This is a genomic window from Nocardia sp. NPDC004860 (genome assembly GCF_040609015.1).
GTDB lineage: Bacteria > Actinomycetota > Actinomycetes > Mycobacteriales > Mycobacteriaceae > Nocardia.
This window is the reverse complement of record NZ_JBEXJI010000031.1, coordinates 57,672-110,291: the sequence shown is the minus strand read 5'-3', so window position 1 is coordinate 110,291 and position 52,620 is coordinate 57,672. Positions and strand designations below refer to the sequence as shown.

Sequence of the window (52,620 nt, the reverse complement as noted above, 5' to 3'; positions counted from 1 at the left end):
GCGCAACCAACACCTTCGGCAGAACCCACCTCGACCACACCCGAACCACCAAGACCAGCAACAAGATACACGATCATTGAGGAACGCAGCACTAGTAGGACTTTGTTAGGTCGGCGTGTTGTGCTCGAGTGCCAGGGTGATTCTCGATCTCTGCCATCGCCGGGTTGCTCTCGACGACAAGGACCTTGCTGGGCCGAACCGCAGGGGTCGGCGGCAGCGTGAATTCTGTTGCAGAGCACGGGAATTGGCTAATGGTGAATCCCTCGCAGACGGGTCCCCGACCGTCGAATCCGCAGCGTCATGGAGCTGAATGGAGGCGATCCTGCGCTCGCAATGTCAGTACCGCGATCGACTGACTACGAGACCATGTCAAACCGCAATCTCTCAGCAATGCATCTGTGAACTGCTTTCATGACGTTCACATGATCAGGGCTACTCCCTGGCATGCCATTGCCGGTGGCGTGCTCTGCCAATGTCCGATATTCGGCAATTCTGCGTACAGCTGGCAGGCGCAGTCGGGGTGAGATGATCTCAGCCCGTTGATCTTCGGATGTGGCAATGCATGTTGTGCAATACAACGATCCTCGCGCCGATGGACGGACCGGCTACGGGACTTGGAGAATGATCTTTTGGTGGACCTGTCCGCCGGCGAGAGCCCGATGGGCTCCCGACGCGGCTTCCAAGGGGCAGCCTTCGACGTCCCGTCGAACGTGACCGGTCTGAAAGACAAGGGGTAGTTCATGAAGCAGCTTCCCGAGCCCTCGCCATTGCCCGAGTCGGTCCCGATCCCGAAGGCCGACCCACCGGCCGAGATGGACCTCGTCGCGGTGCCGACCGGCGTGAACCACCGAACCGCCGCATACGCCTACGCCGGCGGGTCGGTCTTCGACAGGCGCGACTTCTACATCGGCGCCGCGCTCATCAAACACCCGCAGGGTGATCTCCTGGTCGACTCCGGTTTCGGACGCGACATCGCCAAGCAGTTGACCACGATGCCCCGCCTGTTCCGGAAGCTGACCAAATACGACGTCTGGAAGCCCGCGGTCGAGCAGCTGGAAACGGCCGGATACGACTTCAGCCGACTGTCCGGGATTCTGCTGACCCACGCGCACTGGGATCATATGAGCGGCATCCCCGATTTCCCCGACCTGCCGGTTCTGATCTCCCGGCGCGACCGCGCCGCCTTCTACAGTCGAGAAATGTTCGGCAACTTCCGCGGATTCTTCCAGGAATTCCCATTCAACTGGCAGGAGTTGAGCTTCCCGAGCGGACCCTACCTCGGCTTCCCCCGGCACCATGATGTGTACGGTGACGGCTCGATCGTCTGCGTCCAGGCTCCCGGGCACACGCCCGGCAGCATCATCGTCTTCGTGACACTGCCGAATCAGGTTCGCTATGCCCTGGTCGGAGATCTGGTGTGGCAACGTGAGGGACTCACCCGCCGCGTAGAGCGCCCATTCCCGGTCAGGCGACTAGCCGACTTCGACGCCGAGGGGAACAGGCAAAACCTCCTCCGCATGATTTCGATCATGCGGCGCATCCCCGACCTGATCGTCGTGCCGGCCCATGATCAGCGCGCCTTCGCCGAGATGAGCCAACTGCCGAACGTCACCACCAAGGGCCTGATCCTTTCCGCTTGATGAACCAACCCGGCCAGCCCCAGCGGACCAGAAGCCGGGTGAGGGCTCGGACAGGACCGGGGTGAACCCCTCTCGTCCTGTTGTCTGCCTGGCGCACACCCCAGCACCACAACCACGGACCAGGCCCGCTGGCTGCGTAGGCCAAGCACCACGATCGCGCGCCGCACCCGCTCCGGGTGCCAGCTGGTCCAGATGATCTGCTGCAGGCGCTCGGTCATCGGTATCACAGTGCGTTTGCCCGATGTCGGCTTACTGGGTCGGTGGATCTCAATGTCGCTCACCCGGTGAACAAGGCTACGGACAGCGGCTTGGGTGCCGCTCCGATCGGTGGAACGGCGTCACCGATCGGGCAGATCGTAGCGCATTCGAAACCGCGTGGACCGCAAACGAACTCGGTGGGAACCCCATCCCATCCGCCACCCATATCGCTGGCGTGTTCGGAAAATGATCAGCAACGACTGGGGCGACATGGGTAGGCCCGGGTGGCCTGACCTGCTGCGGGGCCCAGGCGTCGAGCTCACTCGTCCCTACTCTGGAACAGCAGATTGTAATGCCCGTAACATGGCCCCGTGAGAGATGTAACCCAGTCCGGCGGGTGGTTGCTGATCAGCGTGTCGACCGCTGGTTCTGCCGGCACCCTGCGTGTGCAGGTGTGGCGCAAGCTGAAGTCGCTGGGCGCGCTGTATCTGCAGCAGTCGGTGTGCCTGTTGCCGGACCGGTCCGAGGTGCACCGTGAGGTACGGCGACTGGCCGCTCGGGTGCGTGATCACGGCGGCACCGCGCGCGTGCTGGCGATGACGTTCACCGATCCGGTCGAGGAACACGGCGTGATCGCCGAGTTCAACGACGCCCGCGACAGCGAATACGCCGAGATCCTGGAACGGATCCCGGAACTGCACACCGAGCTCGAAGGCGAACTGGCACGCGGGAACGCGACCTACGCCGAGGTCGAGGAATCCGAAGCCGACCTCGAACGCTTCCGATCCTGGCTGGCCAAGATCGCCGCCCGCGACTATTTCGCCGCACCCGGCGGTCAGGCCGCCCGTGACGCCGTCGACCAGGCCGGTGCCGCGCTGGCCGCCTTCGAGGAAGCCGCTCTCACCACCGAGGGCGCGAATCCCGAAGCCGCCGAACGTTTCCGACTTCAGATTGTGGAACGACAGTGACCGACCCGATGATCGACATTGCCCTCGGCCTGGCCGCAGCGCTGCTGCTGACCTGGCTGGCGTTCGTCGTCGCGTTGGTGATCGTGCGCCCCCGCGGCAGTCTGCTGCGTGAATCGCTGCGCATCCTGCCCGACACCATGCGCCTGATCCGGCGACTGGCCGCGGACCGCAGCCTGCCACGCGGCATCCGAGTTCGGTTGTGGTTACTGCTGGCCTACCTCGCCTCCCCGATCGACCTGATCCCCGACTTCCTGCCCGTGATCGGGTACGCCGACGACGCCATCATCATCACCGCCGTACTCCGCAGCATCGTCCGCCGCGCCGGCATCGAACCCGTCCGGCAACACTGGCCCGGCACCGAGGACGGATTCAGCGCCCTGACCCGGCTCACCGGACTCGACCGCACCGAACCCCGGAAACCCTGACTCTGCGTCACAACTCGCAGATCATCCGCTTCTGCGCGGTGTACATGTTCGGAAAACGATGGGGCTCTTGATGCAGTAGGCAGGCCGAAGCCATATCAGGACTGAGGCGGGGTTGTCGCTGTGTGCCGGTCGAGCCGGTTCTGGTCATGTGGGTGTGGGTGGCTCGGCGGCGGGGTGCATGACGGCGTGCCACCACGATTCGAGCCGACTCGGCTCCGGCCAGTGCACTACCGGCACGTCGTCGTCGGAATCGGGGGTGATGGCGGGTGTGACCGTAGGCCGTTTTCCCGGTCGGCGGACGGGGCTGTCACTGCGTGGTTCGTGTGGGGTTGCTGTCATGGCGCGCCTCCGAAATCCCTTGCCCGGCGCCCGGTCTCACCGGGGCGGGCTGGATTCTCAACTCGCGGCGGCGGTGTACGCCGAGGTCGACCGCGCGCGAGGAATGCCACGAACACCCAAGGGGCCATGCCGAAGGGGTCTGCGCCGCCGCAGAGGAGGCCGACGTAGGCGAGGGTAGGCGTTCAAGGTCAACGGCAGGCTACGTTCGACCCGATTGATGATCACCCGATGGCGGGGCGGCCCCGCCGCCGGCAACACCATCCCTCGCCCCGCGCACGGGCGTGGCGGGTGGCTTGCGGGGGGCGCTTCATGCAGGGTTTATGAAAAAGCCTGGTCACTCGCGGCTGTGCAGGGCGCTGACCGCGAACGGCGTTTCAGCCCTCGCGCCCCGAAACCAGGTGATGGTGATGTATCACCAGACCGATCCTGTTCTCATGTCCACCTCGGCCACGACCGCGCTCGACCACACCCGCGTCTGCACCGTCTGCGGCGAGATCGATGTTCTGACCCCCCACATTCGAGCAGGCGTTGCGCGACAGCCTCGGCAGCGGCGAATCGACCCGCGTCGACATGACGGGGGTGACGTTCTTCGGTGTGTCCGGCATCCGAGCCCCGCTCGCGGCCCGTGATGTCGCCGCCCGGCGGCACTGCACGCTGTGTATCGAGGGCTCCTACTGCGTCAGACGGGTCCTCGAAGTGGTAGGTCTGGCAACGGAATTCGGCATCCACGAATAGCGCCAACCCGTCGATGCCCGACAGCGATGATCTCCGGTCGCGGTCAGCGCGCGTCCGCATGCTGCTCGACTTCGCACGAACGGCCCACCCGGGCGGCTGGGCATCGCGCCCAAGGGCCGGTGATTGACAGGCCCCTCAGCGGGTAGACCGATGGTCGGTGCTCATCGGACGCGAGCCGAGAACACCGCGTGTTGCCCGTCCACCCTGCCCGGACCTGCGCGCTCGACGTGCACGCCGGGGGCGGGCAACACCCGCCGACAACTCCCGAACAACTCGCAGGTTTCCGCGCCCCTCGGTCGCTTCGGAAAACGACCGCAAGATCCCCAATCGATAATCGAGGCATACGGATTGACCTTCGGCTGCCTCTCAGGTGCAGATGACCGGCGCAGTACTCAGCGCTGTGCTCGCGGGCTCCGCGAGCCGGTGCCGGCCACCGTCCGCGGGTGCCACCACGGCAGGAAGCACGACCGTGGGCGCGTCTAGCAGAACGCGCGGAAGGTCGCTACCGCGTCAGATCAGCGCGGCGATCGAGGCCGCAGACCGGGTCGGCGGGACTCTCCGACGCTGACTTCGCCGCGACCGCGCGGAGGTCGTTCCTGGACAGGACGCAGAGGGCGCGGGCGTCGCGCTGGCCGGGGCCCTGTTGGCGCTGCAGTTCCTCCCCGGGCGGGACTCCGCGCGATCCTGAGACGTTCTGGCCGATCACCACGGCGGCTCTCCGCTGAGCGGGTCGTCGCCGGGGGGACCGGCCGGCAGGGCGCGAGGGACGACTTCGCGGAGCGGGGCCGGTAGCTGTGGGAGCAGCCTGTCATCGATCCAAAGCTCGGTGAGGGCGCTGAGATTCCTCATCGAATCGGGCAGCGCCACCAGGTGGTTGCCGTTGATCTGGAGAAAGGTGAGCCCGGCGAGGTCCCCGATCGAGTCCGGAAGCTTTGTGAGCAGATTGTCGGACGCCTCGAGCACGGTGAGCGCGGTGAGACGGCCAAGCGAGTCCGGGAGCTCGGTGAGCTGGTTGCTGCTCACGATGAGTTCGGTGAGCGCGGTGAGATCGCCGAGCGAATCCGGGAGCGTGGTGAGCGGATTGGCGAACAGGTTGAGCGAAGTGAGCGCGCTGAGGTCGCCTATCCAGTCTGGGAGCTCCGCGAGGAGGTTGACACCCAGGTCGAGTTCGGTGAGCATGCTGAGTCGCCGCAGGGAATCCGGGAGGCTGCGCAGCTCCAGATCTGACAGATCCAATGATTGCGCGCCGGTGTGCAGCGCGTCAGCGATACGCGTCTCGGCCTCTGATGCCATCGAATCCCGCCCGTCTCGTCCGTTGCTTTCGCAGCCTGAGTCTGCCCCTCCGACCGACATTGGAGCATCGCGAGCACGGGCTACGGGCGAAGTCGGAACGAGCCGTCTCCGCCGGAACAGCCGAAGGGCGTCGTGTCTCCGCGATCGGTGCCGCGGTACTGCGGCGGACGGTCAGGTCCGGAGCAACGCCTCGTATTCATCGCCATCGCCTCGGCACGTCGAAGCGGCCGGCCAAACTTTCCTGGCTGTACAGCGAGAGTTCCCTGGTGCAGCTCGAATCGCGCTCGACGAGATCACCAGTCTGCCCTGACCCCCGCGCAATGTGTGACCACCATGAGCCAATTCCCGCGCTCTGCAACAGCATCCACGATGGCGCCGACCCCTGCGGTTTGGCCCAGCAAGGTCCTCGTCGTCGAGAGCAACCCGGCGATGGCAGAGATCGAGGTACTCGTGCTGGCCAACGCCGGCCACGAGGTGATGTCCGCCCCCAACGCGCAGCGCGCTTTGACCCTCGCTCGGCGATGGAATCCGGACCTGGTGCTGCTCGACCACATCCGTGTCCATCTCACAGCACCGCAGGCGGCCTGAAGCATCTCCAATTCGGCCGTGGCGCCAATTTGGTCTGCACCCCGTACGTGGTAGAAGGCCGTGAGGGCGGGCACCGACTTGTCGGTCGCGATCGAGGTCCTCCCGCGATCTTCACCGCTGCCCGCCCCGCGGTCATCCGCAGGACACCGCATGTGGGTCCATGTTCGGAAAACGATGGTGGGCCGAACGCGAACCCTCCGTCGACGGGCCGGACGTTCTCGCAGGACAGGGTGGTTCGGCAACCTGTTCGTTCGAGGTACGGCCGGCCTCCGCCGAGAATGATTGTGCTCCAATCGCATTCGCGCAGGCGGGAGAGGTTATGCGGTGGCGGGGTCGGGTCGTCGCCGGTGCGCGGGGCGAGGGCGCGTGAGGTGCCGGGCAGGCGGGTGTGTTCGGCTTTGTTGAGTGGCACGACGCGGCCGAAGCGGGCGTGGCCGCGTTTGAAGAACACGAAGTCACCGGTGTCGAACTGGCGGACCCGGTCAGGGTCGACCAGCCACTTCTCCCCCAGCGACACCTGGCCCTCGTCGCCGTGGCGCTGGCCCTTGATTAGGTGCCGCGAGGGCAACATGACCGGGATGGATCCGGCGTGTTTGCACAGCTCGCCCGCGTTTTCCAGGTAGCCCAACAGGACTCCGCCAGCGCAGGTTTTGAGGAGTCGTCCCAGCGACCAGGCGTCGGGGGCCACCGATTCCGGGGACTGGCCGCAGAAGACCATGGCGATCTTCTGGGAGCGGCCACGCTCGGCGATGTCCTCGACCCCGATCGATCCCTTCTTCGTGGTCAACGCCGAGAGTTCGTTGATGAACAGGATCACGCTGCGCCGCAGGTCTTTCGCGGTACGCCCGGCCCGTTCCAGCAGCAGCTGCAAGGTGGTGGCGACCTGGGCGCGGGCGGCGTCTTTGTCCAACGCGGGGACGGTCATGAACAGCACGTCGAGGTCGTTGATGTCGCGGCCGCCGTCGAACACCATCCGCCCGCTGGTGTCCTCGAGGTTCCCGAACAGGTTGGTGCACTTGATCAGTGCGTCGTCGAGCTGCGGGACTTCGCCCACTGCGACGACAAAGACGTCCTCGACCGCGTCGGGCTCCGCGTCCGGGATATGTGGGACCGGCTACCCGAACGCAGCCCGCACCAGGGCGAGCAGCGTGAACAGCGGCGCCCGCCGTCGGGTGCCGCGCGGGCGCATCAGCAGCGGGTGTCGTTGGTGGACAAGGCGATCGACTACACGCGGTTGCCGATCCCGTCCAAACCCGATCTCGGAGAAGCGATCGGGCCCACGGAGACCGTGTGCACCTACGTCTACTGCCGCGGATGATGGGTATGTCGAAGGCGGGCCGCAATATCGACGCGGGCCTGCGCGGCGAGCACGCCCATCGCTTCGACCTCGCCGCGCGATCGCCGTCGCTGAGCGTGGCGACACGGTCGCGGTGCCCTGTCGGCTCCGGAGACAGCGCTGAGCGCGACATCGATGGCCGGGTGCGACAGGCTGGTCATAGGGTCCGACCGATCCTTTCCGCCGGATGGCTATCAGCATTCCAGTTCGGGTCTCGGCGAATCACCCTCTACCAGGGCACATCCCGAACTTCGTTGGATTTTCGGCGATTACTACCGGGACCCCGAACCGGTCGATGCGCAGACCATGGCTTCGGCGGCGCCCGGTCGATCCAGGTGTCGGGTCAGTGGAGTTCCTCCGTGTGGCGGCCGTCGGTCCCAGGGGCCCAAGCCGTCCGGCGGCGGGATTCGTCCTCCTGGGCCAGGCGCCGCAGGACCGCCAGGACCGGTTCGAGCAGCAGTACGACGATCGCGGCGTGCTCGGCGAGTCGCAGGCGGTCCTCGATGTGTTCGAGTCGGTCGAGGTCGAGTCGTGCTGCGGCGGCGGCGAGTTCGGCGTAGGGCAGGAGTTCCTCGGTGCTGTACTCCATGCCGAGGCGGTTGAGGTCCATCAGGCTTGCGGCGAGTGCGTTGCGGTGCGGGGATGCGTCGGAGATGTCCCAGCCCATGGCCCGCAACAACGCGTCGACCCGCGGAGCCTGTTCGTCGACCGCGCCGGTCTCGGCGGCGTCGACCGGGGTGGGCAGGGCGTAGTGGACGACGCGGAGCGTGTCCAGTGGTTCCAGTGGCTGGTCGATCGCGGTGAGGACGTCGCGGGTGGCGGCGATGGACAGGCCGCCACGGGCGGTCAGGGCGCGGATCAGGCGCAGGCGCTGGACGTGTTCGTCGCCGTACAGGGTGAGGGTGGCGCCGAGGGATTGGCCGGGCGGCAGCAGGCCTTCCCGCAGGTAGTACTTGATGGTTCCGACCGGCGTCCCGGTCAGGCGGCTCAGGTCAGAGATCCTCATACACTCACTCGCTCGGACGGTTCGGTGTGGCCAGTCTCTCAGACACCTAAATGGACGCACACGTTCAATAGTGTCACTATCTAGCTAGAAAGTTAAGATTTCCAAGCGGCTCGGTTGACCAGCCGCGATGACAGGAACCCTCATTCCCGCACTCCGACGCCTTCTCGGCGCACATCGAAACTGGAGCACCATGCCAGCGCCACGCCTCACCAGAACCAGGTGCCACAAGCAGGCCCCTGTCGCCGCACTCAGCTGCGGGAGCCGCCATGTCTGAGCACGCACTTCGGGCCAGCGCCCGCGGGCTGCTGCGCAGTAAGAGCCTGTGGCTGCCGTCGGCGCTTATCCTCGGACTGCTGTCGTTGGTCCTGTCCCTGCTGTACCTGGGCGCCAACAACGACCCGGTCGGCTCGATGAAGAACCTGCCGATCGCCCTGGTCAACGCCGACCAAGGCACCCAAGTCGCCGGCAAACAGATCAACCTGGGCGCGCAGATCACTCCGCAGATCAGCGGCGCCGCCGATCTGAAAGGCAAGGTCGCCTGGAAGCTGGTCGACCGCCACACCGCCGACGACCTCCTCGCCAAGGATGAGGCGTTCGGCGCGCTCGTCATCCCAGAGGATTTCTCCGCCTCCGTGGCCGCCCTCGCCGGCCCGGCCCACCACGAGGCACACCCGCCGACCATGACAGTGCTGACCAACCCCGCCGCGGGAAGCTTCGGCTCCTCCATGGCCGCCGAGATCAACCGCAAGGTCGTGCAGAGTACCTCTGCCCAGGTGGGTCTGCAGCTTGCGCAGGTGCTGAGCCAGCAGGCCGCACACCAGGCCGCCACCGGCTCCGCCGAGCAGCCCACCGCACCGGGTGCCGCCGCGCAGCTGATGATCGCCGACCCCGTCAAGGCCACCGTCGAGGAGGGCTACCCGCTCGGCCACCACAGCGGCCTCGGGCTGAGCGCGTTCTTCTACACCCTCGTCCTCGTCCTCGGTGGCATGTTGGGCGCCAACGTGATCCACGCCCAGGTGGACACCGCCCTCGGCTACCTCGCCAACGACAAGGGCCCGTTCCGCACCGTCAAGCCCGTGCAGCACATCAGCCGGGTGCGCCACTTCGCGGTGGGCTCGGTCCTCATGCTCATCCTGTCGATGCTGACCTCCGCACTGGCGATGGCCGCCGCCGTCGGCATCATCGGCATCGACGCCTCCCACCTGCCCATGTTGTGGATCTTCGGAACCTGCGCCACCGCCGCGATGGGCATCACCGCCCTGGCGCTGCTCGCCGCCTTGGGCACCCCGGGACCCATTGTCTCGATGCTCGTGCTGATCGGCCTGGCCATCCCGTCCGCCGGTGCCACCATCCCGCTGCAGGCCCTGCCGGGTTTCTACCGGTTCCTCGCGGACTTCGAGCCCTTCCGGCAGGTCGTCGACGGCGTCCGCGCCATCCTCTACTTCGACGCGCAGGCCGCCGCCGGACTCGGCCGCGCCTGGACCATGGTCGGCATCGGCTTCGCCGTGGCCCTGATCCTCGGCGTCGCAGTCACCCACCTCTACGACCGCAAGGGCCTGCACCGAACCGCGCCCCCACGAACCGGGATCACTGCTTGCCCCGCGGAGCCGACGCGCGCATGAACGCGGGTCCTACGCCGGCCTTGGCCGAGGACCCGGCGCTGCGGCCACTCGGCCGCCTCTACCGCATCACCGCCCTCTGGAAGGCCCAACTGGCGCCTGTTCTCAAGGAGCGCGGGCTCAACGCCGCCACCTTCCACGTACTCGTGACGCTGCGTCAGACCGACGCCTCCCATAGGTTGACCACCAGCCAACTGGCCGCCCTCGACAGGGTCACCTGCTCCGTGATGACCGTGCGCGCGGACAAGCTGGAGAGGGAGGGGCTGATCACCCGGGAACGCGACGAACAGGACCGCCGCATCATCCACCTCCGGCTGACCGAGTACGGCCTGGACCTGACCGACCGCCTCCTCGCCCACCACCACGCAACCGAACAGCAGCTGCTGGCAACGCTCGACGCCGACGAACACCTGGTCCTCGCGAAACTTGTCAGCAGCCTGGAACGCTCGATTGGCCGCCCGGCCGAGCCGCATCGGTCGAAACGGAATGCGACCCAGACATAGTCACGCGCCCGCGTCAAAGCGACGAGTGTCCGCCGGGCCAGGAGTTCCGCTCTATCACGGGCGGCTCCGGTGAGCTCACGCAACGGGGCCGGCGGTTTACCGGCGAGATGGAATACGGCCAGGAAGTCCATGCCCGTCCGCGAGGCTCCGCTGAGCCCCCATCCGGTGTCCGGGTGGGGGCTCAGTCGTTTCCGTTGGCGCCGCGGGCTGGCCGGTTCGGTCAGCGTGGTACGCGGCATAGACAGGGCGTTCAGATTTTCGTTGCGGGTTCGGTGTGGGTGGCCGTGAGGATCATCGTGACGAGGAAGTTCGTGAAGGCGGTGCGTTCGGTGGTGAGGTCGCCGCGTAGCCACATGGCGAGGACTTCCAGGCAGCCGCTGACGAGGGTCAGGGCGGTCAGTTCGAAGTCGGAATCTGTTGCGGGGCCGGTGATGTGCTGGCGTCGGGCTTCGCTCACGACGAGCACAGCGACGAGTTTGGTCAGCTGCTGGCGGCCGGTGCGCAGGGTCGCGGTGGCTTGGGATTCGATGAACAGCCGCGCGCGGCGGGGGTCTTCGGTGAGGAAGTCGAGTGCGGTGTTCACCACGAGCCGGGTCTGTTCGGCGGGAGTGTCACCTTGGCCGGCCGCTTCGGTCAGGGTGGTCAGCGCCAACGCGATGTGATGCTCCATGACCGCGCCCATCAGATCGTCGATGTCGGCGAAGCTTTCCCGGAAGTAGCGGTCGTTGAGCTTTGCGGCCGCGCACACCTTGCGCACCGTCACAGCCGTAACCCCTTCGGCGGCAAGCAGATCGAGGGCAGCGTCGAGCAGGGCGGCGCGGCGTTGGGCGCGGCGGTCGGCGGCGGGGGTGCCGCCGTAGGGCCGCCGCACGATCCTCGGGGCAGGCTGGTTCATGGCCTGTCCAGACTGCCATGTCGTGGTGGCGGCCGGCATGGTGGTCACACCGCGTGCACTCGCCGGGCGCGGGTGTCGGCGAGCCGGTCGTGGCGGTTATAGGTGCGGTCGCCGTGGTTCAGGGTTCGCATGCGGTCGGCGAGGCGGGCCAGGTTGCGGTGCCCGAGGCGGGCGTGCAGACCGTCGAGGCCGGGGACGATTCGGCGCGGGTACTCGAGCAGGCGGTTGGAGACGGCGACGGCCACGACGAGGGCCTGGAACGATTTGTTGTCGGGCAGTCCGAGGTCAAGGGCGACACCGATAACCGGGCGAACCCGGACCACCCGAGAAGGAGCACACCATCGCGACCACACGCCCTCGCAACTGGATGGACGCCCCGCATTCGGGCATAGGAAGGTTCAAAGCACCTGCGACTGTGGCCCCGGGCCGCAGGGTGTTCGAACGTCCCATCATCATCTGCAGGTTGGGGGTGATTAACAAGAAAAGCTGATCAAACACCGAAGATTTGCTGTTTCAGAAATCGGGTTTCCGACCCTACCGTTGCTCCTCGACCGGCCCCGCCGGGAGTGGCCCGGGTCGCTGCTCATCAGTGGCGCCGATCAATCGGATTGGTCTCGCGATGATGAGGATTCGGAATGAGAAAGTTAGCCACGGTGCTGCTCTTGCTCGGAACATTGGTGGTTCCGTTCATGCACAGCACCGCTCCCGCAACAGCTGATCCCGGCGGCATGAAGGGCCCGCTGAGTACGAGCGGGCGTTACATCGTCGACGCCAACGGCAATCGGGTGAAGCTGAAGTCCGGCAACTGGCACGGCTCGAGCGGCACCTGGAACGGCAGTGGCGACGACGAGCTCGCCGCGAACAACTTCGCCGAGGAGATCGGGCACCGGGCCCCGCTGGGCCTGGACCGGGTGCCGATGGCCAAACTGATCGCGGACTTCAAGGCGCTGGGGCTCAACAGCATTCGCCTGCCGTTCTCGAATGAGATGATCACCGACGCCCGGGCGGTGCAGGGACTGACGGCCAATCCGGAACTCAACGGACTGCGCCCGATCGAGGTGTACGACCGAGCTGTGGCCGCCCTCACCTCGGCCGGACTCGGCGTCATCCTCAACAATCACACCACCACCACACGCTGGTGCTGTGGTGTGGACGGCAACGAGCGCTGGAACTCGGGCCAGTCTTGGGAGAAATGGATCGACGACTGGGTGTTCATGACCGCCCGGTATCGCAACGATCCCGGCGTCATCGGCGCGGACCTGCGCAACGAGGTGCGCCGCGACACCTGGGACAACCCCAACTGGGGGCAGGGCGACAGCCACGACTGGGCCGACGCCGCACAGGAGGCCGGCGACGCCATTCTCACCAAGGGCAATCCGGATCTGCTCATCATGGTCGAGGGCGTCAACTGGATGGGCATCCCCACCGACCTGACCTGGCACGAGCGTCCGATGCTCGAGCCGATGAAGCGGTTGTCCACCACCTTGGTGAAATCCCACAAGGTCGTGTACGCGGTCCACTTCTACGGCTACATCGGGCCCAACCACACCGGCGGCACAGGTCTCGGCGGCGGTGAGACGCACGACCCGCGCTTCCGCGATATGTCGCGCGCCGATCTGTTCAAGTCGATGGACGAACGCGCCGGTTACGTCGCCACGACCGCCGACAAGCACTTCACCGCCCCGGTCTGGGTCAGCGAATTCGGTGTCGGCAAAACCGATGCCAACGACCTGGACAAGGCGTGGTTCAAGAACATGGTCGACTACCTCATCGACCGCGATCTCGACTTCGCCTATTGGCCGATCATCGGCTTCCAGCAGAACGACAAGGGCAACTCCTGGGGTCTGCTGCGCTATGACACCACGGGCGGGCTGCGCAAAATCATCGACGCCGACGACTGGCGCGGTGCGCATTTCACTCGTCTGATGGACGCGAACGGCTTCACCGGCAAGGTCACCCCGACCCGCACCTGGTCCATGCTCCAGGGCATCCACGAGGACGACAACCGCTCGATCCGCGCCGCCGACGACTGGGACAACGGCGCGCACAAGATGGTGTGCCCCGACGGCCAGCGACTGTTCGGTGTCACCGACCGCGGCCAGGGCGGGCTCTGCGGTGACGCCACCTTGGGCGATTTGTGGCAGTCCGGCACCGGCGCGGTCAAAGTCAGCTCCGAGAAGGTCAGCACCGACTGGGCGAACGGTTTTACCAAGTATCAGTGTGCCGAAGGACAGTTCATGATCGGCTACAGCCTGCGCGGTGACGCCATGTCGGGAATCCTGTGCGCACCCGGCCGGGTCCCCCTGGCGGGTGCGGGCCGCACCCTGTGGTTCGACCGCGGCGACAACCGTCCCGCCTCCGGTGAGGGCGGCGACTGGGCCAACAGCTACTACAAGGGCCAGTGCAACGCCAACGAGTACGTCGCCGGAATCGCCTTCTCCGGCAACAACAACCGCGGCAACCGGCCGCAAGCGCTCTACTGCCGCACCCTCCCCTGAGCCACGGCTGCACAGCAGCCGGGCCCGAAGTTCCACGGTGTGGGCCTGACTCCCCTGCCTTGGAATTCGGGCCCCACCGCCGGCCCGATCGGTTTCCCGGTCGTCTCACCCGTACTCCCCGAGACGGCCGGGAACCCGAACACGGACGCGGTGGATGCGTGGTTGTGAGACAACGCGCACGCTCGGCCGCAGAACGCCACGGTCAGATCCTTCACGGCGTGGACTTCGAGGCCTGATTCAAAGTCGGCCAACGCTTTTGCGCCGCTGAAGCGGCGTCTTCCTGCCTCGATCTCAGCGCCTCGGCTGTGTCACTGATCTTCTGGTCGGTCTGTTGGAGGTCGCGTTGTATCTCGTTGACCGCGTCGAGTAGGCGGTCAACCTTCTCATCGATGATCGAGTAAAGAGGGGAAGCCGGAACTCGATAGGAGCTCCAATTGTGGGGTGATATCGCCCGGCGGGATTCGCCCACATGGATGTGGATCAAGAGGATGCTGCGGTGGCGGTGTGTACCTGTTTCCGGTCGCCGCGACGGGGTGTCTGGAGCCGGGCGAGCAGGCCGGGATTCGCGTCGCGGACCCGGCGCGCGACGTCGATGAAGGATCGCACCAGAGCGCTCTCGTGCCCGGCGCGCCAGCTCACGGCGACCTCGTTCGGGGCCGCGTCGGTCACCGGCACCAGCCGCACGCCGGGGAACTTGATCCAGGCGGCGCACGGCACTGTCATCGCGATGGCGGCCCCGGTGGCCACCTGGTGCAATTGCTCCAGCAGTGTCTTCGAACGGCCGGCTATCGGCGCTGGTCGGCCGCCGCGATGGGAGTCCAACTGCCAGAAGGCGTTCCAGATCGGGTCGGTGGCGGCGGACGACAGGATCGGCTCATCCAGCAATTCCGCCGCCGCGACCTGCTCGCGGTCCGCCAGGTGATGGTTCGCGGGCAGCATCACCATCAGCGGTTGCCGGAACAGCCGTTCGAACCGCAGCCCGGCGTCCTCGAACGGTCTGCGCACGATCGCAACATCTACCTGTCCGTTCGCCAAGCCCGCCGAAGGGGTTTCGTAAGTGGAGTGGTTCAGCTCCAGGCTGACCTCGGGATGGCGTTCCCGGAACGTGGCCAGGATCGGCTCGGTCAAGGTCAGCGCCGCTCCCTCGAGGCAGCCCAGCACCAGCCGGTCGTGTTCACCGCGATGGATTGCCCGGGCCTCCTCGAGCCCGGAAGCCAAACTGGCCAACGTGTCTCGTGCATGTCGCAGAAATGCCGCTCCGGCCGCCGTCAGCTCCACCTGCCGGGTGGTCCGCGAGAACAACGTGACGTCCATCTTGTGTTCGAGCAGTTTGATCTGGGCGCTCAGGCCCTGCTGTGACAGGTGCAGCCGCTGGGCGGCCCGGGTGAAGCTCAATTCCTCCGCGACCGCGATGAAGTACTGCAACTGTCGAGAATGAACTTCCATGCGGGGCATGCCTATGCAGGTCAGGAGTCCGAAATGGGTTGTTTACCAGGCTCTTCTGTGAACGATCAGCAATTTGTAGCAGTCCACCGGTAAGCCGCCGACGCTAGCAGCACAGCGGGGCCGGAATCGCCCGCTACGGTGGGCGTCGCCTGCGACATTGTTGTTTCCTGCTGAATTGCTGGAAGTGGTGCTTGCGCGTGGGGGCTGGTTGCCGCCTGGGCCGGACACCCCCTGACCGATCACGGACGCAGGCCGGTGGTTGGTCCGGCCCGCGGCGGGATGTCGGTGTCAGGCGAGGGCTTTGGCGACGAAGGGGATCGAGTCGGCCTGGGAGGCGAGGACGGTGCCGTTGTGGTCGGTGGGGTAGGTGTGCAGGATCAGGGGTTGGTGGTCGGCGGTGAGGGTGGCCGCGTAGCGCAGGGTATTGGGCATGATGATGTTGGTGTCGCGCAGGCCTTGGCCGATGAATACCGGTTTGTCGAAACCTGTTTCGGGCAGGGCGAGGTCGTTGTGCAACATCCCGGGCGGTAGTTCGCTCAGCGGGCGGGCCAGCAGGTCTTTGAGCGAGACTCCGGCGTCGGTGAGTTCGGTGTACATGTCGTCTCCGCAGATCTGCTGGGCACGGGTGAACCAGTAGCGGCCGGCGTCGGTCAGGTAGGAGTCGATGTCGAGGTCGGGGTGGCTGGTTTTCAGGCCGTTGAGGACGTAGAGAGTGGCGCGGGTGTTGTAGCCGCTGAGTTTCACCGGCGGGAATGCGGGTCCGGCCGCGCCGATGAGTTCTTCGTTGTAGGCGGGGACTCCGGTGCCGACCGCGCCGCGGTAGTCCAGTTCACGGCCGCCGAATTCGGTGGCGTAGCGGGCGGTGAACATGGCGGCTTCGCCGCCTTGGGATTGACCGACGACGACCCATTTCCGCGACAGATTGGGGTAGTGGCGGGTGGCGGCTTTGACGCCGTCGACGATGTTGGCGGCTTCGACTTTGCCGTTGAGGTAGGGCTGCTCGCCGGGGGTGCCGAGGCCGGCGTAGTCGGAGGCGACGACGGCGTAGCCCTGATCGAGCCAGGTGTCGAGGTAGGCCCAGTCCCGCTCGACTTCGGCGGGTCCGCGGAGAGAGTAGGCGCATTGGTCGGCCAGGCCGAGGGTGCCGTGGGCCCAGGCGATGATCGGCCAGCCACCGGGCGGTGGCGGGCCGGGCGGGAAGTAGACTGCGCCGCTGGAGGTGGCCGGGGCTCCGCCCGCGGTGGTGGTCGTGTAGATGATTCGGGCGGAGTCGACCGAACCGGGCAGCGTTGCTGCCGGGGCGAGAGGCTCGACGGATTCGACGACGCCGGTTTCGGGTGCCGGGACGGGCGCGGCGACGGCGGGTACGGCAGGCAGCGCGGCCAGGGTGGCGAGCACGGTCGCGGTGCGCGGCCAGGATGCGGACATGAGGATCGGGTCTCCAGGTGTCGGGGATCAGGCGTGGATCCGGATGCGGGACAAGGTGTTCAGAGGTGGCGCGCGCTGGCTCCGGGTGGTCAGTGGCTGGTGGGTGCGAAAGCGGTGATGGCGGCGGCGACGCTGTCGGGGTCTTCGATGGGCAGGAAGTGGCCGATGTCGGGGATTTCGGTGAACCGGGCGCGGGGGGCCAGTTCGGACAGGGCGATGCCCATGGCGATCACGGCGATCGGGTCGGCGGAGCCCCACACGAATTGCACGGGCGCGGACTCCGATTCGGTGATCAGCGCATCGAGCCAGCGTTGCTGGTGCAGGTAGCGTTCGCGCACGTAGGCGTAGACGTGCGGCAGCCGGTGGTGGCCGTGACGGTAGGCGAGCAATTCGGTCATGACCCGCGCGTCCTGGTCGGACAGGCGGTGGGGGCGGGCCATCAACCGGCGCAGACCGGGCACGTAGCCGGGCAGCACGCCCGCGCACACGCGCGCGGCTTCGGGCAGGCGTGAGGGTGTTTCGAGCATGCGCTGGAAGTCGGTGAGCTGGGCGTGGGTTTTGAGGATGCTGCCGTTGAGGAAGGTGGAGCCGGCCAGGGTGAACGGCAGGTTCCCGGCGTGTTTGCGCGCGAGGAGTTCGGTGTGCAGGCTCGTGCCCATGTCGTGGGAGATCACGTGGGCGGCGGTGATGTCGAGGGCGGTGGTGACGGCTTCGGCGACATCGGCCTGCTGGAACAGCGAGTAGCTGTAGTCGAGGGGTTTGTCGGAGAGCCCGAACCCTGGCAGATCGACTGCGACACAGTGGAAGTCGTCGGCGAGCAGCTCCATGGTGTCGCGCCAGTCGAAGCTGGAGGTGGGAAACCCGTGGATGAACAGCAGCGTTGGTGCGCCGCGGTGGCCGCGTTCGGTGACGAACACCTCCATGCCGAAAGCATCGAGGTGGCGGCCGCACGCGCTCCAGTCCCTCGCGGCGGCAGACAGATTGGTCGACATTGCTTTTCCTACTGAGGTCGTAGTGGTGTCGGGTCGGAGCGGTTGCTCGTGCGGTGTCCGGGATAGTCGAGGACCTGAGCGAGCGCCCCCGCAGTCCGCCAACGCCGGTGCGGCAAGGGTTTCGGTCACTCGGTCGCGGGCGTGCGGTGCAGTTCCTTGCGGTCGTAGTAGGAGGTGACCGCGGCGCCGAGCACCAGCCCGATGACGAGTCCGAACAGGGTCATCAAGACTCCGCGGGTCAGTCCGGCGGCGCCGTCGGCGTCGAAATAGAGGATGGCGCGAATGCCGAGATACACCTGGTGCATCGGTTCGAAATCAGCCAGGCGCGCAACGGTTTTCGGGAGTGCTTCGATCGGGATGGTGCCGCCCGAGGACGGCAGGCCCAACACGATGAACAGGACCAGGTTGATCAAAAGCCCGGCGGTGCCCAGGGCGGACACGATCGACAGGGCGGTGACACCGACCGCGAGGATGGCGACGCTGCTGTAGAGGAACAACGCCGGCGGCCGGTCGATGGGCATGCCCAGCGCGTACCCGACGGCCATGAAGATCGCCGAGACGATCGGGGCGGTGCCCGCGATGATGCCCCATTTCAGCAGCAGGGTGCGCAGCCGGGAGATGGGTGTGGGCGGGTAGTGCACGTACCAGGGACCGAATTCGGTGGGCGCGAACCCGAGAGAGGCGTCGACCATGGCGTTGATGACCATGGCGCCGGTGAACCCGGCCAGCAGCACCATCATCGTGTAGAAGAACGCGGTCAGCCCGCCACCGGTGCCGTCGGGCAACGGGTGATAGGCGGTGACGGCCACGGTGATCGGTGCGGCGAGCATCAACCGGGTCAGCCCGCCCACCTCCGGTGCCGGTGCGCCGGCGGTGGGTTGGAGTTGGGCGTTGACGGTGGTGGTGAGTTGCTGTCCGATGCGCTGATTGGCTTGTGCGAGTGCGGTTCCGGCGACGGACTGGACGACACCGGCGGCGAACGACCCGGTGCGGGGGTTGGTGTAGACGGTGACGGCCGGTTGGGTGACCTGGGTGGGGGTGACGCTGGCGGCGGCGAACGCGGCGAGGCTGGTGGTGAAGTCGGCGGGGATGACGATCGCGCCGTAGAGCGTGCCGTCGTCGAGTTGGGCTCGGGCGTCGTCGATCCCGAGCACCCGCAGGTCGATCCCGTTGCCGGGCAGCGTCTGGGTGAGGCTGTCGCTGATCTGGGAACCGATGTTGACCGGTTGCCCGCCCAGCACATCGCCGCTGTCCTGGTTCACCACCGCGATCGGGAAGTCGTGCAGGTGTTTGGCCGGGTTCACCACATACGCGAGGTACATGGTGGCCAGCAGCGTCATCAGCAGCGACACCACCACCACGGGCCCGAGCCATACCCGTACACGGGATCGCCGAGCCGAGCTGTGATCGCCTGATTGCGGGTTCGTCATGACGGCACCGGGTTCCTGGTAGAAGGGATCGACGAGGGGTGTGGGCCTGCTCAGGTGTCGGGCAGGACTCGGGTGTGGGGCAGGGTTAGCTGTCGGGCAGCCCGCCGCGGCCACGGCCGCCACCGCGGACCCACACCCAGGTGCCGGCGAACGCGGCGAGCAGTGCGGGTTTGTTGAGGATCAGCGCGAGGGTCCCCAGCAGCACGACGTTGTTGGCCAGATACACCGGAGCCATGATCAGAACGTGCACGGCGCAGAACGCGGCCCACGCGGCGGTCAGCCGCCGATGCAGCCGCACCCGCGCGGCCGGGTCGGAGACCTCGGCGGGTTCGAAGCGGATCTTGCGGCAGATCGGCAGGGTCAGCGGGGTGGCGGTGGCCAGGCTGAGCGCGAACGCGACCGCGAGGGCGGCGTAGAGGATCAGCGGCGGCAGGAAGAAGTCACGGCCTTCGCCGGTGGTGGCGGCCATGGCGGAGAACACCAGCACGATCGCGGTGGACACGGCCACGACCTTGGGGCGGTCGCCGTGCCGCAGCCGCACCACTCCGACTGCCAGCGCGGTCAGGACCGCGGCGACGATACCGACGACTATCCCGGCCAGCGAGAAGCCGACCACGTAGCCCAGAATCGGGGCGGCGCCGTCGATGAGGTGGCGGGCACCGCCCATCTCGCGGATCTTCGCCCACAACGCCCGAACTCCCGGAACCGGAGCGGGCGTGATACCGGGGCCGGCCGGGGGCGGAGTCCGGGGTGAGGGTGGGGTGTTCGGTGCGGGGGGAATTGTCATGTGAGTCAACGCCTTCGGTGCGCCGGGGCGGGCGGGGTCGGAGGGGCGTGCAGGGCGCGGACGGCGCGGCCCGTCGGGTGAACACGGTCCCTGCGCGCCGCGCTGGGCGGGCTGCCCGGCGCGGCGGGGAGGGGTCAGTCGACGATCGGGGGCGGGGTTTCGCCGGGGGTGCCCATGGTGGCGGCGGCTTCGGGTCCGCCGAAGCGGGCCACCAGCGCGGCCTGATCGGCCTTGGCGTGCTTGTCGACGCCCTCGGTGGTGTCGGGGTCGAGCAGCGTGATCAGTTCCGCGGTCAGCTCGGCGAGGACACTGGCGTGGGCGGGGTCGGCGGCCAGGTCACGGGTCTGGTCGGGGTCGTCGACCACGTTGAACAGCTCGGGGTCGTAGCCGACATAGTGGTGCAGTACGTAGTCGCCCTTGCGGAGCAGGAACGCCGCGCTGGGGGCGCCCATGGCGTGGTATTCGCTGAACACCACCCGCTGCGCGTCGGTGGGGCAGGTGGCGAGTTCGCGCAGCGACCGGCCCGGGCGAGCCGGCCCTGTGGGGATGACTCCGGCGGCGTCGAGGATCGTCGGATACAGATCGACCAGGCTGGCCGGGGTGTCACACACCTGCCCGGCGGGCACGCCGGGTCCGGCCACGATCAGCGGGACGCCGGAGGATTCGGTGTACATCAGCGATTTGCCCCACAGGCCGCGGCTGCCGACCATGTCACCGTGGTCGCTGGTGTATACGACCAGCGTGTTGCCGGCCTGGCCGGAGGCGTCGAGCGCGGCGAGGATGCGGCCCAGGTTGTGGTCGAGGTAGGACACCAGCCCGTAGTAGGCGGCCGCGGCGCGGCGACGTTCCTCCTCGGTGTTCGCGTTATCGAGGCCCGGCAGGACACCGGCGAACGTCTCGACCCACGGGTGGCGAGTGTGGCCGTGCTCGGGCCGCATCGTCGGAACCGGCATCGCCGCGGGGTCGTACATCTCGAAATACTCCGGCGGCGCGAGGTAGGGGAAGTGCGGCGCGAGCAGCCCGGTGTAGAGCACCCACGGCTCGCTGCTGTCCGCGTTGCGGATGAGCCAGTCGCAGGTGCGGTCGGTGACCGCGGCGTCGTAGCGGGTGTAATCCGATTCCGCGCCACCGGAGATCGACACCATCAGTGGGGCGTTGTCGCGGCGCGGCAGCGGATCGCGCACCGACCCCCACACCTGCCCGATCCCGTCCTTCAAGTGCATCGGCAGATGCTGGACGTCGAACCCGGTGGGATCGGAAGCGTTGCGGTAGTGCAGTTTCCCGATCGATTCGACGCGGCGGCCTGCGCGTTGGAGCTGGTGGCCCCAGCCCTCGACAGCGCCGTCGTAGCCCATCGCGTTGTCCCAGTACCCGGTCTGATGCGGATACAGCCCGGTCGCGAACGATGCCCGCGACGGCACGCAGATCGGGCTGGGGCAATAGGCATTGGCAAAGCGGGTTCCACGCGCGGCGAGCGCGTCCATGTTCGGGGTGTGGATGAGCGGATTGCCGGCGGCGCCGAGGATTTTCGGGTTGTGCTGGTCGGACATGACGACCAGCACGTTCATCGGCTGTTCGGACATGGTGTGTCCCTTTCGGTGAAGCGGGGGCCGCGCGGGTCACGCTCGGCCGGATGGATGGGTGAGTCAGGCGGCGACGCGGAAACCGGTGTTGCCGCTGGAGGAATCGGGTGAGTTGTGGATGCGCGCGGCGACGCGGTAGCGGTTGCAGTAGCTGTCGTGGCACAGATACGACCCGCCGCGCAGCACCCGGGTCTCGCCGTCGGCGGGACCGCGCGGATCCACGGCCAGGCCCAGGAGATGGTCGGTGGACCAGTGGTCGGCGCACCATTCCCACACGTTGCCGACCATCTGATACAGCCCGAAAGCGTTGGGGGCGAACGCCTCGACCGGCGCGGTGCCGGAGTAGCCGTCGGCGGCGGTGTTGTGGGTGGGGAAGCGGCCGCGGAAGATGTTGGCGCGGTAGCAGCCTTCGTCCTCGGGTTCGTCACCCCACGGGTAGCGGGCGTGCTCGACACCGCCGCGGGCGGCGTACTCCCATTCGGCCTCACTCGGCAGCCGCACACCCGCCCACGCGCAGTAGGCCTGCGCGTCACGCCAGGAGACGTGCACGACCGGGTGATCGGCGCGGGCGTCGATGTCGCTGCCGGGGCCTTCCGGCGCCCACCAGGTCGCCCCCGGCACTGCGCACCACCATGGTGTCGGGTCGGGGCGGTGAGCGTTGCGGCGCAACGCCGCGGGCAGGAATCCGGCGAACACATACGACCAGCCGTAGCGTTCTGCATCGGTGAGATATCCTGTGGCGGAAGCGAATTGGGCGAATTCGGCATTGGTGACGGTGTGGGAGGCGATCGCGAACCGCGACACCCGCACCGGCCGCACGGGGCCCTCCCCATCGGCCGGATAGCAATCGCGGTCCTCGCTGCCCATCCAGAACTGCCCACCCGGCAGCCGAACCAGCGCCGATGTCATACCGGCAACCGGGGACGCGGTGAGCGGCGCGGGAGCGGGCTGGGCGGTGTCGGAGCGCGACGGGGCGCAGCAGGATCCGCCGGTCGGCTCGCGGTCGGGGTTGTGGTGGCGTGTGGGTGAGTGCATGGCGGGTTCTCCTTCCCGAGAGCTGGTGTTCACTGGCCGAGGCCGAGGGTGGCGGTGGTCGCGGCGAGGGTGAGAGCGGCCGCGACGGTCGCGATCACTGGTCCGATCCGGCGCGGGCGCCGCGCCCGCAACGCGAGGTTGCGGCGGTAGCAGCAGATCGCGGTGACAGCGAGCGCGGCTACCGCCGCCGCGGTCGTCACGGTGAGTGCGAGCGTGGCGGCGTTGACCGCGGCGTGGGCCAGCACCGCGGCCGCCGGCACCGACGACAGCGCGGTGCGCCGCCACGCCAGCGCGGTCCGTTCGACCGCCAGCCCGGCGTCCGCCGGCCACGGCCCCGCCGCGCTCACGACGCCAGCACCGCGACGCCCGCGGCCAGCGTGACCACGCTGACCCCGACCGCGAGCACCGGCACCAGCACCGATCCCGGCAGATGCTCGCCGCGGGTCATGGCGGCCTCGACGCGTTTCCACTGCCGGTGCGCGCACGCCGCGATCGCCACCGCCAGCCCGGCGCACGCCGCGGCGACCGCGCGCCGGAACCCCGAGGTCGAGAACTGCTCGGCCAGGGTCTGGACCGCCACCCCACCGGCCAGCAACCCCAGCGCCGTGCGGATCCACGCTAGGAAGGTGCGCTCGTTGGCCAGGCTGAACCGGTAATCGATCGGCCCGGCCACCTCGCCCCCGCCGCTCTCGGCGGCCGGGTGGGGGCCTGGGATCTCGGTGGCCTGCTCGCTGGTGGGGCTGTGCACGTCGTTCGTTCCTCGCTCGGTCGCGATCCAACATTCAACCCCCTGATTGACATCATGCCTACAAATCGACAGCGTGTCTAGAAACATGTGAATGTTCACAGAATCGGCGGGTGCTGCGGACGAGCAGAAACCGCACGTGGCGGCCATCGCAGGCGGCGATTCGGCGATGAACCCATTGCCGGCGCAGCCGCCGCGGTGCCCGGTCACCTCGGGCGGGCGTGAAAGGGGCGGCGGAGTCTCATCCCGCGCATCAGCTGCGCGCGTCGTGGGCAGCCAGGGCTCACACGGGTGCAGGAACATCATCGAGGCGAAGGCGAGTCCCGGCCCGAGGCCCAATCGGCGGCCGCACAGCGACAACGCCACCAGCTATTCGACGACGTCCTCGGCGCTGATCACACAGCCCGATTCCAGCCACCACGACAGGATCGGCACCACCTGGCCCACCCCGGGCACGGGTGGACAACTGCGGATCGATGCGCACACACCCGAGTCATGCGCTGCACCGACCCGACGCCACATCTACCCGCATCCGACTCGGACACAGACAGCTGACATTGCGCGAATGCAGTGTCCGGGCTCGGGCATTAGGGCGAGTCGATGATCACGGAGCGACCAGCCGCCGCGCGCGTCCGCCTCCCGCACCTCTGCGGAGCCTTCTCCCGCTGCAGGCCGGGGGTTCAGGGACATTGCGACCCTGCACGGAGGAGTCTGGCGGCGACTCGCGGTCCGAGTCCGGCCGCCGAGCCGGCCAAGGGGATAAACCCCCGTCTGCAGCGAACCGGCGCTCTGCGCTCCCTGCCCGCGGATCAGGTCACGGGCGCGCGGGGGGAACGTCGTCGAAGCCCGAGGCCCAGTAACGGCCGCGCAGGGACAGGGTGAGCAGTTCTTCGGTGATCTCTTCGGCGGACTGGGGCATGCCCTGTTCGAGCCACCATGCCATCACCTGCACCATTTCCCCGACCCAGGCACGGGCGAGCATGTCGGCGGGTATCCGTAGCCGCGCACCCGCGGCGGCGGCGCGGTCGGCGAATATGCCCGCAGTGGCGGCGACGCGGTCCTCGACGAAGCGTCGCAGCGCGCGCCCGTCGCCTTCCCCGCGCAGCACGACCCGGTAGGCGTCGCGTTCTTCGGCGGCATGGCGGAACAGCTCCAGGACCGGTTTGCCGGTAAACCCCTTCACCGAGTTCGCGACCAGCGGCTGCAGCCGTCGCTGCATCTCCTCGATCAGCTCGGTGACAACCGCGTCGAGCAGGGCGTCCTTGTCGGTGTAGTGGCCATAGAAGGTGGCCCGGCTCAAATCGGCGCGTTCGGTGATGTCCTCCACGGTCACCGACGCGAAGCCGTGCTCGAGCACCAGCGCCACGAACGCCTCCCGCAACAGGCGGCGGCTGCGACGGCTGCGGCGATCTTCAGATACCACCAGGACCCCTTCCGGCTGCCCAACAATGATTGACATCGTATCGGAAATGGACACCGAGGATGAAGGCAGACGGCGTGTCCAATAACGGTTCCGGCGGCAGCCACAATGGACGGGCCGGGGCGGGCTGCCTTGGCGCGCACCGGAATCCGCGCACAAGCCCTCGAACTGCGCCACGGCCCACTTCTCCCGAATGCCCGCAGCCATGGTCTCCGGCTACCGGGGTCACCGCCGTCCCCAGCCGGGGTCGCGCCGGGGCCCCAGCGGTCCGCCGGGCCGCCCGCTCGGCGACTCCCGGGCGCCCGCGGATGCTGCTCCGCCAGTACGGCTTTCGAATCAACAGGGTCGCCGCAGCTTGCCCAGGTGGTGTCAGTGACCGAGAGCTGGCGGCGATCACCGGAAATCGTCATGGGTTCGAGGCCCGAACCCATAGATAGTCGACGTGTGCGTTAGAAGACCTACCATCTACTAGTAGACACAATGTAGAGAAACGTGTAGTTTCGAGTCCGTTCTGAGATCCACATCACTCCCTCGGATGGTTGTGACTCAGGACATTCAGCGGGGCAGGAGGATGCGGGCGCTGTGCTCGGGCAGCTCGCAGAGCCGCTTCCTCCGACGCCCCTGCGGGCCCCGACGGCCCTCGTCGCTTCCCTCGCGAGTGCCGTCGGGCCCGCCCCAGCACCGTGAATGAGGAATCCGATGAGAACCAGCCGATACGCCCTGACCGCGCTGATGGCCGCCGCGAGCATCGAACTCGCCACCGCCACCGTCGTCCACGCCGACCCCACACCCGCACCCGCGCCGGCGCCAGTGCACTACCACGCGGGCGTGGACGGCACCGACATCGTCGTGACGCTGGATCAGGGCAGCTTCACCGACTCCGGTGACGGGCACGTCGTGACGGTGCGCGACGCCGCCGCGCAGACCCTCGACAGCATCCCGTTGTCCTATACCCTCGCCGACGCCGCCCATGCGATCCGCCACCAGATCTCGCCCGACGGACGCACCCTGCGGCTGACTCCGGACACCAGCGGTATCGACGCGACCGCGCTCGAGCCGGTCACCCCACCGGTGGAGAACCAGCTCGCGATGAAGCCGGTCGCCTCGCCGGTGGAGAACCAGCTCGCGATGAACGACCTGATCAACAGCGTCAGCATCGGCACCTCCATCGGCAGCCTCGTCGGCACCGTCATCGGCGCCACCGTCGGTATCGGTGTCGGCTTCGCCCTGGCCGGGGCGTCATGCCTGGTGCTGTCGCTGGGCTGCGTCGTCGCGGTCCTGCCCATCGTGGCCCTGGTCGGTGGCATCGGCGGCATCGCCGGGCTCGCGATCGGCGGCGGCCCCACCGCCGCCTACTCCCTCTACCAGTACGTGCAAACCCTGCAGGCCCCGCCGGGCACCTCCCAGTACGGCGACTACTACAAGAACCGTCAGCAACAGATCCCCGCCGCTGACGCGCCCCGCTAGATCGCACCACCTTCCCAGGAGACCCTCGTGAAGATCGGCCCTCTCGGCCTCGCCGGCACCGCCGTCGCCTCCCTCGTGCTGACCAGCACCGCCACCGCCCACGCCCAACCCGCCGAACCGACCTACAACGCCACCATCGCCGACGGCGCGGTCATCTTCACCGTCGACCAGGCCACCATCACCCCCGGCCCCGACCGGACCCTGCAGATCAGCGACCGCTCCGGCACCCCGCTGGCCGCCCTGCCCCTGGAATTCCTGCTCGACGACCAGCATGGCGAGCTCGGCTACACCCTCTCCACTGACGCGCGCACCGTGACCCTCACCCCCGATCTGGCCAGCCTGCGCCCGGCCACCGCCACCGAGATCGCGTCCCCGCTGGAAGAACAACGCGCCCTCGACGACCTCGCCAGCGGCCTGACCCGCAACACCCTCGCCGGGCTGGTCATCGGCACCGTCGCCGGAGCCCTCGTCGGCGGCGCCATCGGCCTGGCCTCCTGCGTCGTCGTCGGACCCGGCTGCCTGGCAACCGTGCCCGCCGCCGTCACCGCCTTCGCCGCCGGCGGCGGCATCACCGGCACCATCTTGGGCGGCGGCACCGCCGCGGCCAGCGGACTATGGAAATACATCACCACCCGCAACGCCGCCCCCGGCCAAAGCCCCTACGCCAATGGAGATCTCAACGACCCCAACGGCACCGGCATCCCCGACGCCCACCTGCGCCTACCCAGCGGATCGGCCTCCGGCCTCAAATCCGGATCCTCCGGCGGCTCCTCCCACCACTGAACCCGGCAAAACACCGATCCCCGCGGGGCCAGCCGATCGGCTGGCCGCCGTGATGCGTGACCTTGTCTCCTCATCGATCGCAGCGTGGTCGAGGGCTCCCATCCTGTCCCCTACTCCATCGATGAGAATCCGGAAGAACCTGCCGAATCGGAGCACACGCTCATCAAAGACGATGCGGTTGGCAGCGAGGGGAATCACCCTCGCGTTGCTGTTGTGGCTCGACAGCCTGATCGAAACGTCTCCGTCACCGAAGGGCGCCAATCCTATTCCGCTCCTGGACATTTGGCCGGCGGACATGACCCTGTCCCAGCGGATGGGCCTTTCGGATGCTCGACGCGCGAAGCAACAGCGATGCGGAGACTGCGAGAGCGCTCTGGTCCGAAGCGACAAAGGATTCCGACTACTTCGCCGACCAGTCGGTCATCGCGTGCGCCGTCATCTCGGTGCCGTTGTCCATCCGAATGTGGACCGGTCTCCGGCCGGTAGCCGCGATAGTCTCGTCGAGCACCTTCACCAGACGGTCGGCGGTGCACGGACGAAATGCTCTGGTAGCCAGGGCTTCTCGGGTGAACTCGTTGACGATATTGAGCAACCGCAGCTGCCGGCCATCGACGGTGACGTCGACTTGGAAGTCCAACGCCCACATCTGATCCGGAAACGACGCCCTCATGCGCGGGTTGCGGCCGGTCCCGACGCGCCGCTTCTTGCGCGCCCGGCTCAGCCTGTTCAAACCCTCCTCGCGCCAGAGTCGTCGCGTCCGTTCATGGTTGGTGACCAGCCCTTCGCCACGACACAGCGCGTGTGCTTTGCGCCAACCGCGGATGCTTGCGCGAGATCACGCGCAGGCGAGCACGCAGCGTTCGTTCGATCTCGGCGACCGCCGGCGGGCGGCGTTGCACCGACCGCGACTGTCCAGCCACCCGGCATGCCCGGCGTTGTGATACCCGAAACCGTTGCTGCACAACCACTACGGCCCTGCGGCGACGATCCGGGTTCAGTAGTTTGCCCGGTTCAGTTCCTCGAGCATGTCGATGTCGAGGGCCTGCTCGGCGACCATCTTCTTCAGCCGCGCGTTCTCGCGTTCGAGCTCATTCAACCGTTTGGCGTCGTCGGACTTCATGCCGCCGTACTGGGACTGCCAGCGATGCCAAGAGGCCTCGGAGATCTCGAGGTGTTTGCACACCTCCTCGATCGAGAACTTCTCACCGAGCAGCTTCTCGCCCTCGCGGAGCTTGCGGATGATCTGTTCGGGGGTGTGTCGTCGTCACGTCATGTCGTGATCTCGTCCTCCTGCACCCATTCTGGTGCATCAGAACTCTCACAACCGCTGGACCTGCTCAAAGGGCTCCAGCCACTTGGACGTGCGACCAGTGTTTATTGTTCGCACACAATTAACGAGACGTAACGGTCGATCAAGACCATGACGTGTCAGCTGACACTACACTCGCAGTCACCCCTCCAGATCGAGGGCTTCACCGTTCGAGCCTGTCAGCGCCGACACGGTGTCGCGCTCCGTGCCGCGATGCACGGAAATCACCAGACGTCCGGGACCGACGCCCCGAGCTGTTGGCATCCCCTACCCGCCAGCGGCCGCGTCCGGCACCGACACGACCCGGGAGGAATCCGTGGGCCAGCAGCACACCCCTGACGACATCTCGACCGCACGCGCCATTGGCACTGTGAGACAGCTTGATTCGCTCGATCTGCACCTGCTCGATACCGAAACGTCCACTACGCCACTACACATTGGCGCGATCACGCTGCTCGACTCCGCGTCAGCGCCGAACGGACCGCTCGATTCCGAAGCACTGCGACGGCTTTTCGCACAGCGGCTGCCCTTCCTCGCGCCGCTACGGCGCCGGGTGCGCACAGTCCCGTTCGGATTGGACCTGCCCTACTGGGAGGACTGTGCGGAGATCGACCTGAAATACCACGTCCGCGATATCCGGCTGCCCGACGGCGCCGATGATCGAGAACTCGCCGACTACGTCGCGCGCCGCCACGGTCAGCCGCTCGACAGGTCGCGCCCGCTGTGGGAATGCCACCTCGTGTCCGGACTCTCGGGCGGGCGGCAGGCCGTCTACACGAAAGTGCACCACGCGGTGATCGACGGCGTATCCGCCGCCGAGATCATGGCCGCCATAATGGATATCTGCGAAACACCCTCCGCCACACTATCGTCGACTCCGGAGGTACGTCGCGACCGGACACCGTCGACCGTCGAAATGCTCGCGCGCAGCCTCCCGAACGCGATCACCCGACCGGCAACCCGATTCCGCGCCGCCCTGCGCGCCGTGCCGACGCTGCTGGCTTCCGCCGATGATCTACGCACCAAACACCCCGACGTACCGTTCAACGGTCCCCTCACCAGCGCCCGTAGCGTCGCCTACACATCGCTGCCCCTCGACGCGGTGAAAACCATCAAGAACAGCGTCGGCGGGACGGTCAACGATGTCGTGATGGCCTTGTGCACCACCGCGTTACGGACCTGGATGCACAACCGGGGCCTCGCCACCGACCGACCGCTACTGGCCGCCATACCCGTATCGGTGCGCACACCCGAACAGTTCGGTACCGCGGGAAACCAGTTCTCACTCATGCTCACCACGCTGCCGATCTCCGAAACCGACCCCCGCCATCGAGTGAAACTCTTGCGGGACAATCTGCTTGTCGCCAAACAACGATTCGGCGCCCAGTCATCGAAGCTGCTGCACGAGGTCACCACACTGGCGACACCACTGCTGCACGGCATGCCCACCCGAGTTGTGATGCGAGCGGCCGCGTCCACTCTCCCTCTGGTCAACCTGCTCGTCTCGAATGTGCCCGGGCCGCAGATACCGCTGTACCTCAATGGAATTCGCGTGCTCTCGAGCCACCCAGTCTCAGTGCTCACCGAGCTGTCAGGCTGCCTGAACATCACTGTCATGTCCTACGACGGACACCTCGACTTCGGAATTCTCGCCTGCCCCGACACCGTTCCCGACGTCTGGGACATCGCTCGCAATCTCGAGGACGCACTGGCCGAACTCCAGGCCTGACCGACCTAACGGAGCAGGAAATGACCGCCGAACCCATCGAATACGAGCCGACGATACCGTCGCGGCAGTCCGCCAAATTCGTCGTACGTGCCAGGCGTGCGCTGCGGCGACGGCGCGCCCTGGCAGCAGCGACCGAGGTCTTCGTCGCACGCGGCTTTCACGCGGCCACGATGGATGAGATCGCGCATCGCGCAGGCTGGAGCAAACCGATTCTGTACAAGGAATTCTCGGGAAAGCTCGAGCTTTATCTGGCGGTGTTGCAGCACCACATCGACGCATTGACCGACGGGGTGCGGCGGGCACTGCACTCGACCACCGCGAATCGGGACCGGGTCCGCGCCGCGATCCAGGCCTACTTCGACTTTGTCGACCATGAAACGCAAGGGTTTCGGCTGGTCTTCGATTCCAACGTACCGAGTGAGCCCTCGATACGATGGCGAGTCGGACGCGCAACAGACGACTGCGTGACAGCCGTCTCCACCGCCGTCGCGCACGATTCCGGATTGAGCCCGAACCGATCTCGCATGCTCGCCGCCGGGCTGGTCGGCGCCAGCCAATTCGCCGCGCAGCACTGGCTCGACACCGGCCGCGCTGTCCCGAAGGCCGACGCCATCGCGGCGGTGATCACCCTGTGCTGGGGCGGACTGTCGTCCGTACCGCTGCAGTCGACCGAGTGACTCCGCGCCTGCAAAGCGCTACGCCGACGGGCATGGCGATCTCGCCGCGCGAGCGCGCACTCGCGCGCCGCAGAGACCGTAAAGCCACACCCCATAACCACCTGGACACGACCTGAAGAGTGGTCGGCCCTTCGTGACCGTAATCGCAAGGAGGCCGTCGATGCTCTGGTGGAGGCTCTGACCGCGACAATGAACGTTTGGGACCTTGTGGAGATCAAGCAGGCAATTCTGTGGGACTTTGCTGAGGGCGCTGCGTGACCGACTGGCCATCAGTTCGAGCGAGCAACGAGTGCTATGGCCACCTCCGCTCTGAAGCTAGAGCTTCTCGGGCTTGCGGGGGTACCGGCAATGGAAGAGGTCCGAGGCGAGTTGCAGGACCTGAGCGACGATCTCGAGAGGCAAGTTCGGCAACTCGAACCAGCAACCTGCCGACTCGCTGGACGGATGACTACCACACACAATCGGCAGTGTCCCAAGGGTATCGAAAGATGTTGCAGCGCTTGGAACAACGATCAGGATTGGCACGCAAACGTCGAGATCAGCGACCTTGAAAACCGTCGTGGTTCACGCCACCGTGGGTTCAAATCCCACACCCACCGCAGGTCGGGCGCGGTCTCTACGATCATCGCCCCCTCGACGAGGCTCCGTCCGCAGCGGTACATGAAGCCGCGTTCGGCCTGGTCAACGGTGCGCGGCGGGGTTCTCGCCGCAGGTCGTGGCGTCCAGGGGGTTGCCGAGTCCGGCCGTAGGACAGACGGGCAAGCCCGATGTCGGGGCACACGCCGCAACCCTCTGACCTGAGATGGCTCATTTGGTTAGTCACCGGCTTGTGTGGGCGATCGATCGGACCACGCCGGTGAATCGACCTAACCGGGCATTTGCCGCGTGATCGGCTACGGTTCGGCGTCGAGGGTTCCTTGTAAGACAGCCACGCATTTTCACCGTGACGATAGCGAGGATCTGTGACGAACCGCGCTCGTTTCACCCGATGCATAGTGGCATCCATGATGGTGGCCGCGGCTGTGGCTTGCGGCGCCGCGCCCGCCACGGCTCAGCCGTCGGATGAGGCGACCGGGGGAACGCCTGCCCCGGTCTGGACCCCGTGCCCCGACCACCCGGATTTCGAATGCACCACCGTGCCGGCACCATTGGACTACCAGCATCCCGAGAGTCGCACGATCGAGCTGGCGGTCATCCGGCACCGGGCAACCGACCCCGCGCATCGGATCGGCAGCCTGCTGTTCAACCCGGGCGGGCCGGCAGGAGCAGGCACCACAGTCCTCCCAATCGCATATCCGCTCTTCCCACTCCAGATCCAGGAACGGTTCGACATCGTCAGCTGGGATCCGCGCGGGGTCGGTGAATCGACCTCCGTCCAATGCTTCGACGATCAGGCGGAGTACGACGCCTGGTTCGCGCAGTTGCCTGTGGGTTTTCCGGTCGGCCACGAGCAGGAGCAGCGGTGGATCGACCTGTACGCCGAGCTCGGCCGGGGTTGCGAGCGGCGCGACCCGGCCCTGTTGCGGTTCGTCTCCACCACCGACTCGGCCTACGACATTGATCTGCTGCGCAGAGTCCTCGGCGAACAGCTGGTGACCTACTTCGGGGTCTCCTACGGGACGCTGCTGGGCGCCACCTACGCCAACCTTTTCCCCGACCGGGTCCGGGCGATGGTGCTGGACGGCAATATCGATCCGTCTGCGTGGTACGACTGGAACCCGGCGTTGTCGACCTTCCTACGGCAGGCATCCGACCTGGGAACGGCCAAGACGCTGGAACAGTTCTTGAACCTGTGCAGCCAAGCAGGCCCGATCCGCTGCCCGTTCTCGGCCGGCAGTGCGGTGGCGACCCGAGCGAAGTACGAGGCACTGCTGCACCGCCTGCTCATCCACCCGCAGGACGGGTTCACCTACGCCGCCACCGCCAACGCCGTGCGCGCCAATCTGTATACCGTCCATGACACCGCCGGTTCCCCAGCGAACTGGACGGCGCTGGCCGAGCTGCTGCAGCAGCTGTGGCTGGGCGCACCGCCGCAGATGCCCGCCCCGGGCGAGAATCGCCTGGTGGACTGGTCCTCGACAGCGCTGAGCGACTCCTCCCGGGAAGGTTCGGCCCAACAGCAAAAGTACACAGGCGTCGAGCAGCCCTTGGCGATCATATGCGGCGAGAGTCCCAACCCGCGCGATCCGCACAGCTACGGCGCCATGGCGAAGTTCAGTACCGTTCGAGCCGGTACGGTCGGGCCCTTCTGGGCGTGGGTGACCGAGGCGTGCTCCACCTGGCCCGCCAAGGCCGCCCATCGCTACACCGGCCCGTGGGGCCGCTCCGCGACGCCGATCCTCACCGTCAACGCCATCTACGATCCCGCCACCCCGTACCACAACGCCCTGGCCATGACCGCCCAACTGCACAACGCCAGACTGCTTACCGTCGCTGGATACGGGCACACCACGCTGTTCAACCCGAGCAGCTGCGCGAAAGCCTACGAGAGCGACTACGTCATCCGTGGCGCGCTGCCCCCACCCGGCACGGTCTGCAAGCAGGACGTCCCACCGTTCACGTGACACCACCTCCAGCAGATCCACCCCGACAGGCTGGCGACCAACGGCGCCGATCACAATCGCGGCGGTGGCCATCCGGGTGGCCGCACGGCGTGCGCGCCACCGAACAATGCCTGGTCGCAAGGACGCTGGGCGAACATGCCCCACCTGTGTGACGTGCACAAATGATCCGTATGCGAATCTGGGGGTCAAGTGGTCGCAGGTTCAAAGTCCTGTCAGCCCGACCAAGAAAACCCCTTCCGACCTGGGTCGGAAGGGGTTTTTGCCACTTGGCCAAGTGGGTAGCGACAGCCGCCGGTGAAAGCTGCAGGAGACGCGCGGGCAAGAGCGCATTACCTCTGTTCAGCAACGGTTGGCCGCGACCTCGACTGTCGCAGCTCCATGCCCATGATCTTCTCGATCGCGCGCCGAGATCGACAGCGCTGCCGAATCCCGCTGGGGCACAGGTCTACTGCGATGCACCCGCAAACCGGCCGCCCGGCCGTCTGTGGCGTGATCACCGGCAGACGTCGCGGGACAGGGCGACCGGCCGACCCGAACCCGGTTCGGTTCATTCAGCATTTGACGGCATGGCTCACGGCGGCTGCTGTGTCGGCGACCGCGCGCGTTCAGGCCAGGGCGGCCTGCATGGCGACCCCGTCGACGTAGGAGTGTTTCTCCTTGACTGCGCCGTCTTCGACCAGGACATAATCCGCGAGGTCGACGCACATGCGATTGCCGGTTGCCGTGGTCCCGGTCATCTGCATTTGGGCCACCCAGAAATCCTCTCCGGCGCGCAGCGAGATCAGGTGGAATGTCAGGTCGGGAACCAGGGCGAACGTCCCTGCGGCGACCTCGCGGATGGCGGCCCGGCCTCGGGCGGGTTCCTGGCCCGAGTGCATGTGGAACACCGAGTCGTCGGTGTGGAACTCGACGATTCGGCCTGGGTCGCGGTCCACCCAGCACGCGTGGTAGCGCTCGAACAGTTCGCCAGTGGCAGTGGTCATGATGGGCAACTCCGATCGTTGTACAAGTGGTTGTCGTCGATGTGACTTGGGAAGTGTTCTGCCAGAATCACTTCGAGTGAGATAACCGTGTCGTTGGCCTTCTCCTTTCGCTGGTGTGTGGCCGCCATCCGGGCCGTCGAGCACCGAACGCGGAGGCGATGATGCCGGGCAGCCGCAGCCAACTGGGTTGGCCCGCATAGTCAGTCAGCCGCTGGGAGGTTCGTGCAGCGCTTTCGGCGGTGACGAACCAACGGCGAGCTCGGCATCGCCCAGAACCTCGTCGGGGTGGGTGTGGTGGTGTGGGGCTGTGGTCACGGCGTGCTCCCTCCGCATCGATCAGGGAAATTCAGTGTCGCGGAAGGGCATTCACCGTGGCGACGGGCGCACGCCGCCACTTCGGACACCTCCGTTGTGCGCACGCACAAGGAACGCTAAGTTGACGACGGTGACCCAGGACACCCACATCGGGCACCCGCACCTCCTGCGAGAACTGCGGGCGGATCTGGCTGCGATCTCCGAGACGGTGACCGCCAAGATCGAACAGGACGAGACGGACTACGACGAAGCCGCACTCGGTCACCACGAATTGAGCACTCTGGTCTCCGACAGCCTCGCCGCATTGCTGGAGGCCATCTCCGGCACTCCGTACTCGCTCGAGCCCGCGCGCAGAGCCGGACGCCTCGAGGCCGAGCGGGGCATCCCGCTGGAGAGTTTGCTGCACGCATTCCGCGTCGCGGGATTGGCGTTCTGGGAGGTCGTCGTCGAACGCGCGGAACAGGACGACCAACCCGCGCTGCCCCAGCTGTCCACGCTGGTGTGGTCCACCATCGACGCCTATTCGGTCGCGGCGGCCGACACCTACCGGCGCATAGTCTTCGCCGGGGGTGAACAAACCGATCAACGGTTGCTGCGGGCGCTGTTCGATCCCGACCTCCCACCGGCGCAGCGCGCGGACTTGTGCAGCAGGATGCGCTTGCCCCTCCCCGGCATTTTCGTCGTCCTGGTCGGCGATCTCCGCCTCGCTGCGGCCGGAGTGACCACGGTCCGTACCGTTCTCGCCGACGATCGGGTGACCCTCGCCGCAGCGGGCTCCCCGGGGACGCTCGACCACGCCCTACGCGCCGTGACGGCGCGGGCCGGGGCCAGCAAACCCTTCACCGACCTCGTGTCCGCTCCTGCCGCGCTCGAGCAGGCGCGGCTCGCGTTCCGGTGTCTCAGCCCGGCCGACACCGGAGTCCACACCTATGCCTCGTCGCCGGCCCGTGCCTTGATCGCGGCCCACCCCGAACTCGCCGCGGACGTCCTCTCCGATGCGCTCGCCGCGTTCGACCGGCTCGACCCCGACGACGCCGACGCTCTCGCACAGACAGCCCTGGCTTGGTATGAACTCCGCGGCTCGACCTCGGCGATCGGAGAGCGGCTTCATCTGCACCGCAATACGGTGTTGCACCGTCTCAAGCGCATAGAACACCTCACCGGTTCAGCGTTCGCGGTGCCAGCAGACGCGGCGGTGCTGTATTTGGTGCTGCAGACACGGCTGCTCCAGGCTCCCGCCACCCCCGAATGATCCCGGCCCCACGCGGCCGTAGGGAAAAACGTGGGCCCCTGTTCAGTGCCCTGTCATCGGCTCCTCAACCAGGGCCCGAGGCCCGTTCGGAAAACGATGGTCAGCCGACCATCCTCGCGTATTCGGCCGTTCTCATTCTTCGCGCTGCAGTAGTGAGGCAAGGATCCTCTGAGCTTCATCGCGGACACCGGGGTCGTCGTCTGATGTCAGCTTTCGCAGCTGCTTGATCAGTCGGTCGGCACCCTCAGCCGTCATCCAGTCCGGGTAGCAGTCAAGAGCAGCCTGGATCTCTTCCGCGGTCGAGGTCTCGGCGGCGTAGCTCCTGGCCAGCAGTACACAGCGCAGGCCAACGATGTCTTTGCGTGCAAGCAGGGCCACGGCAGTCTCTTGCGTGACTGCGGTGTCCTGGTCCAGGAGAAGACGATGGAGGACGTCCGCCACCTCGTCCACCCTGGCTGATATCGCGAGCCGCCGTCCAGCTGCGGCGCGAACCGACCAGGCCGGGGAATCGGCGTCCCTGATCGCGATGCTCTGCTCTTGCCCACCGGAAGACTTCATACGCCCAGCTTGCCAGCGTGCACCTACTGGCCGAGAGCGGTTTGTACGGCCACAGCGGTTTCTGCGGCCCCGGCCCGGAAGTAGCAGCCTGCGGTTCCAGCAGCCCATGCCCCACAACAGGACCTGGACCTGGGTCACGTCCGCACCGCCTTGGCGCAGCAACGCACTGAAACGCCCGTCGATCATGCAGCGTCCCAGGATGTCCTCCATGAGGGAGTCGTCCCTCGCCGGCGTCGAGCCAGGGGAATAGCTTGATCCACTCGCTGAGCTTTGCGGGATCCCGCAGTTCCTCGACCTGGGCGTGCTGGTGCGGGCCCGCGTCGGCAGTCAGAACTCCTCCGGCGGGCTCCATTTCGACAGGAGCTGCGCGAAGCGTCAGCCTCGGCAACTTCGTCATTCCGCCCCTTGTCACTGGCCCAGTGTCACGCCCTCCTGTCACATCGACGGGGCTTCTCGGACCGGTCCCTCATTTTCGTGTGCAAAACCGGACCCTGTACGCGCCCGGCGGCTGTCGGCCTGGGGTACAGCCCAGTCCGACAGTCGTTCGGAGGACGATGCGATGCAGGGCGAAACCCCATGCGAGCGTGGCAGAATGGCCTACCGGGGGATCTCCGGTCAATCAGGCCGAGCAGGAAAGTTCCATATGCGTGAAGACATACGCCGACGTGTCGCCAAGCTCTTTGCGCAGGGTGTCGAGCACAATCGAGCGGTGCTCGTGTGGGTGAGGAAGCGCAACAAGGCAATTGGTCGCTTCGCCGGACGAATCGGCTTGTTCCACGCAGTCTTCCCAGCACCGTGCGGCGGACTGGTCGTCGCGTTCGCCGCCCACCGATTCCTGCGCTGGATCACCCCCATCGAAACCGCGGGTGACATCGATGTCACCCGCATCGACACCAGCCCCGGCATCGATAGATACCTCTGAAACCCGATACCCGGAATCGGGCCGCAGCGACCCGCTCATGGCGTGCAGCGTGTCCCGATGAAATACCCCGGTATCCGCAGTTCAGCGCTATAGCCTCGTGTGTGCCTGGACGAACAAGACGATGACCGAGTCGGCTGAGGTGAACCGACAGCCGGGTGCTGGCTCCCATCGTGATTCGCTGCAGGGCCGAATGTTCTGGCTCAGCGTCGGGATCGCCATGGTCGGCTCCGCCCCCGCAGAGTGTGGCCGCACGGCCTGGATACAGGGAGGTATTCACATGAAGGCGATCGTGGTGACGGACCAGGCCGCCGGAACGGCCGGAATGACGTTGGTGGAGCGGCCCGATCCGGATGTGGCGAGGTTCGCTAGCCTCTCGGGCGCGAGCTACGGCGATGTCATCGTCGAGGTTCATGCGTCGGGATTCACCGGGGATGAGTTGGAGTGGCCCTCGACCTGGATCGATCGGCTCGGCCGGGACCGGACGCCGTCGATCCCCGGGCACGAGCTGGCCGGGGTGGTCAGTGCTCTCGGCTATGGCACAACCGGCGTGTCGGTGGGGCAGCGGGTGTTCGGGCTCACCGACTGGACTCGCGACGGAACACTGGCGGAGTACGTAGTCGTCGAGGCACGTAATCTCGCGCCGCTGCCGGGCGACATCGACTTCACGGTGGGCGCGGGCGCCACGATGGCGGGCTTGACCGCCTGGCAGGGGCTGTTCGAGCACGGCCGTCTTCAGGCGGGGCAGAGCGTCCTCGTGCACGGTGCGGCCGGGGTAGTCGGGTCGATGGCAACCCAGCTCGCACGTGAGGCCGGCGCCTACGTCATCGGCACCGGGCGCACGGCCGGCCGGCAGACCGCGCTCGACTTCGGGGCGCACGAGTTCGTCGACCTTCAGAACGACTCTCTGGAAGACATCGGCGGAGTCGATCTGGTCTTCGATGTCATCGGCGGAGACATCCAGAAGCGGTCCGCGGATCTCGTTCGAGCCGGAGGAACGCTGGTGACCGTCACCGGGCCGCCCGAGGCTCGGCCCGCCCACGGACTGGCGATCGACTTCGTCGTCGTATCCGATCGCGCCCAACTCGGTGAGATCGCCCAGCGTGTGCGCGACGGACGAGTGCGGACGAACATCGGCACAGTCGCCACCCTCGACGACGCCGTCGCCGCCTTCAACCCGACCCAGCGACGCAAGGGGAAGACGGTCATCCGCGTTCGTCCGTGAGGAAGCGATAACTACCTACAGCCTTCTGTGAGGAGAAGCGTCCGCGGGTGCCCCCGCGTTCGGAAAACGATGCGCGGGCCGGCAGGAGCCGTGGTCGATACCGAGATCTGGCAGACCGACGAACCCGTACTGGACGCTGTGCTCACCCCGCAGACAACGTCGTCGTGCTGGAGGTCCTTGAAGAGGCCTCCCCTGGTACGACCGAAGGCCGGGGTCGACCCGTTCTAGCTCGCGCACTGCGGGCCCGAAGCTCGCGGTGGTGTGACCTCTCCTAGAATCAAGATCACCTGGTGACCGGCGGTTCGGCAGCCTGTGACCGGGCGATGTTGCACGCTGTCACGGGTGCGTGATGGGAGATTCCTTCTTCGTTTTCCGACGTGAGAGGAGTTCGATCATGGCTGGCAACAACATTCCCTCAGATCAGTGGAAACTCCGAGGCGGCACCGCCTGGGTGTATCCGGCCAACGGTGTGGCGCGGGTCGTCGATCCGGTGATCGTGGTCGCCGAACCCGGCCCAGGACCCACCGACCTCGACGCGTTCGCGGACCGGGTGGACGGCCCGGACTACCCGCTGCGGACCAAACTGGCCCAACACGGCAAGGACGTGATCCTGGTGGGCTACGACGACAAATCCGACTGGGACACCGCCGAGCAGGTGATCGAAGAGGCTGCGCTGCGCACGTGTGCGATGCGCTTCGGCAGCAAGCCCATGGCCGTCGTCGGTGCCGGCCGGGCCGCGCTGCTGGCCCGCTACGCCCTGGCCCGTCTCGAGGACAAGCGGATGTCTCATGAGGTGGGTGCCTTCTTCAGCCTCGACAGCACGACACCGACCGCGGCCGAGCAGGACGCGCTCAACACTGTCGGAGCCATGCCCCAGCTGCCGCGGTTGGGGAAGATCACCAGCGCGGGGACCCGCGACCTCGAAGGCCTCGGCCCCCGCGACGATCCGGCCAGTTCCCAGTTCGACGATGCCCTCTACGCATCCGGCCCGGCCTCGAAAACCTCGCTGGTCAACGAGGAAGAGGGCAACTGGCTACTCGAACGACTGCCCTGACCGCCTGGGCGGCCCGACCGCCCACCCTGTCGAAACCCCGAGGGCCCCTGCGTCACAGCAGGGGCCCTCTGCTGGTCGGGGTGTCACCCCGCAGGGGTTGGAGCCGACCCCGCCACTCCCACACCGCCGCCGACGTTGCGATGCGCCTGCACGCATGTCCGGATTGCGGTGCCCGAAGGATGGGCGCGAGCAGGCGCATCGACCCCACAAGTGATGGAGCTGCCAGGTATTCGGCTCCCCGGCGGGGCCCGGACAGTGACGACATAGGGCGTGGTCCTGACCGATCGTGCCGACTACCTGGGCTACCAGGAGTTTTCGCCGGAGATCGGGCGGATATGCCCTAATCCTTTGGATGGCAACCGATATCGCGGCCCAACTGGCGTGTACGAGCGTCGGGCGGCCATGGACGGTGCCGCGGCGACACAGGTCCGGCGGGCCGCGCGCCAGAATCCGGACGATTCGGCCGCGAGGCCATCACCTAGCTACTGCACGCCGAACGACACCACGCGGCCGCCGGTGCTGCCGGTCTGAAAGCCGTTCAGGATCGTTTCGATCGGGTTCGGGATGACGGAGCTTCCGGTGGTGCCGTTGGACCTGAAGTCGGTGGACTGCTGGCTGGTCGTGCCATCGGCATTCTTCTGCGAGGCGACGATGTGCTGGTCGCCGGCTGCCAGGCTGAGTTCGACGGTGACGACGTAATTGGCGCCGTTGGTTGGTTTCAGCGCAAATGGGCTGCCCCCCAGCGTGACTCCGTTGACCACAATCGTCACCGGAGTCGAGGTCGTCGCTTCCACAGTGATGTATGCCCCCTGGAACCCGCTGTCGGTGCGGGTAAACGCCTGGACGGAGACGATGTCGGCCGATGCGGGGGCTGCTCCCGTAATGAGCGCGGCTGCTGCGGCGGCCGCTACGGCGATGGTGCTGAGTCCTTTGCGGGACAGCGCCTTGACGTCCAGGAATGGTGCGCGGGCTGTCAGTCCGGGCCGGACCGTGGGGTTCTCGGTGTTCACGGGCCGAAGATATGTGAAATATATTTGTTTTAAACGGGATTGAGCGCCCCCCGTTTCTTGGGCAGCGCTTCCGGGGGCTCGAGCCCGACGTGCGGACGCGGCGAGCCGAACCGAGGCGTTCGGAAGACGATGGCCCGGCCAGCGGCGCTACGAGATTTCGGACTCATGTCCTCCCGCATGGCAACCAGGAGAAGGCGGGAGGATGCACGCGAGGAGATTGCCGATGAACTGCAGGGCCGAGTCCATCCCGGCCGACCCCGTGGAGGAGCCGGTCTGCGCGACCGGGGTCGCTGGTGCGTCGAGGACGGGGAGCGGCGCGGCCACCGCCTGTCCGGCTCCGACGGTCAATGCCGTGGCAATGCCAACTGCCGCAATGAGAGTGCGCATGCAGGAACCCTTCGATCGAGCGTGCGGCCGAATCTCTCGACCCGCTGCCGAAGAGTTAATCATCTCCATTTCAAAACATCTGCCGGATTCCGCGCACCTGAGAGCCCCGAATTCCATGGGCCTAGGTATCCCGGATTCGGGTGGATGTCCGGCCCCGCTGCGGCGCAACGCCGGACGTGGTGATCTAACGACCAACTTCGTTATCAGTGGCCGTCTTCAACCCCTTCCCAGGCCTTCATCAAGGACATTGCGCAGGATCTGTTGCAGCGCTGCATCGTTGAGCAGGCTGCCGCCGAAGCTGACCGAACCTGCCGAGAAAACCAGCCCGCCGCCGGGGTCATGGATGTAGGCAACCATGTCGGCGCCGCAGCCCGGCGGGGGGGTTGATACCGGTCGCGAGTACCACCGTTCCCGGCGGCGGAGCACCACGATCGTTCGAGGCCGGTTCCACCGGACCGGTGACCACTTGCCCGTCCGGGGCCGTACCCGCGATGGAAATGTCCACCTCCCACCCGCTCGCGCCGTCGCCGCTGATGCCGTCCGGAGCGGTGCCCACGGCGCCGAGGCTGGTCATGCCGATCAAGTCGCCTTGGGCGGACGAGCAGCCGGCGCCGAGCACGTTGTGGCACAACTCTTTATGATCTTCACGGGGTGGTTCTTCCCCGAAGTCCGCAGGACCTCTCACATGTTCGGAAAACGATGGCGGGCTCAAACGGTCAGTGCGTCAACGCTGTTCAGGTTGGTCGCTTCGCTGGACGGATCGGCCTGTTCCCGGCAGTCTTCCCAGCACTGTGCGGCGGACGGGGCCAACCACCAGAGCAAGCTGGCCCTCGAACACCGACCAAACCCGACCGATCAGCGGAGGTCGGGTGTCCGATTCCCTGCCGATATCGGTCATCCCTCGGATTTAGTCCGCCAATCACGCACGGCATCACGAATCCGATCGAACAATGCCAACGGCGGCCCGAACACCACGTTGGCTGTCGCGGACTCCCCCGCCTGCGGATGCGGACGAGTCGGCGCAACGGCCTCGGCGACCCGCACCGCGGTCGCCAGACGCGCGCTGTCGCGCTCGGAGAGACTCCTGCGCAACTGATCGAATTCCTCCTTCTCCTCCATCTCGGCGTGCTCGATCACCGCCCCGGCGAAGTCGCGGAACTTGCCCGCGAACTGGTCATGGGTGACACCGAGCTCATAGAGTTCGGCCAGCACGTGCTTGGCCTCATCCTCCTCATGGAGCCGATCATCGATGACCTCCCCGGCGACCTCGGCGCGCCGCGACGCCGGATGCACGACCTGTTCCTCAGCGCTCTCGTGCACGGCCAGCAACCGCACCAGATCCTCGAAAGGCTGCCGCTTGGCCTCCCCCGAGGCCGTCTCCACCCGCCGCAACAGATCCTTGATCTGTGTGTGCTGTCCCTCCAGCAGCGTGATGACATCGCCCTGCTCAGTCGACATGTGGCCCTCCTCCGATTCCGCGGCTGACCGGGCCTGCGCGCCCATTCGACCGGCCTCACGGGGGTCGGCGGCATTGGCTTCACCGAAACTGCCGCTGCTGGCTCTGCCACCCTTGCTCGCTTGCTGCTCGGTATCGGGGCGGTTGCCGAACTGACCGGGATTATTGGGATCTGGCATCGCGATTCCTCCTTCGACTCATATTGCGGGCGGTCCTGTCGCCGCCCACATCCCTCGCCTACCCGAGTTGCCCTGCCGCAATCGGTTCCCGAGCACGCGACCGAACCGGATCTCTGCCAGCGCGGCATCAGGCCCAATGTCTGTCACCTCGGCCAGAATCGGCCCGGAGAACCGCGAATTCGCAAACCTGGCGACACATCCACTCGTCTATCCCGCATGATCGGGTCTTCACCGCATGGCCGTGTGATCGCGGAAAGACCGGGTATGGCACGAACGGAACGAAGATCACCACGGAGAGGAGTCCCCCATGCACGTCGTCGTGGTCGGCGCAACCGGCAATGTCGGGATCTCGGTGGTCCAAGCCCTCTCGGCCGACCCCGCCGTGGCCTCCATCTCGGGATTGGCACGCAGGCAACCACATCTTCGAATCGAGAAGACGGACTGGGCCGGAGTCGACATCCGTGTCCACGACCTGGTGCCGCTGTTCCGTGGCGCGGACGCGGTCGTTCATCTGGCGTGGTCGATCCAGCCGATGCGACGGGCGGCCGAGACCTGGCGTTCCAATATCACCGGAATGTCGCGAATCCTCGATGCCGTTGCAGCGGCCGAGGTTCCGGCCCTGATCTACGCCTCGTCGGTCGGCGCGTACTCGCCACGGCGCGATGAGCGACCGGTATCCGAGGACTGGCCGACCGACGGCTGGCCGGAGGCCGGCTACACCCGGGAGAAGGCCTACGCCGAACGGATGCTCGACGAGTTCGTGAGCACCAATCCACGCTGCCGGGTAGTGCGCATGCGACCGGCATTCATCTTCCAGCGTGGCGCCGCCAGCGAGCAACGACGCCTCTTCGCGGGTCCGCTGCTGCCGAACAAGTTGATGCGTCCCGGACTGATCCCGGTCGTTCCCGACACACCGGAACTCCTGCTGCAGGCCGTGCACGCCACCGACGTGGCCGAGGCGTATCGGCTCGCCGTCTCCCGAGACGTCTCTGGCCCGTTCAACCTCGCCGCCGACCCCGTTCTCGACTCCCAGGGCCTCGCGGAACTGCTCGATGCCCGGAAGATCCGCATGCCGGCCCAGCTTTTGCGGACCGCGGCGGCCACGGCCTGGCATCTGCGCCTCATACCGGTCCAGCCCCAACTCGTGGATGCCTTCCTGCGGCTACCCGTCATGGACGCCACTCGTGCCCACGACGTGCTGGGATGGAGCCCCCGCTACAGCTCCGTAGAAGCATTGCTCGAAGTGCTCGACGGAATACGCACCGCCGCCGACATCGACACTCCGCCACTGTCGCGAACCGCGGGCGGACCACTACGGATTCACGAATTCACCTCCGGCATAGGCGCATCCGACCCGGTCGATCGCACGCCCGCCCCGAGGATCAGCAATGCGGTTGCGACGCAGTGATATTCACGCACCGGGAATCGTCAGACGACGCTGCGGACGTGGATTCTCCTACACCACCGCCCAGGGAAAGCCCGTCATCGACGGCTCGACCTTGGAACGAATCCGGGCGCTGGCCATTCCACCGGCGTGGCGGAGGGTCTGGATCTGTCCGCATCCCAACGGACACATTCAGGCCACAGGCCGCGACAGTGCCGGACGTCGCCAATACCTCTACCACGACCAGTGGCGCACAGAACGCGACGAAGAGAAGTTCGACCGGGTCCTCGACCTGGCCGGCCACCTACCGCGCATGCGCGACGCCGTCCGTGCCGATCTCGCACAGCGGGGATTCTCCGAGCATCGTGTACTCGCGGTGGCGATCGCGCTGCTCGACTCCGGTGCCTTCCGCGTCGGGAACGAGGAATACGCCGACACGAACGGCACCTATGGCGTCGCGACCCTGCTGCGCGATCACGTCCAGGTCTCCGGCGAGCAGATCAGCTTCGCATTTCCCGCGAAAGGCGGTGCCCAGCGGCAGGCAACCATCGAAGATATGTTGCTCGCCAAAGCCATTCAGGGCTTAAGGCGTAGCTCCGCCCCGGCCGCTCGTCTCCTCGTGTGCCGCGAGGTCGGCGGTTTCCGCCCGATCCGGGCCGAGGACATCAACGTCCGATTCCGGGAACTGACAGGTCCGGAATTCAGCGTCAAGGACCTGCGCACTTGGCAGGCGACCGTCCTCGCAGCGGTCGATTTCGTCACCTGCGAATGCCCCGAATCGGCTCGTGCGCGGCGAGCTGTCGTCAGACGAGTGATGACCGATGTCTCGCAGGTGCTCGGCAACACCGCCGCGGTCGCACGTGAGTCATACGTCGACCCTCGTGTCGTCCACGCCTTCGAACACGGCGCAACCGTTGCCGCCGCGATGCGCAAAGCCCAGCGCAGCGAGTCCGCTACCGGGCAGCGGACCATGATCGATGCCGCAGTGGCTCGCCTGATACACCGAGCAGAGCGCGGCATTCGAAGCGCCGGGTAGTTGTTCGGTGCGGCGTGGCATTTCCGGCTACGCGCGGCGGACCACTCGTCGCGCACGGCACATACGGCGGGTTGGAGATCATTCGTCGAAGCAACGGCCGCGCACCGCCGAGCAGAAGCCGCCGTGGATCAAACAGGCTTCCAGCCCTCGCAGCCGACCAGCCTGGGTGGCGGTTCAAGATCAGTGATTCGGGTACGCGGTGAATATCTTTCACGGCAATCGGGCTGCGTGCTGCTCGCGGCGCCGATATGGCTCGAAGCTCATGGAGGATGACTTTTCGGCATTTGACGGGTCGCACCGGCGCAGGGCCTGAACAGGAGATATGCGAAGTGACGAAGTCGTTCGGTGCATCGATCGTTCGCTGAACGGAAGGGCAATGATGATGACCCGCGAGTTTTACCGGCGTATCACGGCCAAGGCCGCGCTGGCGGCGGTGGCGGTAGCGACTCCGGTGATGGCGGCGGTTCCGGCTGTGGCCGCGCCGCCCCTGGTGCCCGGTGTCGTGCAGGTCGATCGGCCTTCGGGGTGGGGTAGTAATTCCATCGCGCCCGTGCCGCCGCCGCCTCCGCCGGTCCCGCCCCATGGCTGCAACGGTGATGGCTGCGGCGACAACGGCGGAACTTGTGGCGGGACCGGCGGGAGCGGCGGGAACTGCGACAATAACGGCGGGAACTGCGGCGATAACGGCGGGAACTGCGGCGGCAACGGGGGAACCGGTGGAGGTCCAGCGGTCGCAGACGTCCTCGGAATCGTCTACTTGGACGAGTGGTCCCGATAGCGATTGCGTTACTGCGGCCTTGCCGGTCTTGGAAGGGGACAGCAAACACGCCTCGACGTCGGCCGACCGGCCTCAGTGCCTCGGCCCTGGTCCGGATTCGCGGCTCCCACGCGCGCATATATGACCAGCGGTTCTAACCCTGAAGAGTGGTCGGAAGGGAGCGGTGTATGGAGCAGATTCCGCACTATCCGCTGTTCGTGGTCATCACCCATGGACTGAACATCCTGTTCGTCACCTTGCTCATGCGCTCGGGCGTCGAGGTACTGTCGTCGATGCCCAAGCTGTACTGGAGCGACGGCTGTCCGCCGGGCCGGGAATGGCTTCGGCTGTCCCGCACGAACTTCGGCGCCGATTCGCGTCGGCCATGGGTGTCGTTGGACGAAGAGGAGTCCTGGCATCCGATTATCGCGCTACCGGGTCGTAAGAACTTGGGTCTCGGGCGGCATTGGCACTTCCTGACGATGCAGTTCTGGATTCTCACCGGTGCGGTCTACGTGGTGATGGTCTTCGTCTCCGGATATTGGAGCTATCTGGTGCCCACGCACTGGAGCATCGTGCCGCAGGCCATCCGGGATATCGGCACGTATCTGCATTTCCAGCTGGCGCCCCAGCTTCCCGGACAACCTTTCGACGCCGCCCAGAAACTCACCTATTTCGGCGTGATCTTCGTGCTGGCACCGCTGCAGATCGCCTCCGGAGCAGCGATGTCACCGACGGTGCTGGCCCGATTCCCTTGGTACGGAAGGCTGTTCGGCGGAAAGCAGGGCGCGCGCAGCGTCCACTTCCTCGGGCTGTGCGCGATGGCCGCCTTCGTCTTCGTGCACCTGCTCATGGTCGTCGTGCACGGTATTCCGGGCGAATTCGCCAAGATCTTCCTCGGCTCCGAGGACGGGAACCGGGTTCTCGCGACCGTGGTCGGCTCGCTGACGTTGCTGGCAGTGGTGATCGTTCACGTGGCGGCCACCGTGTACTCCCGGATCAATCCCCGCCGCACCCAGCGTCTGCTGGGCAAGCTCGTGCACCGCTTCGAATACCTGCTCACGCTGCTGGGCCCCTCTCGCCAGCATTACCGGCGACGCGACATCTCCGAATACCACCGCGTCAACGGCTACCCGCCGACCGACCAGGCGTATCAGTGGCTGGCCGCCGACGGATTCCGAGGCTATGTACTGCCCGTGGGCGGTCTGGTCGACCATCCGATGACGCTGTCGTTGCCCGAATTGGCGCAGCTGGGCATGACTCGCCAGATCACCAACCACAACTGCATCCAGGGCTGGAACGGCATCGCCGAATGGGGCGGCGTGCCGCTGTCGGCACTCATCGACCTCGTCCAGCCATCGACATCGGTGACCCACATCGTGTTCTACGCGATGGATGACAAGGCACTCACCGAGGGTCGAGGGCGATATGGCTACTTCTACGAGGCCGTTCCGATCACCATCGCCAGAGGACCACAAGCCCTGCTCGCGCTGGAAATGAACGGCGCGCCGCTCCCCATCGAACACGGAGCTCCGCTACGGCTGCGACTGGAAAACCAGCTCGGCTACAAGATGGTCAAATGGATCAAAGCCATCGAATTCGTCGACGACATCACCGATATCGGCATGGGCCAAGGCGGCTACCGCGAGGACCAACTGTTTTACAGCAACAGCCCCGGAATCTGAGATACCCCACACGAGCGGCAGGAGGGAAGCGCTCATGACCGGACCAATCGAACAAGCATTGGACCCCACCCAGCTCACCGTCGCCCGGGCCCGCGCCGACGTCCTGCAAGGCCGCGGCCGCGACACCGCACCCGCCGAACAGACCGCCGCGCAACAAGATCGCGACCTGCTGGGCGCGCTGCCGGCCCCGCTGGAACGCGAACTCGTTCACCTGGCCACCACACTGATCAGGCAAACACCCCACGGACAGATCTCGGAAACCCTGCGGGCCCAGTTCGACCAGATCTGCACAGCCTGGCAGGTGCCGCAAAACGCGGCAAGCGCGCGACTACACCCGCGAACCGAATAGGACCCAGCGGTCAAAATCCCGTCATCCGACCTGGTGATGCACCGCCCACAAGTGGGCGACTTGAGAAACTATCAGTGTTCGGCTACGAGGTCTCTGGGCATCCTTGCCAGTTCTTTTGAGACGCTTGACATTTCGCATGCGTCCATGGAGACGTTCACTGCCGCTGTGCGCCGCTACGAGGTGCCCTCGGAAGGGTTGAGCAACAACGGAAGTCAGTACACCGGCCGTTGCCGGCGCCGCGTCCCGTCTGAGCGCCCGGGCTCTCGTATGACCGGCCACTGGCCCGCGGTCGCCCGTAGCCCGCGTCACGCGGTTGAGGAACCCTCACCGTCGGTGGGTTCAGAGGGAGCTTCGGTGGTCGGGGACAATCTGGCTGGAGGCAGGTATTCGCCCAGGTAGCGGCGGGTCCACCAGGCCCCGGTGCCGCGGCGCTCGTCCCTGGTCGTGAAGCGGTAGACGTAGAGCAGGGCTCGCACGTACTCCGGCGGACGGCCCGGGAACGGATTACTCGCCAGCAGGCGCAGCGTCGGCGCGTCGCCGCGGAGCAGCTTGACAACCAGCGCCACGAACCAGGCTTGGGCGCGGCGCGGCGATATCGCCGCGAACCACATCAGCCAGTCCAGCCGGAGGTGATAGGGGGCGACCTGCCGTGGACGGCGGGACACGGTCCCGGGTTTGGCTTTGAATTCATAGGCCCTCCATGTCGCCTCCGGGCCCGGTTCGTCATCGGTGCCCTCGATGACCAGTTCGAACCGGTGACGAGTGATGCGACCGAACAGCCCGTAGGTGTTGCCCAGGTACAGCCGGTTGAACGCGGCGTTCATCATCTGGTGCCGGGAGGCCATATTGCGCACCGGCGCCCAGCTCAGAACCACCATGACCAGCGTCAGGATCGTCACCATGATCGTGAACCACCCCGGACCGGGCACGGGGTGCGGCAACCGGACCGGTAGTGCCGCCGCGAGCAGGCGGCCGTCGAGCGCGAGGGTGGCCAGTGCGATCGCGAGCAGGTTCAGCCACGCGAAATTCCCGCTGACCATCAGCCACAGCTGCGTCGCGATGATGATCGCGGCCGATACCGTGGCGATCGGCTGCGGGAACAGCAGCCCGAACGGCACGATCAGCTGCGCGACATGGTTTCCCAGCGCCTCCAGGCGATGAATCGGTGTAGGCAGATGATGGAAGTACCAGCTGAACCGGTTCGGCAGCGGCTGGGTCTCGTGGTGGTAGCACAGTGCGGTGAAGTCACGCCACGCCGGATCGTTGCGGAGCTTGATCAGGCCCGCTCCCACTTCGAGCCGGACCAGCAGCCAACGCATCAGCAACACCACCGCGATCGGTGGGGCCGTTGCCGCATTCCCCAGGAAGGCCGTCAGAAAGCCGGCCTCGAGCAACAGCATCTCCCAGACGAAGCCGTAGAACGCCTGCCCGGCATTGACGAACGACAAGTACAGCGCCCACAGCGCCATCCACACCATCATCGCCACCGGCAGCGGCACGACATCGGCCACACCGAGGACGACTCCGGCTGAGCCCACCGCGCCCAGCGCCGCCAGCCCGCGGGCGAAACGGTCACTGTAGTGGAAGCAGAAGACACTGGGTGCTGCCCGAAAACCGGCGAAACGAAGATACCGCGGCGTCGGCAACAGACCTCGTTCACCGCACAGGGCACGGAATTGGGTGAAGGTCGACAAGAACGCGATCAGGTATACCAGGCCCAGCAGCCGCTCGAAGATCAGCCGGGCGAGTAGATAACCGGAGTCGTAGAACCCGAACATCGCTGGTCACTGTTGGTAGCTGGCTTCCTCCTCACGGGAAGAACGCTCGATTCGACCGCATTCCATCCTGTGTTGCGGTGACGGCGCCGCAACACGGATTGCCGAACAATGGTCGATATCCCCTCCTGGGGACGACCACCACCCTCACCAGACGGATGACCCGACATTGACACGCTCGCAGGATGACTGGATCGCGTCCCCGTGACATCCAATGGCGCTGGCCACGCCGAAGATGTCGACGAAGGCGGTCATCCCCGGACGGACACCGATGTGATCATCGTGGGCGCACGCTTCCCACAGGAACATGCGCTCACCTCTCAGACCGGCGGGATGCTGCGGCGAGCGCCGTACCCTCCGGTTATTCGGTCCGGGTTATCTGGTCCGGGGCATCGTCGTCAGCGCCATCGAGCCCAGGCCGAGTACCAGGGCGATCGTGCCGGTCACCACGTTGCTCCAGATGGTCGCGGTATGGGCGACGTCGCCGCTGATCACCCAGGGAGCGATGATCGTCCACAGCCCGATCAGCGGAGCGACCCAGGTCAGGGTGTGCATCCGGCCGTGCGCCGAGGAGGACCCGAAAGCCAGCACCGCCAGGGCGATTCCGAGTATCAGGTCGTTGCCGGTCAAGGTGGGGAACCGGTTGAATCCGACGACCCACGGAGAGATCGCGAGGTAGAGGCCGGTCAGGAACAACAGGCCCGTGACCAGCTGGGCAACCGGCGCCTCCGCGGCGAGCTCGTATTTGTCGTGCTTGGCCCGCAACGCCACGATATCGGGGTGCAGGCTCATGTTCATGGCCTCACTGGTCATGTCTTCCACCAACTTTCCGACTGAATGCCGAATCGAAGGACACCTCGAGCCGGAGCGGTCGCAATCGTCACGGACAGCGGTTTGGGTTGCGATCACCACCGAACCCCTTGTATCACGTCATGATAATATCGTCTTATGACACAAGAGTCCATGTCGTCTCCGGAACACCTCACCGACCAGGACTACTCGAGGTTGCTGGCGTTCCGCGCCGGACTGCGCCGGTTCCTGCGCTGGAGTGAGCAGCGGGCAGCCGATGCCGGACTCACCGCCGCACAGCACCAACTGCTGCTGGCGATCCGGGGTCATGGCGACCCGGCCGGGCCCAGCATCGGAGAAATCGCGGAATATCTGAGTGCGCGTCACCACAGCGTGGTGCAACTGACCGATCGCGCCGAGCAACTCGGCCTCGTCGCCCGCAACCGGGCAGAAGGCAAGGACCGCCGCGTCGTGCGCCTGGCACTGACCGAAACGGGCAGCCAAACCCTGGCCCGGCTCACCGCCACCCACCTGGAAGAACTGCAACGACTGGCACCCCTGGTCGACGCACTGGCCGACCCGGCTACCGCAACACCGCAGATAGGGTAGACGATCGGCTCGATCAGACGATGGGTCCAGCACCGCGCGTAGCCATCGCGCGACGTCGCGCATAGACCGACCGCGCGCCCTCGTGGCGCCGTACCCGGATCCGGGGAGGGTCGGCTCGATTATTCGGCTGGCCTGGCGGTCCCTCCACCTCAGCCTGGAAGGCCCTACCGCTTCGTGCTCGGCGGAGCTTGGCTCGTCCCGGGACGCTCGATGCACAGCCCCACTCCCGTGCGATCCTTCTGTGACGCCGGCCTGACTGTTTCCTTGATCGTGCACCGTCAGGTCGTGCCGTCGCTGTGGCCGGACAACTGCCAGCGGCCGGGCCTGAAGTCGGTGAGCGCCGCGACGAACTGCTCGGGCGTCGACGTCATCGGCGGCAACTACAGCGACGCGACCGCCAAGTTCGGCGTGGCCAAGGCGCACATGATGGATGTCGCCGATGTCCTCAGCCAGGGCATCATCACCCAGTTCCCGGACAAATTCTGAAATTCCCCGGTCCGGCGGGCAGCTCTTCGTATCGGCACGAGGCGGAGGGATATGACTCAGTCCTCACCCGATATTGACCTGGTCGTATCAGCGGCATCCCTGCATCACCTCCCGCCCGGCCTCGCGTACCGGGCCATCGCCGAAGTCACCCGTGTCGGGACGAGATTCCTCGTCCTCGACGCGATGACGCCGCCAGCCGTCGAACGGTCACTTCACCGGCCGCATGCTTCCGGTGGCCAACCGCCACTGGGTTGCTGTGGAAGTCAGAAAGGCGAGGCCGAGAAGGTGTTCGGATTCGTCAGATGATCGTTTTCCGTTTTCCGAACGACCGGGGAGCGCGGAAACCCCGCGAATTGATTGTCGGTGGGTGTTGCCCGCCCCCGGCGTGTGCGTCGAGCGCGCAGGTCCGGACAGGGCGGGCGGGCAACACGCTATATCGGGTGTTTTCGGCTTGGGGCCGAATGAACACCGACATCGGTCGGCTACCCGCTGAGGGGCCCGTCAATCGCTGGCTCGCGGCCGGGATGTCCAACCGCGCGGGCGGGCCGTTCGTGCAAGGCCCGGTATATGGTCGAACGGGCGGTGACCGGCGATCATCGTTGTCGGGCATCGGCCGGTTGGCATTCTTCGCGGATACCGAATTCTGTTGCCAGTCCTACTGCTTCGAGTATCCGTGTGACGCAGTAGGAGCCCTGGATGCATATCGCGCAGTGCCGCCGGTCGGCGAAGTCGCGGGCTGCGAGCAGGGCGCAGATGCCGGCCACGCCGAAGAACGTCACCGCCCTCATGTCGACGCGGGTCGATTCGGCGATGTCGACACTGTCGCACAGCGCCTGCTGGAACGTGGGGGCGGTCAGCACGTCGATCTCGCCGCAGACGGTGCAGACGTGGGTGTTGTCGAGAGTGGTCGTGGCCGAGGTGGTCATGAGGACAGGTTCGGTTTGGTGATTCATCACCATCACCTGGTTTCGGGG

General features: G+C 66.5%; 47 protein-coding genes and 3 pseudogenes. 24 read left to right on the top strand and 26 right to left on the bottom strand.

The window, feature by feature from the left end; translation table 11 throughout:
* Positions 1 to 740 precede the first annotated feature (740 nt).
* The 4 genes and pseudogenes from ABZV44_RS37460 to ABZV44_RS37445 all read left to right on the top strand — a co-directional run.
* Positions 741 to 1,640: an MBL fold metallo-hydrolase gene (locus ABZV44_RS37460; RefSeq protein ID WP_354847359.1), complete on the top strand. Its 900-nt coding sequence runs from the start codon at positions 741 to 743 to the stop codon at positions 1,638 to 1,640.
* 569 nt (positions 1,641 to 2,209) lie between these two features.
* Positions 2,210 to 2,806 (top strand): Chromate resistance protein ChrB, encoded by a 597-nt coding sequence (locus ABZV44_RS37455; protein WP_354847356.1) that lies wholly within the window; start codon positions 2,210 to 2,212, stop codon positions 2,804 to 2,806.
* 8 nt (positions 2,807 to 2,814) lie between these two features.
* Positions 2,815 to 3,231, top strand: a complete 417-nt coding sequence (locus tag ABZV44_RS37450; RefSeq protein WP_354847373.1) for a YkvA family protein — start codon at positions 2,815 to 2,817, stop codon at positions 3,229 to 3,231.
* Between the two features lie 861 nt (positions 3,232 to 4,092).
* Positions 4,093 to 4,305 (top strand): annotated as a pseudogene (locus ABZV44_RS37445) (STAS domain-containing protein); the annotation flags it as partial.
* A gap of 702 nt (positions 4,306 to 5,007) precedes the next feature.
* On the opposite strand, the gene ABZV44_RS37440 reads toward ABZV44_RS37445, so the two are convergent.
* Positions 5,008 to 5,598, bottom strand: a complete 591-nt coding sequence (locus ABZV44_RS37440; RefSeq protein ID WP_354847353.1) for a hypothetical protein — start codon at positions 5,596 to 5,598, stop codon at positions 5,008 to 5,010.
* Positions 5,599 to 5,967: 369 nt separating this feature from the next.
* On the opposite strand from ABZV44_RS37440, the gene ABZV44_RS37435 reads away from it, so the two are divergent.
* A complete protein-coding gene (locus ABZV44_RS37435) occupies positions 5,968 to 6,186 on the top strand; it encodes a hypothetical protein (RefSeq protein ID WP_354847350.1) in 219 nt (72 codons plus the stop codon).
* Here ABZV44_RS37435 and ABZV44_RS37430 read toward each other — a convergent pair.
* Complete coding sequence (locus tag ABZV44_RS37430; protein WP_354847348.1) at positions 6,164 to 7,240, bottom strand: hypothetical protein; 1,077 nt, start codon at positions 7,238 to 7,240, stop codon at positions 6,164 to 6,166. The genes ABZV44_RS37435 and ABZV44_RS37430 overlap by 23 nt on opposite strands.
* A 48-nt stretch (positions 7,241 to 7,288) precedes the next feature.
* Between ABZV44_RS37430 and ABZV44_RS37425 the strand changes: the two genes are divergently transcribed.
* Positions 7,289 to 7,504 carry a hypothetical protein gene (locus tag ABZV44_RS37425; RefSeq protein WP_354847345.1) on the top strand — a complete coding sequence of 72 codons (216 nt, stop codon included), beginning with the start codon at positions 7,289 to 7,291 and terminating at the stop codon, positions 7,502 to 7,504.
* A gap of 361 nt (positions 7,505 to 7,865) precedes the next feature.
* Here the strand turns inward: ABZV44_RS37425 and ABZV44_RS37420 are convergent, their stop codons facing one another.
* Positions 7,866 to 8,528: a MerR family transcriptional regulator gene (locus ABZV44_RS37420; RefSeq protein ID WP_354847342.1), complete on the bottom strand. Its 663-nt coding sequence runs from the start codon at positions 8,526 to 8,528 to the stop codon at positions 7,866 to 7,868.
* A gap of 266 nt (positions 8,529 to 8,794) precedes the next feature.
* Here ABZV44_RS37420 and ABZV44_RS37415 point away from each other — a divergent pair, with 266 nt between their 5' ends.
* Together ABZV44_RS37415 and ABZV44_RS37410 are read left to right on the top strand one after the other, a co-directional pair.
* A complete protein-coding gene (locus ABZV44_RS37415) occupies positions 8,795 to 10,150 on the top strand; it encodes a DUF3533 domain-containing protein (RefSeq protein WP_354847340.1) in 1,356 nt (451 codons plus the stop codon).
* Entirely contained in the window at positions 10,147 to 10,650 is a 504-nt protein-coding gene (locus ABZV44_RS37410) for a MarR family transcriptional regulator (protein ID WP_354847337.1), read from the top strand. Before ABZV44_RS37415 ends, ABZV44_RS37410 begins: the two co-directional genes overlap by 4 nt.
* 250 nt (positions 10,651 to 10,900) lie before the next feature.
* Here ABZV44_RS37410 and ABZV44_RS37405 read toward each other — a convergent pair whose 3' ends face one another.
* Positions 10,901 to 11,584, bottom strand: coding sequence for a TetR/AcrR family transcriptional regulator (locus tag ABZV44_RS37405; protein WP_354847370.1), 684 nt, complete (start codon positions 11,582 to 11,584; stop codon positions 10,901 to 10,903).
* Positions 11,585 to 11,589: 5 nt separating this feature from the next.
* Positions 11,590 to 11,868: a hypothetical protein gene (locus tag ABZV44_RS37400; protein WP_354847334.1), complete on the bottom strand. Its 279-nt coding sequence runs from the start codon at positions 11,866 to 11,868 to the stop codon at positions 11,590 to 11,592.
* Positions 11,869 to 12,180: 312 nt separating this feature from the next.
* Between ABZV44_RS37400 and ABZV44_RS37395 the strand changes: the two genes are divergently transcribed.
* Positions 12,181 to 14,043 carry a cellulase family glycosylhydrolase gene (locus ABZV44_RS37395; RefSeq protein WP_354847331.1) on the top strand — a complete coding sequence of 621 codons (1,863 nt, stop codon included), beginning with the start codon at positions 12,181 to 12,183 and terminating at the stop codon, positions 14,041 to 14,043.
* Between the two features lie 480 nt (positions 14,044 to 14,523).
* Here ABZV44_RS37395 and ABZV44_RS37390 read toward each other — a convergent pair whose 3' ends face one another.
* The 10 genes from ABZV44_RS37390 to ABZV44_RS37345 form a co-directional block, all read right to left on the bottom strand.
* Positions 14,524 to 15,489: a LysR substrate-binding domain-containing protein gene (locus ABZV44_RS37390; protein ID WP_354847330.1), complete on the bottom strand. Its 966-nt coding sequence runs from the start codon at positions 15,487 to 15,489 to the stop codon at positions 14,524 to 14,526.
* Between the two features lie 288 nt (positions 15,490 to 15,777).
* Entirely contained in the window at positions 15,778 to 16,917 is a 1,140-nt protein-coding gene (locus tag ABZV44_RS37385) for a lipase family protein (protein ID WP_354847327.1), read from the bottom strand.
* Positions 16,918 to 17,006: 89 nt separating this feature from the next.
* Entirely contained in the window at positions 17,007 to 17,909 is a 903-nt protein-coding gene (locus ABZV44_RS37380) for an alpha/beta hydrolase (protein WP_354847324.1), read from the bottom strand.
* A gap of 125 nt (positions 17,910 to 18,034) precedes the next feature.
* Complete coding sequence (locus tag ABZV44_RS37375; RefSeq protein WP_354847322.1) at positions 18,035 to 19,270, bottom strand: DUF3533 domain-containing protein; 1,236 nt, start codon at positions 19,268 to 19,270, stop codon at positions 18,035 to 18,037.
* 154 nt (positions 19,271 to 19,424) lie between these two features.
* Positions 19,425 to 20,126 (bottom strand): DUF3159 domain-containing protein, encoded by a 702-nt coding sequence (locus tag ABZV44_RS37370; RefSeq protein ID WP_354847320.1) that lies wholly within the window; start codon positions 20,124 to 20,126, stop codon positions 19,425 to 19,427.
* Between the two features lie 134 nt (positions 20,127 to 20,260).
* Complete coding sequence (locus ABZV44_RS37365; RefSeq protein ID WP_354847317.1) at positions 20,261 to 21,709, bottom strand: sulfatase-like hydrolase/transferase; 1,449 nt, start codon at positions 21,707 to 21,709, stop codon at positions 20,261 to 20,263.
* Positions 21,710 to 21,772: 63 nt separating this feature from the next.
* Positions 21,773 to 22,744, bottom strand: coding sequence for a formylglycine-generating enzyme family protein (locus ABZV44_RS37360; RefSeq protein WP_354847314.1), 972 nt, complete (start codon positions 22,742 to 22,744; stop codon positions 21,773 to 21,775).
* 29 nt (positions 22,745 to 22,773) lie between these two features.
* The gene (locus tag ABZV44_RS37355; protein ID WP_354847312.1) at positions 22,774 to 23,091 is read right to left on the bottom strand and encodes a DUF202 domain-containing protein; all 318 of its coding nucleotides are present in this window, start codon (positions 23,089 to 23,091) and stop codon (positions 22,774 to 22,776) included.
* Positions 23,088 to 23,417 carry a DUF202 domain-containing protein gene (locus tag ABZV44_RS37350; RefSeq protein WP_354847367.1) on the bottom strand — a complete coding sequence of 110 codons (330 nt, stop codon included), beginning with the start codon at positions 23,415 to 23,417 and terminating at the stop codon, positions 23,088 to 23,090. The genes ABZV44_RS37355 and ABZV44_RS37350 overlap by 4 nt, the downstream gene beginning before the upstream one ends.
* Positions 23,418 to 24,303: 886 nt before the next feature.
* Positions 24,304 to 24,912: a TetR/AcrR family transcriptional regulator gene (locus ABZV44_RS37345; protein WP_354847310.1), complete on the bottom strand. Its 609-nt coding sequence runs from the start codon at positions 24,910 to 24,912 to the stop codon at positions 24,304 to 24,306.
* 696 nt (positions 24,913 to 25,608) lie between these two features.
* Here ABZV44_RS37345 and ABZV44_RS37340 point away from each other — a divergent pair.
* Positions 25,609 to 26,376, top strand: a complete 768-nt coding sequence (locus ABZV44_RS37340; RefSeq protein ID WP_354847309.1) for a hypothetical protein — start codon at positions 25,609 to 25,611, stop codon at positions 26,374 to 26,376.
* A 27-nt stretch (positions 26,377 to 26,403) separates the two neighbouring features.
* Positions 26,404 to 27,159, top strand: a complete 756-nt coding sequence (locus ABZV44_RS37335) for a hypothetical protein (RefSeq protein WP_354847307.1) — start codon at positions 26,404 to 26,406, stop codon at positions 27,157 to 27,159.
* A gap of 400 nt (positions 27,160 to 27,559) precedes the next feature.
* On the opposite strand, the gene ABZV44_RS37330 is transcribed toward ABZV44_RS37335, so the two are convergent.
* Both ABZV44_RS37330 and ABZV44_RS37325 read right to left on the bottom strand, forming a co-directional pair.
* Positions 27,560 to 27,889, bottom strand: coding sequence for a transposase family protein (locus tag ABZV44_RS37330; RefSeq protein WP_354847305.1), 330 nt, complete (start codon positions 27,887 to 27,889; stop codon positions 27,560 to 27,562).
* Positions 27,890 to 28,153: 264 nt separating this feature from the next.
* Positions 28,154 to 28,411 (bottom strand): annotated as a pseudogene (locus ABZV44_RS37325) (transposase); the annotation flags it as partial.
* A 427-nt stretch (positions 28,412 to 28,838) separates the two neighbouring features.
* Between ABZV44_RS37325 and ABZV44_RS37320 the strand changes: the two are divergent.
* The 3 genes from ABZV44_RS37320 to ABZV44_RS37310 all read left to right on the top strand — a co-directional run bounded on the left by ABZV44_RS37320 (position 28,839) and on the right by ABZV44_RS37310 (position 33,438).
* Positions 28,839 to 30,197: a wax ester/triacylglycerol synthase family O-acyltransferase gene (locus ABZV44_RS37320; RefSeq protein ID WP_354847302.1), complete on the top strand. Its 1,359-nt coding sequence runs from the start codon at positions 28,839 to 28,841 to the stop codon at positions 30,195 to 30,197.
* Between the two features lie 20 nt (positions 30,198 to 30,217).
* Complete coding sequence (locus ABZV44_RS37315; RefSeq protein ID WP_354847300.1) at positions 30,218 to 30,874, top strand: TetR/AcrR family transcriptional regulator; 657 nt, start codon at positions 30,218 to 30,220, stop codon at positions 30,872 to 30,874.
* 1,136 nt (positions 30,875 to 32,010) lie between these two features.
* Positions 32,011 to 33,438 (top strand): alpha/beta hydrolase, encoded by a 1,428-nt coding sequence (locus tag ABZV44_RS37310; protein ID WP_354847297.1) that lies wholly within the window; start codon positions 32,011 to 32,013, stop codon positions 33,436 to 33,438.
* 605 nt (positions 33,439 to 34,043) lie between these two features.
* Here ABZV44_RS37310 and ABZV44_RS37305 read toward each other — a convergent pair.
* Entirely contained in the window at positions 34,044 to 34,421 is a 378-nt protein-coding gene (locus tag ABZV44_RS37305; protein WP_354847295.1) for a nuclear transport factor 2 family protein, read from the bottom strand.
* Positions 34,422 to 34,866: 445 nt separating this feature from the next.
* Between ABZV44_RS37305 and ABZV44_RS37300 the strand changes: the two genes are divergently transcribed.
* Positions 34,867 to 35,988, top strand: a complete 1,122-nt coding sequence (locus ABZV44_RS37300; RefSeq protein ID WP_354847365.1) for a helix-turn-helix domain-containing protein — start codon at positions 34,867 to 34,869, stop codon at positions 35,986 to 35,988.
* A 132-nt stretch (positions 35,989 to 36,120) separates the two neighbouring features.
* Here ABZV44_RS37300 and ABZV44_RS37295 read toward each other — a convergent pair whose 3' ends face one another.
* Both ABZV44_RS37295 and ABZV44_RS37290 read right to left on the bottom strand, forming a co-directional pair.
* A complete protein-coding gene (locus tag ABZV44_RS37295; protein ID WP_354847293.1) occupies positions 36,121 to 36,546 on the bottom strand; it encodes a hypothetical protein in 426 nt (141 codons plus the stop codon).
* Positions 36,547 to 37,165: 619 nt separating this feature from the next.
* Positions 37,166 to 37,507, bottom strand: coding sequence for a hypothetical protein (locus ABZV44_RS37290; protein ID WP_354847291.1), 342 nt, complete (start codon positions 37,505 to 37,507; stop codon positions 37,166 to 37,168).
* 238 nt (positions 37,508 to 37,745) lie between these two features.
* Here ABZV44_RS37290 and ABZV44_RS37285 point away from each other — a divergent pair, with 238 nt between their 5' ends.
* Both ABZV44_RS37285 and ABZV44_RS37280 read left to right on the top strand, forming a co-directional pair.
* Positions 37,746 to 38,690, top strand: a complete 945-nt coding sequence (locus ABZV44_RS37285; RefSeq protein WP_354847288.1) for an NADP-dependent oxidoreductase — start codon at positions 37,746 to 37,748, stop codon at positions 38,688 to 38,690.
* Between the two features lie 394 nt (positions 38,691 to 39,084).
* On the top strand, positions 39,085 to 39,744 hold the full coding sequence (locus ABZV44_RS37280) for a hypothetical protein (RefSeq protein WP_354847285.1): 660 nt from the start codon (positions 39,085 to 39,087) through the stop codon (positions 39,742 to 39,744).
* 482 nt (positions 39,745 to 40,226) lie between these two features.
* Here ABZV44_RS37280 and ABZV44_RS37275 read toward each other — a convergent pair whose 3' ends face one another.
* The 3 genes from ABZV44_RS37275 to ABZV44_RS37265 all read right to left on the bottom strand — a co-directional run bounded on the left by ABZV44_RS37275 (position 40,227) and on the right by ABZV44_RS37265 (position 42,776).
* Complete coding sequence (locus ABZV44_RS37275; RefSeq protein ID WP_354847283.1) at positions 40,227 to 40,754, bottom strand: hypothetical protein; 528 nt, start codon at positions 40,752 to 40,754, stop codon at positions 40,227 to 40,229.
* 603 nt (positions 40,755 to 41,357) lie between these two features.
* Complete coding sequence (locus ABZV44_RS37270) at positions 41,358 to 41,498, bottom strand: hypothetical protein (RefSeq protein WP_354847281.1); 141 nt, start codon at positions 41,496 to 41,498, stop codon at positions 41,358 to 41,360.
* A gap of 537 nt (positions 41,499 to 42,035) precedes the next feature.
* Positions 42,036 to 42,776 carry a hemerythrin domain-containing protein gene (locus ABZV44_RS37265; RefSeq protein WP_354847279.1) on the bottom strand — a complete coding sequence of 247 codons (741 nt, stop codon included), beginning with the start codon at positions 42,774 to 42,776 and terminating at the stop codon, positions 42,036 to 42,038.
* 307 nt (positions 42,777 to 43,083) lie between these two features.
* On the opposite strand from ABZV44_RS37265, the gene ABZV44_RS37260 reads away from it, so the two are divergent.
* From ABZV44_RS37260 to ABZV44_RS37245, 4 genes are all read left to right on the top strand, one after another.
* Positions 43,084 to 44,184, top strand: a complete 1,101-nt coding sequence (locus ABZV44_RS37260; RefSeq protein ID WP_354847276.1) for an NAD-dependent epimerase/dehydratase family protein — start codon at positions 43,084 to 43,086, stop codon at positions 44,182 to 44,184.
* Positions 44,165 to 45,196: a DNA topoisomerase IB gene (locus ABZV44_RS37255; RefSeq protein ID WP_354847274.1), complete on the top strand. Its 1,032-nt coding sequence runs from the start codon at positions 44,165 to 44,167 to the stop codon at positions 45,194 to 45,196. Before ABZV44_RS37260 ends, ABZV44_RS37255 begins: the two co-directional genes overlap by 20 nt.
* Before the next feature lie 945 nt (positions 45,197 to 46,141).
* Positions 46,142 to 47,638 (top strand): molybdopterin-dependent oxidoreductase, encoded by a 1,497-nt coding sequence (locus tag ABZV44_RS37250; RefSeq protein WP_354847272.1) that lies wholly within the window; start codon positions 46,142 to 46,144, stop codon positions 47,636 to 47,638.
* 34 nt (positions 47,639 to 47,672) lie between these two features.
* A complete protein-coding gene (locus ABZV44_RS37245) occupies positions 47,673 to 47,987 on the top strand; it encodes a hypothetical protein (RefSeq protein WP_354847270.1) in 315 nt (104 codons plus the stop codon).
* Positions 47,988 to 48,292: 305 nt separating this feature from the next.
* Here ABZV44_RS37245 and ABZV44_RS37240 read toward each other — a convergent pair whose 3' ends face one another.
* Positions 48,293 to 49,765 (bottom strand): lipase maturation factor family protein, encoded by a 1,473-nt coding sequence (locus ABZV44_RS37240; RefSeq protein ID WP_354847267.1) that lies wholly within the window; start codon positions 49,763 to 49,765, stop codon positions 48,293 to 48,295.
* Between the two features lie 372 nt (positions 49,766 to 50,137).
* Positions 50,138 to 50,575: an SPW repeat protein gene (locus tag ABZV44_RS37235; RefSeq protein ID WP_354837520.1), complete on the bottom strand. Its 438-nt coding sequence runs from the start codon at positions 50,573 to 50,575 to the stop codon at positions 50,138 to 50,140.
* Between the two features lie 135 nt (positions 50,576 to 50,710).
* Between ABZV44_RS37235 and ABZV44_RS37230 the strand changes: the two genes are divergently transcribed.
* The 3 genes and pseudogenes from ABZV44_RS37230 to ABZV44_RS37220 all read left to right on the top strand — a co-directional run.
* Positions 50,711 to 51,160, top strand: coding sequence for a MarR family transcriptional regulator (locus tag ABZV44_RS37230; protein WP_354847265.1), 450 nt, complete (start codon positions 50,711 to 50,713; stop codon positions 51,158 to 51,160).
* Positions 51,161 to 51,445: 285 nt separating this feature from the next.
* A complete protein-coding gene (locus tag ABZV44_RS37225) occupies positions 51,446 to 51,646 on the top strand; it encodes a hypothetical protein (RefSeq protein WP_354847262.1) in 201 nt (66 codons plus the stop codon).
* 75 nt (positions 51,647 to 51,721) lie between these two features.
* Positions 51,722 to 51,826 (top strand): annotated as a pseudogene (locus ABZV44_RS37220) (class I SAM-dependent methyltransferase); the annotation flags it as partial.
* Between the two features lie 413 nt (positions 51,827 to 52,239).
* Here ABZV44_RS37220 and ABZV44_RS37215 read toward each other — a convergent pair.
* A complete protein-coding gene (locus ABZV44_RS37215) occupies positions 52,240 to 52,599 on the bottom strand; it encodes an STAS domain-containing protein (protein WP_354847259.1) in 360 nt (119 codons plus the stop codon).
* Positions 52,600 to 52,620 lie beyond the last annotated feature (21 nt).

Excerpts from the sequence above, each read along its gene's own strand:
- ABZV44_RS37365 (WP_354847317.1), bottom strand. The coding sequence starts at position 21,709 with ATGTCCGAACAGCCGATGAACGTGCTGGTCGTCATGTCCGACCAGCAC.
- ABZV44_RS37435 (WP_354847350.1), top strand. The coding sequence starts at position 5,968 with ATGGCGCCGACCCCTGCGGTTTGGCCCAGCAAGGTCCTCGTCGTCGAG.
- ABZV44_RS37420 (WP_354847342.1), bottom strand. The coding sequence starts at position 8,528 with ATGAGGATCTCTGACCTGAGCCGCCTGACCGGGACGCCGGTCGGAACC.
- ABZV44_RS37270 (WP_354847281.1), bottom strand. The coding sequence starts at position 41,498 with ATGGTTGCCTACATCCATGACCCCGGCGGCGGGCTGGTTTTCTCGGCA.
- ABZV44_RS37340 (WP_354847309.1), top strand. The coding sequence starts at position 25,609 with ATGAGAACCAGCCGATACGCCCTGACCGCGCTGATGGCCGCCGCGAGC.
- ABZV44_RS37305 (WP_354847295.1), bottom strand. The coding sequence starts at position 34,421 with ATGACCACTGCCACTGGCGAACTGTTCGAGCGCTACCACGCGTGCTGG.
- ABZV44_RS37450 (WP_354847373.1), top strand. The coding sequence starts at position 2,815 with ATGATCGACATTGCCCTCGGCCTGGCCGCAGCGCTGCTGCTGACCTGG.
- ABZV44_RS37410 (WP_354847337.1), top strand. The coding sequence starts at position 10,147 with ATGAACGCGGGTCCTACGCCGGCCTTGGCCGAGGACCCGGCGCTGCGG.
- ABZV44_RS37385 (WP_354847327.1), bottom strand. The coding sequence starts at position 16,917 with ATGTCCGCATCCTGGCCGCGCACCGCGACCGTGCTCGCCACCCTGGCC.
- ABZV44_RS37315 (WP_354847300.1), top strand. The coding sequence starts at position 30,218 with ATGACCGCCGAACCCATCGAATACGAGCCGACGATACCGTCGCGGCAG.
- ABZV44_RS37230 (WP_354847265.1), top strand. The coding sequence starts at position 50,711 with ATGACACAAGAGTCCATGTCGTCTCCGGAACACCTCACCGACCAGGAC.
- ABZV44_RS37380 (WP_354847324.1), bottom strand. The coding sequence starts at position 17,909 with ATGTCGACCAATCTGTCTGCCGCCGCGAGGGACTGGAGCGCGTGCGGC.
- ABZV44_RS37290 (WP_354847291.1), bottom strand. The coding sequence starts at position 37,507 with ATGAGCGGGTCGCTGCGGCCCGATTCCGGGTATCGGGTTTCAGAGGTA.
- ABZV44_RS37245 (WP_354847270.1), top strand. The coding sequence starts at position 47,673 with ATGACCGGACCAATCGAACAAGCATTGGACCCCACCCAGCTCACCGTC.
- ABZV44_RS37460 (WP_354847359.1), top strand. The coding sequence starts at position 741 with ATGAAGCAGCTTCCCGAGCCCTCGCCATTGCCCGAGTCGGTCCCGATC.
- ABZV44_RS37360 (WP_354847314.1), bottom strand. The coding sequence starts at position 22,744 with ATGCACTCACCCACACGCCACCACAACCCCGACCGCGAGCCGACCGGC.
- ABZV44_RS37260 (WP_354847276.1), top strand. The coding sequence starts at position 43,084 with ATGCACGTCGTCGTGGTCGGCGCAACCGGCAATGTCGGGATCTCGGTG.
- ABZV44_RS37235 (WP_354837520.1), bottom strand. The coding sequence starts at position 50,575 with ATGACCAGTGAGGCCATGAACATGAGCCTGCACCCCGATATCGTGGCG.
- ABZV44_RS37440 (WP_354847353.1), bottom strand. The coding sequence starts at position 5,598 with ATGGCATCAGAGGCCGAGACGCGTATCGCTGACGCGCTGCACACCGGC.
- ABZV44_RS37415 (WP_354847340.1), top strand. The coding sequence starts at position 8,795 with ATGTCTGAGCACGCACTTCGGGCCAGCGCCCGCGGGCTGCTGCGCAGT.
- ABZV44_RS37395 (WP_354847331.1), top strand. The coding sequence starts at position 12,181 with ATGAGAAAGTTAGCCACGGTGCTGCTCTTGCTCGGAACATTGGTGGTT.
- ABZV44_RS37255 (WP_354847274.1), top strand. The coding sequence starts at position 44,165 with ATGCGGTTGCGACGCAGTGATATTCACGCACCGGGAATCGTCAGACGA.
- ABZV44_RS37280 (WP_354847285.1), top strand. The coding sequence starts at position 39,085 with ATGGCTGGCAACAACATTCCCTCAGATCAGTGGAAACTCCGAGGCGGC.
- ABZV44_RS37370 (WP_354847320.1), bottom strand. The coding sequence starts at position 20,126 with ATGACAATTCCCCCCGCACCGAACACCCCACCCTCACCCCGGACTCCG.
- ABZV44_RS37390 (WP_354847330.1), bottom strand. The coding sequence starts at position 15,489 with ATGGAAGTTCATTCTCGACAGTTGCAGTACTTCATCGCGGTCGCGGAG.
- ABZV44_RS37250 (WP_354847272.1), top strand. The coding sequence starts at position 46,142 with ATGGAGCAGATTCCGCACTATCCGCTGTTCGTGGTCATCACCCATGGA.
- ABZV44_RS37285 (WP_354847288.1), top strand. The coding sequence starts at position 37,746 with ATGAAGGCGATCGTGGTGACGGACCAGGCCGCCGGAACGGCCGGAATG.
- ABZV44_RS37265 (WP_354847279.1), bottom strand. The coding sequence starts at position 42,776 with ATGCCAGATCCCAATAATCCCGGTCAGTTCGGCAACCGCCCCGATACC.
- ABZV44_RS37295 (WP_354847293.1), bottom strand. The coding sequence starts at position 36,546 with ATGAAGTCTTCCGGTGGGCAAGAGCAGAGCATCGCGATCAGGGACGCC.
- ABZV44_RS37405 (WP_354847370.1), bottom strand. The coding sequence starts at position 11,584 with ATGCCGGCCGCCACCACGACATGGCAGTCTGGACAGGCCATGAACCAG.
- ABZV44_RS37215 (WP_354847259.1), bottom strand. The coding sequence starts at position 52,599 with ATGAATCACCAAACCGAACCTGTCCTCATGACCACCTCGGCCACGACC.
- ABZV44_RS37240 (WP_354847267.1), bottom strand. The coding sequence starts at position 49,765 with ATGTTCGGGTTCTACGACTCCGGTTATCTACTCGCCCGGCTGATCTTC.
- ABZV44_RS37425 (WP_354847345.1), top strand. The coding sequence starts at position 7,289 with ATGTGGGACCGGCTACCCGAACGCAGCCCGCACCAGGGCGAGCAGCGT.